The following is a 57,671-nucleotide window of genomic DNA, read 5'->3' on the forward strand; positions in this document are numbered from 1 at the left end:
ATGAACGGTGCTTCTTATGGCACGGAGGTAGAGGTGCTACTAGCTTCGCCTATCCCTAGTGGATGGGTCATGGTTCGAGCCTTTAGAGGATCGAATGTCATCAAGAATATGAACGGTGCTTCTTATGGCACGGAGATAGAGGTGATGCTCGCCTCGCCTATTCCAGTCGGATGGGTCATGGTTCGAGCATTTGGAGGATCGAATGTGATCAGAAATGTCAATGGTGCTCCTAACGGAACGCAGATTGAGGTAATGCAAGCCTCGCCTGTTCCTGAAGGATGGATCATTGTCAGTTCAGGTGGAAATTCGAAAGTAATCAGGAAAATTGGCTAAAACAAAGCGCACATGGCAGGTATCTAGTCCACAGGCTGACGTCGAAATGCAATCGGCATCAGCTTGCGGGCTTTTCTTTAATAACTTTCCATCCATGGTGGAATATATAAGGGAAGCAACCGTCCCAAGGAGGCAAATGATGAGTACATTTTACGAGAAATACGGTGGGGAAGATACGGTCGCAAAAGTAGTAGACTACTTTTATGATTTAGTTTTAGCTGATGACACCGTGAACCACTTTTTCAAAAACACGGATATGGAAAAACAACGTAGACACCAAACTAAGTTCATCAGCTATGCCCTCGGTGGTCCGAATCAATACACTGGACAGTCCATGGCAAAGGTTCACGAAGGGATGAATCTGCAACCTATTCATTTTGATGCCATCGTTAAGCATTTGCGTGATGCCTTGGCTCACTTTGGTGTCAGCGAAGAGGATATTGCCGATGCTCTCAGCAAAGTAGGATCACTCCGGGATGATATTTTGTATAAATAACCGAGTTATCAAAACGCCTGATGCAATGGTTCAGGACCCCCTTCGGTTCCCGGACCAGTTCCTCTCAGTGGCCCTCGTTTTCGAGTGGCCATTTTTACTTTTTTCTTACACATTTTGTAAAACTCTTAGCAACTCTATATAATAAGAGCAATATTTCAACAATGGAGGCTGATTCGCAAATGAAAGATCAATATGTTGTTGGTTGGGGTACATTGGCCCTCATCAACGCTGGACTCGCTCAAGGAAAAAATCGTAGCGGTCTTAATTGGTTTTTTCTCTCTTTATTCCTCGGCCCTATCGCAACGCTAATCATTGTAGTCTGGGAAAAATTGCCCGAGCAGAAGGACTTGTCACAGTAAGGCATGTTGATAAGGAGGCACGCATGATGCAAATCCGAAATGTACAAGAGCAAGACTACCTCAAAGTTATTACCGTCCTTAACGATTGGTGGGGTGGGCGACAAATGTCTGATATGTTGCCCAAGCTGTTTTTTATCCATTTCCAGTCAACGAGCTTTATTGTTGAAGAGAAGGGAGAAGTCATCGCGTTCCTCATCGGCTTCTTGTCCCAGACGTTGCCTGACGAAGCTTACATTCATTTCGTTGGGGTACATCCGGACAAGAGAAAAGATGGCTGGGGCCGCGAATTATACCATCATTTCTTTCAAACCGTAGAACAAAAAGGATGTAATACGATTCGATGCATTACCTCCCCTGTTAATAAAGGCTCAATCTCCTTCCACACGAAGCTAGGTTTTGTCGTTGAAAAAGGAGATAAGAGGGTGGATGGGATCGATGTGACTTCTAATTATGATGGAAAAGGAAATGACCGGGTTACTTTTGTTAAAAAGCTCTAATCTTATTTTGGCGCTGTTTTGCTAGCTTCTCTTTTTCATTTATGTAACCCAAAAGCACCGTTTCACGTACTAATCAGTAGCCACACTAAAGTAAATCTTTCACGGGGAAGGATGCGGTCTGATTTGAAAAGCGCAAAAGAAATATGGGGCTGGACCAAAACATTGGGCATCTCCCTTTCACTCGCCATGCTGGTTAACGTATTTGTCCTCCAACCTTTTAAAGTAAATGGACAATCGATGGAGCCCACTTTGCAAAACGACGAACGCATCTATGTGTCGAAATTGTCCCACACATTCTCTTATCTCCCTGAGTACAACGATATTGTCGTGATCGACAGCCGTGTAAACCGAGATCGTACGTTAAAAGATGACATCCTTGAAAATCCTCTACTCATGCTTGCCATGGGGAAAAGCGAAGCCAAAACATTCTGGGTAAAACGAGTCATCGGAAAACCTGGCGATACGTTGGAGTTTAAAAACGAGAGCCTGTATCGGAATGGACAGCCATTAAACGAGCCGTACATAAAAGAAAAAATGGTCGACTTACCTGACGCCAAGATCGTCATACCAGAAAACCATGTGTTTGTGATGGGGGACAATCGTAACAATAGCGATGATAGTAGAGTCATTGGCGTGATTCCACTCGATCATATCATGGGGAAAAAACTGTTTTAATCAGACGTGAGAGAGCCTTTTCCACTGAGGAGGGCTCTCTTTCCTTTTCCCAATAGACGAATGCCCGTTTCGAAACGGCTGACAAACGCATTTACTAGTGATAAATGCATGCAAAGGGGCGTTTCTTGATGAGCTCTCAGCACTCTCATTCATTACGCTTTATTCGATTTGCCGATCGACCCGGGCATTTTCATGGGTATGATACACTGACGAGCATATCGGATCGTCATCGTCACCGAATCCGTGGCAGAACATCGCCCCCAGAAGGAATGAGAGATCGGCACGTCCATTACTACGAAGGTACCACTACTTTTAATGATGGACATGTGCATCACTACAGAGGCTGGACAGGTCCGCCTATTCCGTTGCCAGACGGAAGTCATTACCACGAGTTTTCAGGGCAAACCACTTATGATGACGGGCACACTCATTACTACCGGGGCGTTACTAGTGAGGCCCTATCTTAAGCGAAAAAAGCTGTCCCTCTCCGGAACAGCCTCCCTTCCTCTTCTCATTTTCCCAACATGGGCACCAACGGACAGTCCATTGTATACAGGTTGCGATACCTTGGATTGTCCTGATACAACTCCTCATGTGTCCCTCGCATCGAGATGAATCCCTGCTCCATAAAAATGATCTCGTCCATTTGCTCTAACCCGCTCAAGTGGTGCGTCACCCAAATCAATGTTTTTCCTTGCAAGACACGGAAGATCGTTGCCATCAAATCGCGTTCAGTCAACGGATCTAATCCCACCGTCGGTTCATCCAGGAGAACAATCGGCTTGTTTTGCAGCAAAATCCGGGCAAGGGCAATACGTTGCCTCTCTCCGCCAGAGAAGCGCAGACCGGTTTCCTGCATCCGTGTTTGATAACCGTCTGGTAGGGATTCAATCAGCTGATCCAGACCGACTTGATCTGTCACGGCACGAACCTCTTCATCGGACGCATCGGGTCGACCAAGCCTAATGTTATTTGCTACGGTTGTGTCAAACAAATACGGCTGCTGATTCAACACGGAAAACAAACAAGCAGAAGCCTCTTCTGACTGGACAGGCTGTCCATTTACAGTCACCTGACCTGCTTCCGGCTGTAAGGCCCCTCGAATCAAGTTCAGTATCGTCGATTTACCAGCTCCGCTGCGGCCGAGCAACGCAATTTTGCCCCCTTGAGCCACCTCAAAAGACACGTCCTGCACACTCCAACTGCTGGCCTGCGGGTAGCGAAAACAAACATGATCGAGCTTCAAAATGCCCCCTGCTTGATCTGCCACCTTTTTCTTCTGCGCTTCCACAAAGGGACGACCGCCCTCGATCTCCCGAAGCCGCTCCAGAGACTCCTTGTATTCTGGCATTCGCACAACTGCATCAGAAATACGGGCAAACGCATCCATCAACGGAAATGCGACCAGCCCAATCGCAGTAATCAACGTAACAGGAATCTGATTCGCACCGGCAAGTCCACCCGCCCAGATGACCAGTAAGACAATGGCTCCACCGATTGCACACTGCGACATCCACTGTACTCGCCATTCTCCTCGTCGGATGCCGTTTTCGATCTGGGCAGCTGTCTTTTGCCGTTTCGAAAATAACTGGAGAAACTGCTGTGTACGACCACTAAGAATCCAATCACTCATGCCAAAAACAGCATCAGTCAACTCCCGATATGCGGCCTGTCTCTCTTGCTTGAACCGACGACTCTTGGCAATGGATGACCACAAGACTACTACGGGTGCAACAAACAGCAGAAAACCACAGTACAACGCCATCAGCAGCGCGAACATCCCGTCCATTCGTCCCAGTGCCACAATCCCTGCCCCGTAGAGGAGCACCGCCGAGACGGCTGGCAGCACAAAGCGCAGATAAACATTTTGTAGTTGTTCGATGTCATCCGCTAATACACCAAGCAGATCTCCCGTACGAAAACGAGTGCGGAGGAGCTGATCTTGCGGTTCGATTGTCTGGTACAATCGCACACGCATACGCGACAACACACGCAGAGCTGCATCATGTCCAACCAAACGCTCCAGGTACTGAATGACTGCTTTGCTAAAGCCAAATGCCCGGACAAGTACGATCGGAACATAGACCATTAAGACGTTTTCGGGCTTGAGTGCGGAGCGGGAAATCAAATACCCGGACGTATACAGCAAAGCACTCGCACATGCCACTGCCAAGGTTCCCAGCAAAGTCGCTGCGGCAAACTGCCAGAAAAACTGGCGAAAGTATGGAAGAAACCACCCCTGATTGCCTTCTCGCGCTTCCTTCATCCTTTCTCCTCCTTGGCACTAGCTGTCAACAACCGATAAAATACGCCTTTTTGTGCAACGAGCTGTTCATAGGTACCCGTTTCAACCAGTCGTCCCTGGTCCATTACCCAAATCCAATCCATGTCTCGCATCCAATGCAAGCGATGTGTGGCCAAAAAGACGCGCCTGTCCCCCAACACCGACAACATGATCTGTTTGAGCTCCCATTCCGTTTCAATATCCAAGTGAGCGGTCGGCTCATCGAGTAAAATCACTGGTCGGTTGCCAAGCAGCGCACGTCCTAATGCAACCCGCTGTACCTGTCCGCCACTTAACGTGCGTCCCCCGTCGCCAATGATTTCGTCACAGCCATTTGGCAAGCTGTCCACCAGCTCTCCCAGACCAACATCACGAATCACCTGCTCCACCTGTTCCTGCGTCGCTTCCGGTTCATAGAAGCGAATGTTATCCGCCAACGATTGATTGAATAAATACGGATGCTGTGGAATGTAAGCGATTTGCCGCTGCCACTCCTGCTTCGCATCCCCCGTAATGGGTTGCTCATTTACTTGTATCACGCCAGCTTCGGGATCCGAAAAGCCGCCTAACACTCCGAGAAGGGTTGATTTTCCTGCTCCACTCGCCCCTACAATACCCACTCTTCTCGTATTGCTGCCCAATTCCGCAGATACCTCACCCAGTACCTGTCTGCCATCCTCACCGACGACCCGAATATCGGACAAGGTAATCGTTCCATTCCATACACCTGTCACAGATGTCTGACTAACCGTTACTTCCGGTTCCGCCTTATGTTCATCTGTAGCGGCCCTATCGATAATGGTACGAATAGTCCCCAGCGCTTCCTTGCCATCCAATGAGGCATGATAATCCGATCCGAGCATCCGTACTGGCAAAAAGTATTCCGGTGCAAGAATCAGGATGACCAATGCCGTTTCAAAGCCAACGTTCCCTTCAATCAGCCGCAACCCAAGACCAACCGCCACAAACGCAACAGACAGCATGCTGAAAAAGTCGAGTGCCAAAGAAGACAAGAAGGCCACACGCAACGTTCGCATCGTAGCGGATCGATATTGATCACTCACTCTTCCGACAGTCTCCCCGTGGTCTTTGCTGCGTCCCAAAAACCGGAGTGTCGCAAGCCCGCGAAGCGAATCGGTGAAATGATGGGAAAGCATTCGATATGATCGCCATTGTTTGTCTGCCTGTTTACGCGCCGCCAGACCGAGAACGATAAAAAATCCGATGAGAACTGGTAGCGTTACCATCAGGATCAGTCCAGAAATCACATCTTGCCTGTAGACAAATGCCAGAAGCGGAAACGTAACAAAAACCATATCCAGCGTACGCGGAACAGACAACTCCAGGTAGGTACGTACACGATCTACCCCTTCCAGGACAAGCGTAACAAGCTTTCCGCTTCCTTCACTGGCTGCAAAACGTGGACCACGCTCGAACAATCGGGATAGAACGCGCCCTTGCAAAGACTCACTGGCATCTTCTGCAAAACGGCCAGCGACTTTCTTTTGTAGCCAAACGGTGGTATGGCGAGCGACTATCAGGACCAAAAACAGGGCAAGCGGCTGATACGCCATCTGAACCGTTTGCCCTTCAAATAAGATCGCAATCGACCTCGCCAAAAACAGGGCCTGACCGATAATCGCCACACTTTGCAGGAGGGAAAGACCGGCTAGCAGCAGCATAACCGGTCGGATTCCTTGTAAGCGGAACAATTCCTTGTCCATTAGTACTCCAAATGATCCTTTTCAGTGACTCGTTTGTGGAAAACGAAGTAGCTCCAAGCCTGATAGGCTAGCACAAACGGTAAAAGCACTGCTGCAACAATGGTCATTGCTTTTAACGTGTATGGACTCGAAGCAGCATTATAAAGGGTCAAATCAAACGCACTATCAATCGTGCTGACCATCACCCGTGGGAACAAACCGATAAACATCGAGACGAACGTCAACAGGATCATCGCACCTGTCATCCCAAAAGCCCAGCCTTCCCTGCCTTGTCTCAAGTAGTGACGAGCCAGTACAAAAGCGATAACACCTAAGAGTACAGCTACTGTCAACAAAACACCCTGCCGCTCAAACAGATCGGTTACCATGAATGTCCACCCTACAAGCACTGCCATGAGAACCGCCTGCATCGGCAAGAGCTTTGCTGCCAGTACACGTGATTTTTCACGCAGCTCGCCCACAGTGCGCAGCGAGATAAAGTTTAGACCGTGCAGCAAGCATAGTCCCGTAACTGTCACACCTGCCCACAACGAGTATCCATTCACAATATCAGAGAAGCCCGCACTCATTTCCATATTCTGATCAATCGGCACACCCTTCACCAAGCTGGCAAACACCATTCCGAACAACATCGGCGGGACAAAACTACCAATCAAAATCGCTGCGTCCCACGCCTTTTTCCAAGCCTCGCCTTTCCCTTTGCCTCTAAATTCAAATGCTACCCCTCGCCCAATCAACGCAAGCAGAATCAGCGTAAGCACGAGATAATATCCGCTAAACATCGTGGAATACCACTCTGGAAACGCTGCGAACATCGCACCAGCGGCTGTAATCAGCCACACTTCATTGGCATCCCAGAACGGGCCAATCGTATTGATCAGAACCCGGGTTTGCAAATCATTTCGTGATAGCAGGCGCGTCGCCATGCCGACCCCAAAGTCGAACCCTTCGAGAAAGAAAAATCCGGTAAACAGTACGGCAATGAGCAGGAACCACAGTTCATTAAGCTCCATAACGTTCACTCCTTACACGATCAAATGGATCCTGAAGCTGCAAATCCTCTACTTCCTCATGACCATCCAATTCCGGTCCTTTTTTGGCCACACGAGCAAACAGATAAGCCAAGAGGCACAGCAGGATGAGATAAATCGTCGTGAAGGCGATGAGAGAGAACCATACCGCTCCTGTGCTAATGCTTGGGGAAACGGAATCTTCAACACGCAACAGCCCGAATACCGTCCATGGCTGACGACCTACCTCCGTCATGATCCACCCCGCTGAGTTTGCGATGAATGGCAACGAGATACCCGCAACCATCAGCTGCATGAATCGCTTATTTGGCTGTTCCAGCTTTTTGCGTAAAGCGAGATATGCCCCATACAAAGCCAGTAAAATCATCGCACTACCACCCGCCACCATGATGCGGAAGCTCCAGAAGGTCGTCCGAACTGGTGGTATGTAGTTTCCTGGACCGTAGGTTTTCTCATACTCTGCCTGCAATTCCAGCATGCCCGGTACAGAACCTGAAAGCGAGTTGTACGTCAGAACGCTAAGCAAATAAGGAATTTTTATGTCAAAGCCGTTTTCTTGTTTTTCTGGATCAATCGTTGCAAAAACCGTCCAAGGAGCTGGGTCAGCGCTTGTTTTCCACAGCCCTTCACTCGCTGCCATTTTCATCGGCTGGGTAGCAACCAAATACTGTGCCTGACCATGACCGAATTGAGCAATCGCAAACGAGGAAATCAATGCGACCACGATCGCAATTTTGAAAGATTGCACAAAGAATGTAACATCTTGTTTTTTCAACAGCTTCCAAGCACTGATACCTGCTACCAGGAAGGCACCTGTCGCAATTGCCGCAAATACGGTATGCGGGAATTCATATAGTAATTGTCCATTGGTAAGAAGAGCAAAGAAATCGACCATCTCTGCACGTCCGTTATTGATAACGAAGCCCACTGGCTGCTGCATGAACGAGTTGGCTGCCAGAATCCAAAGAGCCGAAAGAATCGTTCCGATGGATACGAGCCAAATACATGCGAGATGCACACCTTTGGACAAACGATCCCAACCAAACACCCATAGTCCAATAAAAGTCGATTCGAGGAAAAATGCTAAAAGAGCCTCAATCGCTAGTGGTGTCCCAAATACGTCACCGACGAATCGTGAGAAATCAGACCAGTTCATCCCAAATTGGAACTCCTGCATAATCCCTGTCACAATCCCGACAGCAAAATTGATGAGTAAAAAGGTTCCCCAAAACTTGGCCATTTTTTTGTACAAATCATTCTTTTTTACCACATACATCGTTTCCATAATGGCTACCAATAAGGACAGCCCGATGGAAATCGGCACAAAAACAAAATGAAAGATTGTTGTTATCGCAAATTGAAGTCGTCCCAAATCCACTATGTCCATGTACAAGATCCCTTTCTATTCGCGTTTTGGCCTTTATGTACCAGAATTATATCTGTGGGGAAACCGGCATACATGACGACTTTGTGAAAAATATCACAATTATACGTGAAAAAATTCACAAATGATTCTCTCTCCTGTAACCCCCTTTTCGCATTCATCTTCGTGAGAGAGTTTTTTGTTTTACCCAATATATCTCCGGTCATTTGTCATTGTAGCAGGACTTTTGACCCTAGTGGGTGTCCGATTCGTTACATGATTTTTAACACTCTGTGACGGCACATAGAAAAATGGGCCCTATTACTAGGCCCATCTTGAGTGGAATACCCAGACGATCACCGACCTCGAAAAGCAATCAAAGTCAGTGTGCCTCGGTACGTGGTTAAGTAACAACTGCTTATTTTTTGACAGTGAAGGATTTGATGATGTTGCCAAGGGTCACAGTATCAAGGTCCTTCTGATGGTACAGCTCAACCGTAAATCCTTCATACTCCCAAATCACGATTCCGTTAGCGAAATATACCTTTTTCCCGCCAATGGTTTCGATCTCGACACCCTCTGTCGTGCTGATGCCGTTTTCGCCACCCTTTGAAATCAAGAAGGAAATAAACTCTTCCTCTTTTTCATACTGAACTTCTACCATACCCTCGGCTTGAATGAAGGTGTTGTAATAGGAATAATGCTCTGGCATCCATGTCGGTGCGGGAAAGTCCATTTTGCTAGCTACGCGTGCTTCTTCCAATGTCATCTGTGGGTGTTCCTTTAGTTCTATAGGTGTATTGCTTCCTTGGGTATTGGACTGTGTAGCAGGCAGCTCTTTATCATATTGGGTAATCTCCATGTTCCCCACCTGAAAGCGTGCCAAGATCGTCTGGAGCATTCCTTGGGCAAACGACGTAGTCGAGAATGCACCTAACAGGCAAACAACAGCAACAGCACTAACTGTGGCGGCTTTCCATTTATTCATTTTCATATAAATCCCGTCCTTTTCATGTGGTTGTATGTTTCCTGATTCCAATTTGAATTTCAGCCGATTGTATATGTTGACTTTTGGAGTCGCGTCATCTAATTCCAGATCAGTAAGCAAGTCGGTAAGTTCACGAAAATCGTCTAGATCATGCTTACTCTTCATAACGGAAGCCCCCTTTTTGCAATTCCATTTGCAGCTTTTTCAAGCATCTGTAGAGAACAACGCCAATATTTGAACCACTCACACCAAGCAGTTCTGCGATTTCTGCGTTTTTAAGACCAGCCGCATACTTCATGGCGATGATATTGCGCTCCTTGTCACTCAGCTTCGCCAGTGCTTGAAATAAGGCTTGATGATTGTCGTCGCGGATCACGATGTCCTCAGGTGACGACTTCGGCAAGACCAGATTCAGAATCGAATCCAATGAAAAGCTGATTCTTTTTTTCTGTGAGCGGAAGTAATCTGTCACCGCGTTTCTAGCGATCGCAAACAACCAGACCTCAAAGTTTGATTTATCCGGCGAGAAGCTGCTGTATTTTGAAATCACCATTTCAAACACATGACTGCATATTTCTTCCGCTGTGTAGTGATTATTGATACGATAGCAAATATATTTGTAGACGCGCTTATAGTACGCCCCATAAATTTGGGCAAAAGTTTCGGTCGACATGCCTTCCGCTTGCTTTTCGTGTTCTTCTGTTTGGCAGATGCCTGTGTTCACTGGGGCAATCTCCAACTACTTCCCCTCCCTTCTGGATGGAATAAACAAAGTGCGCAATTTGTTTGATTGTGAGCCTCACGATAGTTAATACGGCAAAAGTAGAAATGTATTAACAACGTTTTTCAAAGATCGGAGGAAATAACGTGTGGATACCCTATGAAGAGTAGCGGTAGTCGAAACAATAGAAATAATCGGCCTGCATTCAAATCCACACTCGTAAAATGCATCTGATCTTGGAGGTAAACAAATGACGGAAAAAAAAGCAGGCTGTCAACGAATGACATCCTGCTTTTGGTTCATTATTTAGCCCAATGCGATGGACGGGTGAACGATGGTGGCAGCTTGGTGCTTGCATCGCCCTTCGCCGCGTTGAGCTGAACCTGCGTGAGAAACAACGTCTCCGTCAAGTTCGCTCCGCTTACATCTGTATCGCGAAAATCTGCACCAATGAGGTCAGCTCCCCGCAAATCTGCTCCTCTCAGATCAGCAGCAATCAAATAAGCGCCGCGCAATTGGGCTCCTCGTAAATCAGCGCCTTTAAGCTTGGCACCGATGAGATCAGCGCCTCGACCGTAAGACTTTCCTTGCTTGCCCCCTTTGTACTTGGCAACAGCGTCCTTGCGTACCAGTTCACTTGTCCGTAGCAATAGTTCGTTAACTTTTGCTCGATGAAGAGCGACGTCCAGCTTCAGGATGGCCTCGGGACTCTGATCCGTCAGGCGCTGTGTCTCCTCCAAAGCTTCCTGCAATGCGGGATGGAGGGACTGGGCAGCTTCCTTGGTCAACGCCTCTGTCATATACCAGAGCAGCTCATGAAGCTGCCACACGATCGGAAATACTTCGTACATTTGTTTCGCTGATCCGGGTTCTTTACGCCAATCTTGGCCGTCATAAGTGACTTGAGACACCTTTTGACCCGCTCCAAAACAATCGTAGACCGTACAACCGCGAAAGCCGATGTCTCTCAGCTTTGTGTGAACACCACAACGGAAGTCTGCCTGTAAGTTACTACAGGGCTTGCCTGCGTCTTTATTGATAGCAAAGTCAGAGGAAGCAGCAAAAGGCAATGCCACACAGCACAAGCCAAAGCAGCTTTCACAGTCACCTTGAAGATGACCGCGACTGTTATTGTTAGATTGGATGTATTCTTGATGCGTAGCCATAGTAATGATCCTCCTGGAAAAAAACACGATTCTCTCGCGTGTGGCGAAAAGAATCGTGCTACTTGAATCTGTGAAAAACATCTCGATGTTTTTCATAAAACAGAATGTGACCGCTTGCGGTCTTCAAATAAACGCTCAATACCTTTTATTTGAATGCGATTTGAGATTCGATCAGGTAATTCCCAAAGACTTCGGCAAAGGCTTCTGCTGTATTATAGCCTTCTTCCAAGGTGTTGTTTGTACCACCGAATTCCAAAAGCAGGGCTCCCTCGGAAATGGACTGATTGTACACCCCGTTCCCTTGATTTGAACCTTTCAGGATAATCCCCCGCGACAAACCGGGATAAGAGGCTTCCAGACGGGCGTTCAGCTCTTCTGCCAGCTTTTTGTTCGCCAGATGGTTCGGGTTCGCTGTTCCGATTACAAACAGCATCCGGGAATAGGTTTTGCCATTGATCGTGATCGCTACCTTGCTGCGTGGCTCATCACTGTCCCGATGAATATCGAAGATGTACTGCAAGTGTGGACTGGTTGCAGCCGCTGCCGCTACCGCCTTGTACGACTCGGTATAAGACATCGAGTAGCTTTTATTTTGTTCCCTCAATCTCTGAGCGAAATCGTCTTGGCTCGCCATTGCCGAAATACCTCTTGCTTGCAACAGCTCGCCCAGCCTTTTTCCAACAAGCGTGATGTTAATCTCGGGATCATCTACCGAGCTCCCTTGTTGGTTCCGTGCAACATTTCGCCATGACTCACGATTATGGGTGTGATAGATATACACTTTCTCGTTTCCAATCATCCCACTGTTGTACTCGTACGTTGCTCCTGTCGGTGGCAGAGTACCCGCTGGTTGAATCTTATCTACGATCCACCCCGCGATGTAGGCGGTCGAATTGTCTGCCAGCCTGATGAGATACCAGTCTCCTACGGTTTGCACAACCGGGAATACTTGTCCGGGTTGAACGGTTCCGATAATGGCATGATCGGTTGTGGGACCGTTACGGATGTTAGAATCAGGGTTTTTGACGCGAATCTGTAGTTCTTGTACAGAGGGAGGCGGTGTTGTTGGCAAAGTCGCTGGTGCCCCCGGTGCTGGACTCGACGGTGGCTGAACGACCCCAGTCTGTTCCATTGGTTTGAAGATATAGGCATTGGTCCCGTTAAAGTTGATGGTGTACCAGCCATTTGCATATCCGTAATGATTGATTGTCATCCCGCCATGGATTTCACCAATGACGGTACCAAGAATATCTGGCTGTGCATAAACTTCATAGCCTTCGGTTAATACGATTGTCCCTTGCCCAAATCCACTCCCTGTATTGGATGGGAGTACAGGAGGGGGAGGGGGTGGTGCTGGAATTGTTGTCGGGTCTGGGATTTGTGCTGGTACCTGGGGTGGTTTTGGTGGTGGTGGTGCCGTTGTCTCCGTCAAGAAACTAGCTTTCACCCAGCCGTTCTTTTGATCCGACAGCTTAATTTGTGCCCATTCCCCTTGCTTTCTCATTTGCAAAAACACACCGTTTTTGTCGATGATCTGCAAAATTTGTGCAGTGGGATTTGGTTCTGCCCGAACATTCAGCATGTCCACATTGCTTTTGACATATTTGATCTGTGGAACTTCTATCATTTTCACATACTTATTATTGATCCATCCGGTATTGCCGTTCGGCAGCTTTACCTGTGTCCAATCTTTTTGCTGTTTGGTGATTGGCAATCGCGTCGCTTTTTTGAGTGTTGCAACGATCTGGGTAGTCGTACCTGGCTCGCTTCGAATATTTAACTGATCGACCGCCACTTCTACATGGGTGGCCGCTCGCGCAATGGACAGAGGCATCAGCAAAATCAGGAAGAAAACAGCTAGCAAGCTGACATTTACTCGTAAAAGCAAGTTCCTCGTTCCCCTCTGTTTTTCTCTTATTTTTGGAAAAATCCACTAATAGAAAGAACTTCTCGATTCGTCCGCATTTTCCTTCATGTTTTGACATCTTTTGCTCTCAAAACAGCAATAACGTCACGATCATTCTATCTCCTGAAAATAGTGACGTATTTTCTAGAAAAAAGTTACAGAAAAAAGGATGAAGCAAAAAGCCTCACCCTTTTCTTTCTCCTCTATTTCCTTCCTACCATTTCGCTGCCCAAGCTTCTATCTCCACTTTGAGCGAAGGGACTGCCAATGACGGGACGTAAGACATGGTCATCGCTGGCGGTGTCCCCCCATGGAACTTCTCCCACACTTGATTAAAATGCTTCCAATCCATTTGCTCGGTTGCCCATATATTGATTTTGATGATATGGTCCGCAGTAACGGACTCACTTTCAAAATTGCGCAGTATGTTCTGTAGCGTGTTTTCTACTTGTTCTTTCATATTTGTCGGCAGCTCTCCGTGAAGATCCATTCCTACCTGCCCAGAAAGTATGAACAAATCGGCTCCTTTTGGAACGACCGTCAGATGTGTATAGGGTCCCATAGGCGGAGCAACTGTACCAGGATTTTTGCGCTGAACCTTGGGCTTCACCTGGTCGGCTTGTTCTTCTTTGACGATCGCCAGTGTTTGGTGATCTTCCCACCGTCCATTGATTTTAACGTTTTTCTTGGCAATCCCTTCCTTGTGGAAACCAGCTTTTAGCAGCACCTTGATCGAGCCTATATTATGCGGCATCACTCCTGCTTCCAAACGGTGAAGACCTAATGTATCGAAGGCATAGTCAACGACGAGCTTTACGGCTTCCGTCATGTAGCCTTTTCCATTATGCTCTTTGTCCAGGAAGTAGCCGATCCAGCAGCTTTGCAGATTAACTCTTACGACCTCTGAAAGGATGACTTCCCCAATGATTTCATCCTGTCCTTTTTTGGCGATGACAAAAGCATACCCTCTGTCTTCTTCTTTTAATGCCATCGCGCTCTTGATCCTGTCGATTTGTCCTTCCAGCGTGTAAAACTCCTCTTCTCTCGTCCCTGTGAAGTTTTGAAAGAAGTCTCTGTTTCTCAATTCAAGCGCCAAGAGGCTCTGTGCATCCGATTCTTGTACCAGTCTTACGTAAATGCTCTCTCCGTTTCTTTGCATACAATCCATCTCCCTTTTTCGAAATAAAAAACACCACAGGAAATCCTGCGGTGCCCTAAAAAGAAAGCCACAGGAATGCGACCTGTGGCGTTTTTCCACTGTATCCTGATGAATCCCACTACATCAAAGGATCGTCGCTATATCCATTTTTGGACATACTTCTCCCGTGATTGAGCCAGATCAAAGAAAACAGCGGTGGAGTATCCAATTCCTTTTGGCAAAGACAGTAATGATCTTTTTTTCATGTGGATACCCTCCTTTCCGCTGTTTTTACATGCATACCAATTCGATATAGAGACGGTCGTAGCAACAACCGTTACATTATTATCCAGAAACTACTCCACAAGTATAGCGGCAAATGACATTCGTGGCAACAGCATCAGTGTCTCTTTTTGCCGTTTCGCCAAAGCATATACACATTCGCAATGGCGGTCAGTACAAGTAGACCCAACAGGATGTTTGTGACAATCAATGTGTTCGTCAAATGCTGAATAGGTGCATGAATCACAGATACAACGCTCATCAGCTTGTTCGGAATATCATTGATCGAAGCGACAAGATTATTGAAATACTGCACATAGTCCCCCAAACCGGAAAACCTCCTCTTGCATACCTTATCCCGTCCATAGCCTTTGATAAAATTCGCCGCCTTACTCCACTGAAGAAGAATAGATCCATTTTTTTGTGGAACAATGAAAAGAAGAGAAGATTTTCATCATTCATAATCTGATTGCAAGAAAGAAGGGAGCTACCTTTATGACGATTCAACGTTTTGTTCGGGAGTCGCGCACGTTCAAGGCAAGCCATGTGCTGCCCCCAGATACAAACAATCACAATACGCTGTTCGGCGGCAGGCTGATGGCGCATATCGACGATGTTGCATCGATCTCTGCCATGAAGCATGCCCGGGGGCCGGTTGTGACAGCCTCCACAGATTCCGTCGACTTTTTGCAGCCAATCCGGGTGGACAATGAGGTTGCACTCGAAGCCTTCGTCATATGGACGCATAACACGTCGATGGAGGTATTCGTCAAAATTGTTGCGGAGGATTTGCTAACGGGCGTACGATGCGTCTGTGCCACATCCTTTCTCACGTTTGTAGCGATCGGCGAGGATGGGCGGCCTACCCCTGTACCCAAGATCGTGCCGGAGACGGAAGAGGAAGTATTCCTGCACAATGGTGCTGACGAGCGTGCTGCAGCACGAAAAATCAGGCGCAAGGATAACAAGCATCTCGCGGATATGCTCGGAACGAGACGTCCGTGGGAGCCATTACTGAACACCCCGTAACGCTAAAAGTCCCCTTACCATTTACAGGCAGGGGACTTTTGGCTGTAGCTTCATACCTTCAGCCGGCAGCTTTTTAAACAACGCACAAGCGATAGTGGAGAAAGTCATCCGATGTTTCCGACTCCATGTCATAGGGTTCGAATCCATTTTTCAACAACACTTTTTGCGAGGAGATGTTATCCAGTGTGGTTTTCGCACAGATCATTCTGACATTCAAGTGGGGAACATGCCCCTCCAAAAAGAGCTTCAGTGCCTGTGAAGCCACTCCTTTTCCAGCGGTATCTTCCCCGACTCGATAGCCGAGATGTCCAATTCCTTCGTCTTTCTCGATGTCTACCAAATTCATTCTGCCCAAGATGTCACCCTGGCTGTTTTTGATGAGGCCAAAAAACGAGATACCTTGCTCCTGCTCGTCAAGCAAGGCTTGCAGACCCTGTAAAAAATGGTCATATTGGTAGTAAGCGTCTCCCCGGCTGGGAACCGATTTTTCAAAAAAGGCGCGATTGCGCACTTCAAATTGAAACAAGCTGGCTGCATCTTGTTTGCTTAATTTTTCGACAGTAATCATCATGAGTACGTATCCTTTCTTGAATCGAGGTGGAATGAATTTGGCAGTTGCTTATTTGGAAGAAGGCACGTTTATCGCCTTTATTGCCTTTACGATATTTTTCTTTGTCGCTTACAAGCTCGATCAGATTTCGTTTGTTTCATTCATTGTGTCCTTAGCCGTCTCGGCTTGCGTTCACGCTGCCTTCTATTGGTTAATTGTAAAATATTGGCCGTTTTTTTAATAGCATAAGAATGGCGCAGGATGAACACCCGCGCCGTTACGTTTATGTGCTCACAGCTTCGCTTCATAGGCCGCCAACAATTGAGCCGCTTGCTTGTTGTACTGGTTGACCAAGCCTTGAATGGCTTTTTGCCACTCGGCTTGTGGGAGCGGCACTCGCAGTTGATTGGCTGGCTTTCCATTCACGATCAGTGCTGTTGTGAGCATTTGCTGTTGTACGTCACTGAGTGAAGTCGTCGTTAACACCTTTGGCTTGAGGACTTTTTTTCCTTTCAGGGAACGCATGAGCTCTGTCATCAAAATGTGCTGATACTCCGCGTACAAATTCATGGTCATGTAGTAGCTCATTCCCTCTCGTACCGGCACAATTCCCCGCTTCTGTGCCCACTCCATCACCTGTGGCGCCGTCATCGCTTGGCTTGTATTGCCTGTCGCCATGAAATAAGCCACTCGGAACATATCCTCGTCACTCATAACAGAGCGGTTCTCATCTGCCTTGACGATTCCCTTGGACACCAGCTCAGCAAGTACCGCCTGCTTGCCTGCATCCTTCGGCAGATTTAAATAAAGCGCCAGATTGGCAAAAAAGTGGCTCTCGCTGTTGCCTCCAGCTGGCCAGCTATATGGTTTGCCGAAATCGATCAGCTCAAGCGGGCGTGCTCGTATTGTATCCGAGTAAGCCGTAAACGATTGGAACGTGATCGGACTATAGGAGACCACAGGTTTTTTCGTCAGGAATCTTGTAGCAAACTGCTCTTGCCCACCTTGATTGAGATAACCGAACTGGTCTTTGGTTGTGAATACATAAGGCGTCTGAACGTCTGCCTCGCTCCACACTTGTGGGAATACTTTGCTTGTTGGCAAAATCGCCTCATATTTGGCCGCTGTCAGCACCTTTCCTTCCAGCGACATAAGGCCGTACAATCCCGTCTTCTTGTCCTGATAGGCAATGGCACCCGTCTTGAGATCATATATGTGCATATACTTCATGGACTGATAATCGCCCGTGCTTAAGCGGAGCAACTGTGGTGAATAGACATCCCATCCTGTAGTTGACTGAATCAATACCCGATCAAAATAAGATTCCGTGTGAAAACCTTTCACGCTCGTGAGCTTGTTCGCGAGCTGGTTCCCTTCTTGCGCCCATGCATCCTGGGTACCGTCCAACCGTGCTGTCATCACGATCTTTTGATTTTGTACTATCATTTGGTTTGCATCACGATACACAAAATCGCTCACGACCTGGAGTTGCCCGTCATCGACCTTGATCATCGCCATTCCGACATTCCCCGCTCTCACACCCATCGTGTATACGGAATCAGCAACTTTGATCAAGGTAAGAGGCGGTCCGTCGTTGCCTGACTTCCACACCGCGACTTTGATCTCCTTAGTCAACAGCTTGCCATCAGGGGTATAAAGATCCGCCCAATCGTGATCCATTGCAACGATGACATTGGTATCGGAATCCATATAAATAGATTGGTAGAGCTTGCTGATTGGTTGGTTCGTCTTGCGGTCCACAATCATCTCGCCTTTTCCCGGCTCATACTTTTTCGTCAAATCATCGGACAACGTATTGGGATTGACAGCTTCTATTTGTTTCCCACTGATGCTGTATCGCAGCACCCTTCCATCTGGCTCTGTTACCAGCACCTCCCCCGTCACTCCCTCGTGGCGAATGATTCGATTCTCAACAGGAGACAGGACCAAGCCTTCATCTTCAGAATAAAGTCCGATTTTGTTTCCGTCCTTAATGCTAAGCATGCTGTAGCTGCCCAACGTCACATACGAGTCGAACCAAAAATCAGGCTCCTTGACTTCTTTTCCCCAGCCTGGGAGGATCGCTTTCTTCCCATCGCTGCGGACGAGCAAACGCGCCGCTGGCGGACCTTCTGCCCGCGGATACGCAAAGGGGATGACCGTCTCTCCCCCGACTTGGAGGACACCGTACAGATTCGTTTTCGGGTCCTGTCCCAACACGTAGCTGCCATGCAAGTACTGGGCTCCCTTTTTCAATGGATGCGACGTACCTCTGGACTTGGAATGATACGTGATGACATCTCCAGAAACTGTGTAGTACACATCCGGATTGTTATGCTCGAACCCAACTTCTTTGTAAATGGGCTCTGCCAGCATCCGTCCGTCTTTCCACAGCCCTTGTCCCTTGGGTCCGACCACTTGAAAGTATCCATTGTTCCAAACATAAATAGCGGTGTATTTGGGCTCAAGTACGTACTTGCCATTGCGATCAATCAAGCCTTCTTTTCCACCGGATCGCACCTTGAGATATGCAGTGTCAGGACCGCCTTCGTTTGGAATTAGTTCTGCTTTTGGCAGTGCAAACAGCTTTTTGCCGGAAGCGGGATCGTACATGATAAGCTCTTTGGGAGTAGTCGCGACGAAATAACGCTTTTTCTCCGCCTCTTTATTTTCCGTCTGATCAGGAGCAACGAGCTGTACCATCGACAGCTTGCCTGCAACTGGCGGAAGCAGCACCCTTCCATCTACATGGATCACCATCGATGATTTTCCTGAGAACATAATCGCTGTCCCCTGCTCATTGGATAAATAATACGGATGCGCCCCAGCAAACTTCATGGTCGACAGCTTGTTCGTCTTCAAATCGATATATTGGAACCAGCCGTCTTTTTGAACAATCGCGATATTTTTGGACTCCGGAATGTCGATATAATCCCAAATCGCGGGAGTTATTTCTTTCCCTGTCCGCGCGTCGAGAATTCCCTTTTTACCGCCCTTTGTTACGATCATGTTTTTGGAAGATCGCTCAAAATCATCATAAATGGCCTGTGTGACCAGCTTGTTACCGTCCGTAAAACCGATTTTGTAGTCTGTTGTATACGGCTGAATCTGGGAAAACGTAGCCGCATGGACAGAAGAAGTCCACGCACTTGCCCCGAGTACGACCGCGGTAACCAGACTCGCGGTTTTTGTTTTTATGTTCATTGGTGATTGGCCTCCCTTGTCAAACATTCCCTCCCTTTGACGCTTCGTAGGGCGAAATAGTTTCGTTGCACTTTTTCAAACAACTGGAACCTTTTCTTTCCCTCCACTCGCTTTTAAGCGTGCTATAATTGTTCACACCGACGCAGTATAATCATCGTATACGGATGGGAGTGCTGAAAAGAGCACTTGGAAAGGATGTTCCCATGAATTTCTTTGCTGCCGCCTTGCAAAAGCCGGATGTAAGACGATTTGGGATTTTGGCGTTGTTTTGTTTATTGCTTTACTCCTTGGGAAGTATGCTGAACATGGTTTTGCTTACCTTTTTAGTTACCTATTTAATGAATCGGCTGCATCAATACCTCACGCGTGTCACACACAAAGTCGTGCCGATCCATCCCAAGCTGATTCTCATTTTTCTCTATATGTTGCTGACATTCTTTCTCGTTGTGGGTGGGATGAAAGCCATTCCGGCTCTGATTCATCAAACCGGACAATTGTTCCATTCCATCGAGGAAGTGTACCACCAAAATCAGAACAATGAGTTTGCCCCCTATCTTATGTCTGTTGTTGGGAAGCTAGATATGAAGGGAATTGTTCAAGGCAGCCTTGATTTTCTCGCAGTGGTCAGAAACGTTGGGTTCAATGTCTTTCTGGCGATTATTTTGAGCCTGTTTTTCCTGCTCGGCAAAGACAATGTCGTTACGTTTACTGCTCAATTTCGTACGAGCAAATTATCCTGGTTATACAACGAGATTGCCTACTTCAGTCAAAAATTCATCCTGACCTTTGGCAAAGTAATTGAAACACAGCTGTTGATCGCCTTATTCAATACGACCTTCACCGTCATCGGTCTATGGATCATGGGCTTTCCGAATCTTTTGGGACTCGCGATCATGGTCTTCATACTGGGACTCATTCCAGTTGCAGGTGTCGCCATTTCATTGATTCCGCTCAGTGCCATCGCCTTCAGTGTCGGTGGTATCGCAACCGTCGTCTATTTGCTCATTTTCATCATGGTGATTCACGCGCTGGAAGCCTATGTGTTGAATCCTCGCTTAATGGCAACGAAGACTCACTTGCCGATTTTCTACACATTTATCGTTCTGATCTTTTCCGAGCATTTCTTTGGAGTATGGGGACTGATTGTTGGAATTCCGTCCTTTGTTTTCTTGCTGGACATCTTGGAAGTGAAGAAAATGGAACAACCTCCTACCAAAAATAAATCCGTTCCAAAGGATGTACGAGATGTACAAGTCAACACGTAACATGATGGACATAGAGAAGGAGCCCCTCGTGAAAAGGGCTCCTTTTTGCCTTTACTTGCCTTCAAACCATTTGATCAAAGCTTGCGTGCCGCTATCTGCCTCGCCGTTTGCTGCCAGTTCTTCATAAAGCGATTTGGAGAGTGCGAGTCCTGGTGTCATCAGCCCCATTTCCTCCGCTGCTTCCAAGGCGATTCCCATGTCCTTGATAAAATGTTTGACGTAAAAGCCAGGGGCAAAGTTGCCCGCGATCATGCGCGGCGCCAGATTCGACAGCGACCAGCTACCTGCCGCACCTGCTCCAATGCTCGTCAGCACTTTCTCTGGGTCCAGACCTGCTTTTTTCGCATACGCGATCGCTTCACACACACCGATCATGTTCGTCGCAATGCAAATCTGGTTGCACATTTTCGTATGCTGACCTGCACCTGGTCCACCCTGCAACACGACGTTTGTCCCCATGATCGTAAACACTGGCTCCATCGCATCAAATACTTCCTGATCGCCACCAACCATGATGGTCAGTCGCGCTTCACGTGCCCCCACATCTCCACCGGAGACAGGCGCATCCAGGGAATGCAGCTCGTGCTTTTTGGCTTCCTCATAAATATGTTTCGCCAGCGACGGCTTTGATGTCGTCATATCGATCAAATAAGTGCCCGGCTTCGCATTTGCCACAATTCCATCCACGCCGAGATACACTTCCTCGACATCAGATGGGTAGCCCACCATAGTAATGATGACATTTGCCTCTTTTGCCAGTTCACTGACATGTTCCTTCCAAATCGCGCCGGCTGCCAGCAAATCTGCCGCTTTTTCCTTTGTCCGCGTGTACACCAGCACTGTATATCCTGCTTGCAGAAAATGGTTTGCCATGCTTTTCCCCATGACACCCGTTCCTACAAATCCAATGATTCTTTCACTTACAGGTAAAGCCATGTGAACCACTCCTTCGTTTCTCTCTTTCCTATTCTCTCGACAATTGTACTTCTCGAATCTATCCGAATATTCCTGCTACGCGTCTTCTGTGTTTAACTGAGAAAAGGGACATATGTCCTTTTTTTTCGCGCGCGAATGTCTTTTACTAGAGAGGGTATAACCTGCAAGCAAACGAGCAGGAGGCTTGATACATGAAAGAACTTCACGACCGCACCCTTTTGCATACGCTGGTGCAAAATAGTCCCTTGCCCGATATTTTTGATACCGCTACTTTCCATGAAATGCGCCTGTATCAGGCTGAGAAGGGTGATATCCTCTGTTCGAAGGGCGATCAGCTTCACCATATGTACTTCATTCTGAAGGGAAAAATCAAAATTTTCACGACACTCCCTAATGGAAAATCGTTGTTGCTGCGCTTTAACAATCCACTCGCGATTATCGGGGACGTCGAGTATGTCACACAATGCGAGGTTCGCAATACGGTTGAATTTGTCCATCGAAGTCTCGTGGTTAGTCTCCCCTTTCACGTCTTGCAGGAAAAGTACCAGAACCACCCGCCTTTTTTGCAATTCATTCTTCATAAAATCAGTCACAAGCTGTATACATCATCGAACTCCACCAGCCTGAATCTGCTGTATCCCGTTGAAAATCGCTTTGCCAGCTATTTGCTCTCCACATTGTCCAGCGATACAGGGTGGACGGCTTCCGAGGAGCTAAAGACGGCGAAGCTAACAGAGGTTGCCGAGCTGTTGGGTACGAGCTATCGGCATTTGAACCGGGTCATCCGCAATCTTTGCGCAGCATCCGTGATCGAACGCAAAAAAAGCGCACTAATTATCAAGGATCGAGAAAAAATCAGTGAGCTTGCAAGCGGAAACATCTATGAGTGATCAACCACATAGGAGGTCTTATTGTGCAAGGCATTCTCTTTTCGTTACTCGCTGGCGTTTTTATTTGTCTGCAAAGCGTGTTCAATGCGCAAGCCAGTACAAAGCTCGGATTGTGGCAAACCAATGCAATTGTTCATGCGGTAGGCTTTCTTGTATCGTTCTCGATCTTTCTTTACGTTCGTGATGGCGATTGGAAAAGCATCGGGGAAGTGAACAAGGTGTATTTGCTTGGGGGCGTTTTCGGGGCAGTGATCGTTTTTAGTGTGATGAAAGGCATTACGTCCATCGGGCCTGCTTATGCCGTATCGATTCTGCTCATTTCACAATTGCTCGTCGCTCTGCTCATTGATTCTCTCGGCCTGTTCGGTGTCCAAAAGGTTCCGATCACCTTGAACAAGATCATCGGAATCGGCATCATGATCGCAGGCGTAGTCGTTTTCAAACTCAAATAAAGGAGGAGGGCATTATCGCCCTCCCCTACAGAATCAATTGCTCCGGATTCAGCCCCAGCAACGCCTCATGTACAAACCTTCCGTCTTTTCGAATGAGTACATCGTCAAACCAGATTTCGCCGCCACCGTATTCCGGACGCTGAATACAGATCAGGTCCCAATGAATCGCGCTGCGGTTGCCGTTATCCGCCTGATCATAGGCACGACCCGGTGTAAGATGGAAGCTGCCAGCGATTTTTTCATCAAACAAAGTATCCCCCATCGGGTGCAAAATGTACGGGTTAAACGCAATGGCGAATTCACCGATGTAGCGTGCCCCCTCGTCCGTGTCCAATATTTCGATAAGCTTGTCTGTATGGTTAGCGTACGCCTCGACAATCTTTCCCTCCCGAAAAGTAAACCGGACGTTTTCAAACGTTGTTCCTTTGAAGTTGCTGGGCGTATTGTAGCTGATCGTCCCGTGAATCGAATCGCGCACGGGAGAGGTATACACTTCGCCATCGGGAATGTTTCGTTTGCCTACCGCTGTCCGCGTCCCAATCCCTTTGATCGAAAACGTCAGGTCTGTCCCTGGTCCGACGATGCGCACCTTGTCCGTTTTGTCCATGAGGTCGTACAACGGCTGGCACGCTTCGGCCATTTTCCGATAATCGAGTGAACATACATTGAAATAAAAATCCTCAAATGCATCTGTCGTCATGTTGGCCTTTTGAGCAAGGGCCGAGGTCGGGTAGTTTATGCGCAGTCCTGTAATTTGATTGTCGACATGATGGAAAATGGAATCATACGCTTGTGCGTACAGACGGTATTTCTCCTGCGGAACATCCTTCATCTCCCTGTCATTTGTCTCGCCATGAATGCCGATATAGCCCTGTATGCCAAACCACAGATCCTTTTCAAACTGAACGGTCTGGGCAAGTTGCTCTTCGGTTAGCCCTTTCAACCATTCCCGCTGGACCCTTGGCCGCACAAAACGCAGGTGAGGATACGCTCCCTTCGCATACAGGCGCTTCACCAGCTCCATTGCCAGCGCTTCTCCTTCATCCACGACCATGATCATAATATGCTGCTTAGCTTGCACATCCAGGCTGTACGAAATTAAGTTGTCGGCTATTTTCCCTAGTCTTTCATCTCTCATCTGACACGCGTCCTTTCCGGATTATCATTACCCTTCCAGCATAGCGTGCGTTTGTCAGAGGAATATCATCGGAAAACAAGTGATCACCACACTGTTGTGGTCGGGAGAAGCCCTGCCACATGTTTTCCAGTCGCCTATATCCTCGCTTCGTTCGGGCGGTCTCCTTCCAAACATGTGACAGGGCTTTCGGACAGCTGTGGATGATTTCGTGCCGAGAAGCTACGTAGGAAGAAGCGAATTTCCAGTCCAAGCGCCTCTGGAGCCCAACCTAGCGTAGGAATAAATGGCGGGGAATTTAAGCTTCACTTATGAAATACTTCCTCGAAACTTCTACGTTTGAAGCGCTCCCGCCATTTATTCCGAAGCGGACAGTCATACTTCTTGCGGGGCGGAGGCCGAAGCGCAGACTGGAAATTCGCTTCTTCCTCCCACTACAGCTCCTGCAAAAAGTAAAAAGCGATGCTAATACACCGCTTCTCCATGATTCACTTTCCTAACCGCTTGTGCTGGACATCCTCCACACGCTGACTGATCCTCGCAAGTACAAAGGAAATGATGACCGAGAATATCACAATGCCGTAAAATCCGGCACCGATCCCTATGCCAATCCCTCCAGCGAAAAAGATCATGGCTGCTGAGGTCAGTCCTTTTACTTTCAAACCGTCCTTCAAGATAACGCCTGCTCCCAAAAAGCCAAGACCTGTGACAATCTGCGCAGCCAAGCGCATCGGGTCCATCATCGTTCCGTTGCCAGGCGCACTGTACAGCTTTGTGCTGTAAATGGAAACGAGTGTGATGAGCGTGCAGGCTACAGACACGTACATGTACGTTTTCAGCCCGGCAGGCTTGTTTCTGTGCGAGCGATCCCACCCGATAAACAAACCGAGAATCGCGCTCACCACTACCCGCACATACATTTCCAAGTCATACTGCACATACAACCATTGAAGAGTCTCCATCCTCGTCACCTTCTTATTGCGATAGAGACATGATATGTGCAGATCCGAAAAATAGACCTAGCATCGGAAACTTTTTTAAACAGAAAAACGGACGCCTGTTAACCGTCCGCTTGTAGCTTGTTCAACTTATCAAGGTCGATATCCGTACATACTGAAAACAAACAGCAAGCATAGATAGATAATCGCTGCGGGTACAATGGTAAGAGAAATGAGAAACCGTTTCTTCACACCGTTGGCATTTCGAAACAGCCAAAAGTAGATGAACAGCAGGATGAGAAGAAATGGGACAAAATAAAAGCCGAGCATGAGTCCCACCCAATCCGAGTTGGTTTCCCAGAACTTCTCTGGCACGGGCACCCGATGATATTCACTATATATCTCTTCTTTACGAGAGATAAATAGGTAAGATAGCACGAGATAGTAACCGAATATAACGAATTTCAGCCAAGGCTTGATCTGTTTCGCGGCGAGTGTTATGGAAAAAACGATTCCCAGAATAAACCATAATGCCATGTATTTCATCTGGATCCCTCCTACGAAGGATTATAGGGATCCGTCCTGTTGGAGATAAGTACCAACTTTTTTTGGTACCTCACCCTCACGTGATTACAAGAGTCGACAAAATTTGGAATCCTTCCTATAATAGACTTGTCAAACAACACGGTATGCGGGTATCTTTGCATATAGAAAGCTCACTACCTGTAGGAGATGGTCACGATAACGTACGCTCTTTCGTTTTTACTGTCGTTTTGTATCGTTATGGTGCTGATTCCGCCTCTGGCTAAATTGGCATTTCGCCTTGATTTTGTGGACAAGCCACGTAAAGACGTGGAAAGAAAAATTCACCGGGAGCCTATCCCCTTGACCGCCAGCTACGCTATTTTTGTCGGCTTTGCTGCATCGTTTTTGCTCTTCTCGAAAGAATCGACTGGGCAAACGATCGCTGTTCTGTCAGGCTCACTACTGCTGCTGATTATCGGTACCATTGATGACTGGTACAAAACGCAAGGCAAGGATTTTTCCGCCCTGCCCAAGCTGATCGTCCAAATATCAGCCGCTGTGATTGTCTACTTGTCGGGTATTACTTTTTCCGGCTTTTACAATCCATTGAGTGGCGAATACATACTGCTCCCGCAATGGTTGCAGTTCATCCTGACCATCCTGTGGATTTTCGGGGTAACGACGGTCATCAATTTTTCGGATGGCATGGACGGTTTGGCTGGAGGGCTTTCCGCGATCTCCGCAGGCACTCTCTTCGTAGTCGCTTTGGTAAAAGGACAAAGCACATCTGCGATTATGGCCATCAGTCTGATCGGTGTTGCCCTGGCTTATCTGCGGTACAACAAGCCGCCGGCCAAAATTTTCATGGGAGATGCAGGCGCGACCTTTCTGGGCTTTATCTTGGCGGTTATCGCGTTGGATGGTGCTTTTAAGCAGGCAACTGTTCTCTCCTTGTTCATTCCGATTTTAGCACTCGGTGTGCCGATTTTTGATAATCTGTTTGTGGTGACCAAGCGCTTCCTGCAAGGAAAGCCGATCTACCAAGCAGATGCCAGTCAGGTTCATTATCGCCTGCTGCGTTCTGGACTCAATCCAAAACAAGTCGTCACCTTCCTGTGCTTGATCAGTGTTTGCTTTAGTCTGACGTCTATTATCCTGCTCCTGCTTGGAGTATAGTTATTATCGGTCACAACGAAAAATGCCGCTTGGGTCTAATCCCTGCGGCATTTTTTTATGAGTGATCATGCGAGGTCTCTCTTCGCTGTCGTGGTCGTCTGAAACGTCTGGAAGCCTGTCCGTTCGTACAATGCAATCGCGGGTTCGTTGTGAGTACCTGTGACGAGATACGGCTGCAACCCCTTTTCCAGCGTCTGGTTCACAAAAAAGCGGACAAGCTCTTTGCCGAAGCCTTTGCCTTGATGCACGGGATCTACGAATACATCGTAGACTTCGCCATGTCCTGTGATGATCAAGGAGCCTACAAATACTCCCTCATGCTCGAACAAATAAATGTCCTCCCTCATCTCACCCAGCAGCCAGCTTTTCCATGCGTTCATCGTTTTCTCAGGATAGTCTGCCAATCGGTATGGCTGAAGATCGATGCCTTTGCGCACCTCATAGTAGGCGTCACTCTGCGATTGAATGTACATATCCATATCAGACTCTGAAAATTTTCGTACGTCCAATGTCGGCGCAGGCCCGATCTCTCCTGTGTATTTCATCAAATGATGTCCCCAGATAGAAGCAAAGCCTCTCTTGGCAAAAAAATCAGCACCTTGCCCGTGGTCTGCCCGATAGGTAGCCATGACTGCCCTCGGCTTCTCCTCGTGCTGTTGCAGTTCCAGCCATAGCTGATCGAACAGCCGGGAGCCGATTCCTCGCTTTCGATGATCTGGTCGTGTATAGACGTATATTTCTGCTGTCCCGTCTTCTCCAGAGGAGTTCAAATCATATGTACCACAGCCGATGATTTGATCGTTTTCCTCCCAGATGAAAACCGTAGCTTTTTCCACGATATCAACAATCTCTTCGGTCCTCCAAAGCATGCCCTCGCCAATCATCGTCACGATTGTCTCTTTGTCATTGGATTGTGCTTGTCGTATCATCTACACACTCCTCCGCTCTCTTCCGCTAGCTCTGTTGGACGGTTGCTGCTTCTGCGGCTTTTTCCAACTTCTTGCGATGTTGCAGGCAAGCCTCGCACCTTCTGCTTTTTCGTCCGAAAGCCGTGTAGTATTTGCTTTTTTTGCAAGACCGGCACGTAATGTACAACGAGCTCGACAAATTGTAGTTCTCTTCTGGTGTGTTTTCTTTCAAGTGTACGGTCTTGTTGTATTTGATCAGTAAATGAGCTGTGTGGATAGCATCGACCAAGGCCGAGTGCAGCCTGCCCTCCTGGATGATTCCTGCAGTGTCGATCGCTTCTTTCAGACTCATCTGTTTGCGATCAGCCAAAAGCAGGCTAATTGGCGGCTGGATGTCATTGTAATTGCGCATCCAGTTGAAGTCCAAACCGAACCGTGCACAATGCTCGATCATCAGCCGCTTGTCGTCTTGCCCCCATGTGCACAGGTAGTATTCAGAATCGTTGCCAATCCACTTCAGAAATTCTGCGAATGCCCGGCGAAACGGGATAAAGGTTGGCATGTTCTCTTTATCGAGACCGATGAACTTACGCGTTCTCTCTGAGATTCGTCGCTCGATGGCTGGAAAGGTATAGCGCTGAAATGTGTCGACCTCCACGCCATTTTTTCCGGGCACGACTTTTGCCGCTCCGATCTCAATAATTTCCGGAATCTTGTCTCTCTGATAAGTCAGTGTCGTTTCAAGGTCAAAAACAATGATCTGCAAGCGTAATCACATCCTGTATGTATTGTCTCTATTATGGCTTGGATTGGGTACAGAAAGCAAAACAAAGACAAAAGCGGCTGCCTGATTGAAATGAAAAAGGATAAGAACCCATCGGATTCCTACCCTTGTTTACCTGTTTCGCTTGATGGTAACTCAATCTGCTGTGCGTACACTTATCGCTTGCTCATAAATGGCCTTTGCAACACGGGCGATGGTAAGTTCTGCGGCTTCTGTGTCAGTCACATCGCGTGATAAGGCAGTGATCGCAATCATCCCTTTTTCTTCGGGCAAATAAATGATGCCAGCATCATTGACGACTGCATTGACGGTCCCTGTCTTATGTGCGACCTTTGTTCCTTCTGGCAACAAGTACGGCAGACGGCTGTTGTAATGCTGACGTCGCATGATGTCTAGCATTAGCTCGCAGGAGGCTTCCTTGAGAATTTCTTTTCGCGCAATCATGATAAGCAAGCGGTTCAGCTCGGCTGGTGTCGCAACGTTATTGTCACGGGTAGGCATCGATACATCGTGGAGCAATTCGTAATTGCCTGACTCCTCCCGTCGCATGAACTCATCGAACCCCGCCTGCGAAGGTGCAGGCTCATTCATACCTACACAGTGGTTGAGGAGCTCCCAGCAATTATGCCGCAAGTGAATCTGCGAAAGACCCAGCTCATGCATGTGCTCATTCACCTTGTCGATGCCGCCGATCAGCTCGAGGATTTGGTCTGTCGCATAGTTATCGCTGACAATCGTCATTAGTGTCGCCAAGTCTTTGACCGTTAAGGCTGCTCCGGCATCCAGCTCTTGCAAAATGCCTGACCCCGGTACGCGATCCTCCCATTTCAGTGTCACACGCTGGTCGAGACGGATTCGTCCTGCTTCCACCTCGCGCATCATGGTGACCATGATCGGAATTTTGAATGCACTCGCCAGTTGAAACAGCTCTTCATCCAGATGTCCTGCTGTCTCTCCTGTTTCCAAATGCATAGCTGCGATTCCAAAAATACCGGGTGCTTCCTTTAGCACGTTTTCTACTGCTTGCTGCCATGTCATGAAAATTCCTCCCCCATCGCTCGCGAACGGCCCACACATGGATTTTCGTATCGGCCATTTCTTTTCAGCGCTATTATTCTTTGTATCCCCACTTGAAGTCGATGTAGCCCAAAGGATCGACCGTGATGCCCTTTACCTTTTCATTTTGCACCCATGAATTGACACTGGAGTACACACCCGTGACCGGCATTTCTTCCATCAGGATGCTCTCCGCTTCAACCAGATACTGATTGCGTTTGGCCTCATCTGGTTCGGCGTACGCCTTTTTCACCAGTTCTACGTACTTCTCACTAAACCAGAAGGTAGAGTTATTGGAGCTGTACTTCTCCATCATCAGCTCCAGGAAGTTGACGGAGTCGTTGTAATCTCCCGTCCAGCCTGTTCGGGAAATCATGTACTTCCCTTGCTCCTGATCGTCAAACATGACCTTTAATTCTTTGTTAATCAGCTTGACGTCCACACCGAGAGCTTGCTTCCATTGCGCCTGCAACGCTTCGGCAATCTTCTTGTTGAGGTCGGAGGTATTGTAAAGGTAGGTGATTTCGGGCAGCTTAGTGATCCCCATCTCCTTCATTCCTTCTGCCAATAACTGTTTCGCCATCTCCACATCGTTATCCTTGAAATATCCTTCCGGCTTTAGAGAAGCAGAAAGTGGGACGAAGCCCATCAAGGGAGTCTGTCCAGCCTGACCAATGTTTTCAGCAATGTCACTACGGTTGATCGCGTAGGCAAACGCTTTGCGGATTTTGCTATTCGTAAATGGCGGCTTCTGTGTCTGGAACAAGAGATAGTAGTTGGTCGCACGTTTCATGGTTTGCAGCTTGCCTTCGTCGCGCAACGGTCCAATGGCATCCGCAGGTAGTCCACTAATCGGGCCGCCTGCCCAATCCAGCTCGCCACTATTGAACAGCTCCAGCTCGGTATTCGTATCTTCGATCATGGAAAACTCGATTTCATTAAACTTCACGACGTCTTTGTCCCAATAGTGCTCGTTTTTTGCCAGCTCAATTTTGTTTTTATGCTGCCAATTCACCAGCTTGAACGGCCCATTGGTCACGATGGATTCGGGCTTTTTCGCCCAATCGGGATTGGCTTCTACCACCTTTTGATTGACCGGATAGTAGAAGGTCGCAAGTGTCAGGAAGTAAGGAGTGGGGTTTTCCAAGGTGACTTGCAGTGTCTTGTCATTGACGACCTTAATGCCGACATCCTCTGCTTTCGCCTTTCCTTCGTAAAAGGCGCGGGCATTTTTGATTGGATAGTACTTGTAGGCGGAGCCGCTGGCTGTCTTCGGATTGAGCACGCGCATCCAGCCGAAGGCGAAGTCTTGAGCCGTAACCGGGTCACCATTGCTCCATTTGCTGTCGCGTAAAGTAAAGGTGTACACCTTTTTGTCAGCCGATACTTGAATGTCGGATGCAACGGAATGGACTGGCTTGCCATCCTTGTCCAATCGAACGAGCCCGTCGTATAACGAACGGATGAAGGCACCAGAAATCACATCGTTGGACATGCCTGAATCAAGTGTTTCAGGCTCGGCAGCATTCATGTGCAACGTCTGCTCTACCGCACTCTGCACAGTTTCCTGCTGTGTTGGCGTTGGTTGCTGCTGCTTGTCTGGTGTGGTTTGAGTCGGCGTATTGCCGCTGCTACAGCCTGCAAATAGTACCGTAAGCAAAACGAAGAGACTCGTCATGACAACTGGTCTTTTCATGCTGTACCCCCTTGTTTGAGTCGGATATCTGATTATTGAATAAATATTCTGCAAATTCTATGCCATTCGTGTTTTCGGTTGTTCTTTTGTTGTTTTTATTCCCTGCTGAATACTTTTACCGGAGTCGGTCCGACAAGTTTCTACCAATAGTCTCTGTCACGCAAAAAAGAAGTATTCATCCTTGAATACTTCTATTCATTCGCGCATATGGGGGCTGTCCTCTCTAGCTTATTGCTGGTTCATAAATGGCTACCGCATCACATGACCGCCGGCAAAAAACGATCGGGACATGCTTTTGCTTCGCCAGCTTCTTTATATTTTTACTCAAGCTGTGACTCACGAAGTTAATAAAGACAAGAACAAGCTCCGTATCAGAAGGAATCGTCGCCTTCACATCGGATTTTTTGCGACCTGATACGTGATAGACATTCTGGAACCCTTTGTTCTGCAACAAGCTCTCGATTTCTCCTACCCGATCTCCTCCAACCACAAGGACGCCTGCCATAGTCCTTCCTCCTCTCTTTTTCCCATGCTTTTTCTTCTATTTCCCGGTCCGCGCTTGCGAAATCTTTGCCTCAGGCTTTTCCACCGGGAGTCTGTATTTTTCCGTTCGCTCAATCTGAACGACCTGTGAATCGTGAACCACAATATGTATGGAGCCGTATTCCAGACCGTCCAGTGCGCGTGCGATATTCTCAAACAAGAGATCATCTAGGGAAATCTCATTCTTTGCCACGGGGATCACCTTCCTCTTTTGTCAAAACTAATACACATTATCCCTACCGACTTAGTATGTTTTATAATCTGATAATACCCCTTGATCCCGACTGCTGTCAATGTCAAACAGTTTAGGCATCAAGAGGCTTTTCTCACCTCATTCTCCTTCGATTGACTTCATTCCCGTTACACCAAATGGCAGGCGACAAATCGGTCAGTGCTAACCTCACGAAAAGCAGGCATTTCCTGTCGGCAAATCTCTTTCACATACGGGCAGCGCGTGTGAAATTTGCATCCTGCCGGAGGATTCGCCGGACTTGGCATGTCTCCCTGCAGGACGATGCGTTCGCGCTTGTACTTTGGGATCGGGAGCGGCACAGAGGAGAGCAATGCTTTGGTGTACGGATGGAGCGGCTCCAAAAACAACTCATCACGAGGTGCCAGCTCCAGCAATGATCCCAAATACATGACCCCGATCCTCGTGCACAGATGCTCCACGACGCTCAAATCATGGGAAATAAATAAGTACGTCAGCTTCCTTTGCTCCTGCAGCTCTGCAAACAAATTGATGATTTGGGCTTGGATCGACACATCCAGTGCAGATACTGGCTCATCCGCGACGATAAAATCAGGTTTCATCATAATGGCTCGTGCGATACCGATTCGTTGACGCTGACCTCCCGAGAACTCATGCGGATACCGATCAACATGATAGGGCGCCAATCCACATAAATCCATGACCTCTAAGACTCTTTCCCTGACCTCCGCTTGTGGAAGCAGCCCGTGATCAAGCAGCGCTTCTCCCAGTGCTTCTCCGATTCGGACGCGCGGATTCAGCGAGCTGTACGGGTCTTGAAAAATATATTGCATCCGTGGACGCAATGCTCGGAGCTCTTGGCGATTTAAAGCGTGCACATCGATACCCTGGAAGCGGACTTCTCCCTCTGTCTTTTCCAAAAGGCGCAGGATGGTGCGACCTGTCGTACTTTTCCCGCTGCCGGATTCACCGACCAGCCCGAACGTCTCCCCTTTTTGAATCGAAAAGCTGACGTCATCCACCGCTTTAACCTGGCCGATCGTCCTGCCTAATAGCCCTCCGGTAATCGGGTAATATTTTTTCAATCGGCGCACTTCCAGCAAATTATTTTCCACGGGCGATCTCCTCCTCATACAGCCAGCACGCGACCTTTCTACCGTCTCCCCCATCACGCAAAGGCGGCTGCTTCACCCTGCAAATGGCCAAGCACTGATCGCATCGATCAAGAAAATAGCAGGCTTCACCAAGTGTCGTCGGATTCGGTACTTGACCAGGGATGGAATACAGCTTGGCTCTGCGTTGATTCAACACAGGCTTGGAGCGGAGCAAGCCTTGTGTATACGGATGCTTCGGCTCCTCAAACAGCTCGACGACAGGAGACACCTCTACCACTTTCCCTGCGTACATCACGACCACTTGATCGGCCATTTCCGCAACAACACCCAGATCATGCGTGATAAATAGAATCGCAGTTTGGGCTTCCTCCTTGATTTTGCGAAGTAGATCGAGAATTTGTGCCTGAATGGTCACATCCAAAGCAGTCGTCGGCTCATCGGCGATCAATAGGCGCGGATTGCAGGATATTGCGATCGCAATCATAATGCGTTGGAGCATGCCCCCGCTCAATTCATGGGGGTATGATTTTGCGATTTCTTTTGCCCGTGGGATTCCGACTAGCTCGATCAGTTCAATGGCTCGTGCTTGGGCTACTTTTTTGCTTAAGCCCTGATGCTCCATGATCGGTTCCATGATTTGCTCACCGATGGTCAGTACGGGATTGAGTGACGACATCGGCTCCTGAAAAATCATGGCCAGCTCATTGCCGCGGAGCTTGCGCATTTCTTCTTTGCTAACTTTTCGCAGATCACGGCCTGCAAACCATATCTCACCCGAAACGATACTGCCTACCGCCTCTGGGATTAGTCCCATCAATGACATGGCTGCCGCGCTTTTGCCGCAGCCTGACTCGCCTACGATGCATACGGTCTCTCCTTCATGGATACGCAGATCGAGGGCATCGACTGCTTTGACCACGCCTTGTTCGGACTTGAAGTAGGTGCTTACATTTTGGATTTCGACTAGAGCATTCATGCTTGGCTCACCTGCCTTTTCGTGTATTTGAAGGAGCTGTAGTGGAGAGGGAGAAGTGATTTCCAGTCTACGCTTCGGCCTACGCCCCGCAAGGGGTCAAGACTGCCCGCTTCGGAATAAATGGCGGGAGCGCTTCAAACGTAGAAGTTTCGGAGAAGTAGTCCATAAGTGAAGCTGAAATTCCCCGCCATTTTTTCCGAAGCTAGGATGGGCTCCAGAGGCGCTTGACTGGAAATCACTTCTCCCTACGCTGCTTTATTTTGAAAGTTGGTTCACCGGTGATATCAAAAACTCATCAACGCTTCTGCTTCGGGTCCAAAGCATCTCGCAATCCATCCCCTAGCAGATTGATCGAGATGACAGTAGCGAAAATAGCAATACCCGGAGGAACCCACAGCCACGGTCTTTTCTGAAAATCGATCAACGTGTTTGCCGCATCCATCATATTGCCCCATGTCGGCGTTGGCGGGACGACTCCGAGGCCGAAGTACGATAATACGGATTCGCTCAGGATCGCACCACCGACGTTCAAGGTGGCAACGACAATCAAGAGTGGTGTCAGATTGGGCAGCAAATGGAAGAACAGCTTGCGTCTGTCGCGCAGACCGAGTACTTCTGCCGCTTGCATGAATTCACTTTCACGCAGGGTGAGCATCTGGCTGCGGACCATTCGCGCCAAGCCGGGCCAGCCGATCAGGCTCAGCATGACCATGACGATGTAAATGCGATAGTCGGTCGGGATTTTCCACTCGGAGAGGACTGCGCCCATAATAAACAAGAGCGGCAGACCGGGAATAGTCATGAGCACATCTGCTACGCGCATGATCACTTGATCAACCCATCCGCGGTAAAAGCCAGCCAGTGCCCCGAGAAGGGCACCAATGGAAACGGAGAGCACCATCGAAGCGATGCCGACTGTCAATGAGATTCGGCCAGCCTGCATCAATCGCGTCAAAATGTCTCTGCCCAAGCTGTCCGTCCCGAGCCAATGGGAGAAGCTTGGCGGCTTGTTGATCATGGCCGTATTAATCTTGCCGGATGCGTACGGAGAAAAAAACGGACCGATGAAGCATCCCACTGCCATAACGAGTAAAAACACAAGTCCAACCATGGCCAGACGCTTCTTTTTCAGTCGCAAAAAAGCCTCGTGCCACAAGGAAGAACGCAACGTTACCTGCTCCGGTCTCGTCACCTCCGCTACTTCACTTACCGTTGATGCCATCGTATTCCCTCCTATTTCAACCGAACCCGCGGGTCAGCCACTCTGTACAGCAAATCAGCAGATAAGTTTCCGATGACGGTGAGAATCGCCAGGAACATCGTAAAGCCCATCAAGAGCGGGTAATCCCGTACAGAAAACGCCTGCATGTACAACTGTCCAACACCAGGCCAGTTAAAGATTTTTTCCGTGATGATCGCCCCACCAAACAAAGCTGGCAGCTCAAAGCCTAACAGTGTAATGGCAGGCAGAAGCGCATTGCGCAGCGCGTGCTTGTGCAGAACAACTTTTTCCTTCAGCCCTTTTGCCCGGGCCGTGCGCACGAAGTCTTGTTGAATGACCTCCAGCATGTTCGTGCGGAAATAGCGGGTCAGCGTCCCGACGCTCAGCAAAGTTAGCACCGTCACAGGCAAGAACATATGCTGAACCACGTCCCACGCATAGGTGAGCCCTGTTTCCTTGCTACCGATCATCATCATGCCCCCTGCCGGAAATAGCTTGGCATCGACGGCAAACAGCTTGATAAACAGCAGCCCAACGAAAAAGACAGGCAGCGACATCGCAGCAAAAACACCGATCGTCACGAGCGCATCGAACCAGGAATGCTGCCTTGCAGCAGACAGAACTCCGATTGAGATCGCGATCAGCCATGTAAAAAAGGTGGAGGTAATCGCCAGCAAAAACGAATTCCAGATGTAATCGTTTAGCAGCGACATCACCGGCTGTTGGTATTGCAGAGAATAACCAAAGTCGCCTTGGAGGGCGTTTTTCATCCAAATGAAATACCGTTCGACGACAGGCTTATCCAGCCCGTACATCGCTTTTAGCTCCAGCTTTCGTTCGGCTGTCAGCTTGAGACTCGTATCGACGAAATCACCGGGCGTTAGGGCATACAGGAAAAAAATTAAAATGGATGCGCCGAAGAGCGTCAATGCCATGTAAAAGACCCTTTTCAGGAAGTAGGACGTCATCGTTTGCCTCCTTTCATGCTTTGGGAAAAAAGAAAGCCCAGCCCCAGGGCCGGGCACAACATTCGTGAGTCAGTTACTCGAACTTGTTACTCGATTTTGATGCCAGGCAGGCTGGTCGAAATGCCCGTGAACGGATTCGGCTCCAAGCCCTTGATCTTGCCGTTGTGCGCAGACAAAATTTTGCGGTAGCCGAGGAGGATGTACGGTGGGTCATCGCTCAACTCTTTGTACAGGTCTTTGTAGATAGCTTTGCGCTTCTCGATGTCCAGCGTAGATAGACCTGCTTCCAGCAATTCGTCTACTTTGGTATTGGAGTAGCCATTCGTTCCGGTAAATCCGCTCTTGCCCTTTTTCGTCGAGAAGGCGTCTACACCGTCATCTGGATCGATCAGCATCGTGGTTGAGAACGAAGCGAGGTCGTGATCGCCTTTTTCCGTCCGCGCCAATACAGCGTTGTAGTCCATCATTTCTGCTTCAAACTGGATGCCCAGCTCTTTGTAGTTTTCTTTGGCAATCGGGATCAGAACTTCTCCCAGCTTTCCTTTTGTCGTGTAGTAATGAACGATCAGCTTTTGTCCGTCTTTTTCACGGATTCCATCCGCGCCAGGCTTCCAGCCTGCTTCATCCAGGAGCTGCTTCGCCTTTTCCGGATTGTAGGCGTACGGATTGACATCCTCCGTATAGGCCCAGGAAACAGGGCTGATCGGTACATTGGCGACTTGCGCGTATCCTTGGTAGGTCAGATCCAGAATCTTTTGGCGATCCAGTCCGTAAATGAAAGCTTGGCGGACGCGCTTGTCTTTGAAAAATGGCTTGGAATGATTGAACTTGATGTACGAATAAGCGCTGGATGTGTACAGATTGATATTCACGTATCCCAGCTCTTGCAGCTGCTCGATGTTATCCGAGTTGACGGTAAAGGAGTTGTAATCCATTTCCCCTGTCTGGATAAACTGTAGAGCGTCGCCCTCTGTCGTCTTGTAGATAAAGTGCTCAACTTGCGGCTTGCCCTTGTAATAGTGCTCGTTTGCGAGATAGCGGACTTCTTGACCAGGAATGTACGCTTCCAATGTATAAGGTCCAGCTCCCAATGGCTTGCCGTGTAAGGTGCGGAGATACTCCAAATTGCCTGGTTTGTACTCCTTGCCGTAGTACGCTTTGGAGAGCACCTGCCCGCCTAACAGGACAAGAGACTTGGCGTTCACTTTTTCCGTCGTGATCTGGATCGTCTGTGGATCAATCACCTTGATCCCTTCGATGGTGTTCGTTTTTCCTTCCTTGTATTCACGACCACCCTTGATACTTGCTACGAAAATGTCCGTTTCGCCGTCGTACGTTTTGTCGTGTAGAATCGTCAGTGTAAAGGCTACATCCTCTGCCGTCAGCGGTGAACCATCGCTGAATTTCAGATTCGGTCTCAGGTGGAACGTATACGTGAGCTGGTCAGGTGATACATCCCATTTTTCCGCGAGCTTGGGTACTGGCTTTCCTGTCGCATCGACATCCACCAGTGATTCGAAAATGGCTGAGGTGACGTTGCCATCGTAGCCGTTGTGGTAAAAAAACGGGTTAAACACGCCGCCCGGCTCTGTCAGTCCCGCAATGAATGTATCGGTCCTTTTGGCTGCTGCTTCCGGTAGCTTGGATAAATCCGTAGCCAAATTGATGCCGTCCTTTATGTCTTGCACCTTACTGGCAGCAGGTGCTGTTGCATCTGCCGACGGAGCTGCCGTTTGTGTCGAGGTAGCTGGTGCGCTGCCTTCTGAGCTGCACCCTGTGACCAGGAGCGTCCCTAGCAGTAAAGTTGAAATGATTTGCGAAAGCTTTTTTTTCATGGTGATCCTCCTTCATATGCGCTCACTCAGTGAAACCGTTCCTCCGGTGGTCCGGTCGGATCAAAAGATGATAACTCATAATTCCTACATGTTTACTATGAATTAGATTATAGGTATCTACACTTGAACGGTCAACATTTTTTTCCAAACAAAAAAAAGCCCCGATTATTCGAGGCTCTCATAAGTGGCATGTCTTTTATACGGAATGCCTAGTTTTTCACACGCCTGCATCACGAATAGAGAATGTCGCTCGCGCATGGTTTTCTCCATACTCTTTTCCAATCCCCAATCAGATAGATTCGAGGCTGGCCGCAGTGCAGCAACCAAATCCCAATACGGAAGCTGGGTATAATCGAGTGTCTTGCTGCCAGATTGATAGCAAAGGGTAAAATCATTCATAGCCTTCACTCCAAATGCCCACAAAATCTCCAGTCTGGCATTGCCGAGATCCGACAAGGGGTCGCCTGTCGCAGCGTCCTCCCAATCGACGACAGCAGCCAGCTTCTCTTCCCTCCACATTGTATTTCCCGGCCAGAAATCGCCATGCAAAAGCGATGCTACATTCGCTTGGGGCAGCGGCCAAACGGACTCCAGCACTTCCCGAATGAGTCCCTCATCCAATGATTTATCCAGAATCGCAGGTCTTTTGTAGAGCTTTTCCGTTATCGCTTCTTCTTGTTTCGGCAAATAAATGCCCGCCAGCCTAGAAGCGTCTACCGAATGGATGCGAGTCAGCACCTCAGCTGCTTGCTGTAGATAGCTGGATAAGTCGGCTGGTTTGGTGACTGTCTGGCCTTCTATGAATTCGATGACAAGGCACGGTGTGGGAAATATCTCGCTGGATGCTTCGAGATGATAGGGCGTTGGAGTCGGCAAGTCAGCGGACTTCAGTATTTGTAAAAGTTTGAATTCATCTGATGCGATCTGCGGATTTCGCTTGAGGTCAGCCTGACCGTGCTCGCGAACGACTACTTTTTTCTTCGTGCCGTCAGGGGTCTCCATTTCTAGCGCTGTGACCTGTGCAGAAATCCCTCCTTTTAGCTCCCATGCACGGAGGAGCTTGGCAGACGGGTTCATGTTATGTACCAGGCGCGTCCATCTCTCATCCATCATGTTTCCCCCTTTATTCTCCACTGTCTGATTATCTATACAGCCCTACCTTCATTATATCAATGTACGATTCTATTTCTGTAAAAAAGGATTGGACATGTGCGAAGCATTTATCGTTGGCTACGTAGTTTTCGTCATTTGATGACGATGTAGACAAAAGATATATTCCATCAGTTGTGGTCGGGAGAAGCCCTGCCACATGTTTTCCAGTCGCCTGTATCCTCTCTGCGTTCGGGCGGTCTCCTTCCAAACATGTGACAGGACTTTCGTACATCTGTGGATTCATGCGTGTTTTTAAAACGTTTTGCAAGTTAACACCGGGAAGCTTCTGAAAGAAAATTCGGTTGAAAATAAAACATCTTAGAACCACTTTCAATGATTTAACGAATAGCTACGCCGGAAGAAGCGCATTTCCGGTCCAAGCGCCTCTGGAGCCCATCTTAGCTTCGGAAAAAATTGCGGGGGTTTTCAGCTTCACCTATGAACTACCTCCTCGAAACTTCTACGTTTGAAGCGCTTCCGCCATTTTTTCCGAAGCGGACAGTGTATACCCCTTGCTGGGCGTAGACTGGAAATTCGCTTCTTCCCCCCACTACAGCAACGTTTATAAACATAAAAAGTGCCGGTACCAAGAGGTGTACCGGCTTTCCAATATCATCTTTTCGGTAAATGAATCTGCCATGATAATCCGTAACGATCTTGAACCCATCCGAACTTTTCGCTGAATGGATATTGTCCGAGAGGCATGAGTACTTGTCCATCGGAGGAAAGCTGTCCGAAAACCCGGTCAACCTCTTCCTCCGTATCGCAGTCCACAAACAACGAAATCGCCGGAGTAAAGGCATGATAGTCACCGTTCGTATTGTCGATACACATGAAGGTTTGGTCTTTTAAGGTAAAGGTAGCGTGCAGGACTTGTCCATTCTCGTGATGCATGATCCGCTTGATTTCGGAGCGACCAAAAATAGAAGTGTAAAACTTCATCGCTTCTTCCGCTTGTCCGTGGAACATGAAAAACGTAGTGATAGCTTGCACTGACAATCACTCCCTTTCGTGATGTTATACACCTCCATTCTGCCCATTCCTCAAATATGCATAACTATGCCCCATCCGGGATATACCATACTTTTTTCTCAAGGTCCCATTTAGCCCCCGGACTCTTTGCATAGTCTTTCTCAACAAAGGGATTGTTTAAAGTCATTGCCGTTATAACATCCTTAACTGAATACTATCTCTCTTTCTCATTTATCGTGATTGATAAAAATAGTATCACCAGGACTTATATCATAAACTGTTAAATCTTTAACATCAGAAAGCAAAGCAGAGAGTTCGCTTGGCTGACCAGTTAAAAAATCAAATACGCCAAAATGTGTCGGTATAACATTTTTTATATTTAGCAGGCGGACTGCCTTAGCAGCCTCTCGGGGGGACATCGTATAAGCATCACCGATAGGCAATAGTGCCAGGTCTGGAACGTATAATTCAGCAATTAGAGCCATATCACCAAATACGTTTGTATCCCCAGCGTGATAGACAGTGTATCCATTTTCGAATTTGATTACGTACCCCATAGGCTCCCCGCCATAGAGAATCTGATCACCATCAACGAAAGCCGAGGAATGGTCTGCATGTACAGCAGTAACCGCTATATCTTCAAATTGTCGAGTTCCACCTTTATTTATGGCAACGATATTTTGAACACCTTTTTTCTGGAGAATAAAAGCCAGTTCCCAGCCTGCCAATACGCTGGCACCTGTTTTTTGCGCAAGCCAAACGACATCTTCAGCATGATCTCGATGTGCATGTGTTAAAAAAATATAATCTACTTTTTCTATGTTTTTAATCGTTTCGGGACAGGAGGGATTGTTTTTAATCCATGGATCAATAAGTATTTTTTTATTTCCAGATGTTTCTATATAAAATCCACCAAAACCAATCCAGGTAAAAGAAATATTTCGGTTTAACATGTTGATACTCCCCTTTTATAAATTTCTAGCTGTAAAAACTTCCTTAGCTGCATTCAGTCCATTCAAAGCGGCGGGGAAACCAGCATAAACGGCCATTTGCATCATTATTTCCATGATCTCTTCTTTTGTCCATCCAACATTTAAGGCACCGTTAATATGAACTTTCAGTTGAGGAATTGCGTACCCAAGAGCGGTTAAGGCTGCAACGGTCGCAATCTCACGAGATTTCAAGTCCAATCCTGGTCGGCTATAGATGTCCCCAAATGGGAATTCAACTAAAAAACGTTCAAAGTCAGGCGCGATTCCTTTCAAAAACTCGCGAGTATGAACACCAGATTCTCCGACAACCTGATTCATTACTTGTGAACCGACTTCATACCTTATTTCAGCCATCTTTAAAATCCTCCACTTCATTGTTATCTGTACCTTCAATGTAACTCTCATAAAATGAAATTTTTTGAGTTACAGCATTTATAAATAATTCAATATTTCGTTGTTGTTCGAGCAACTTATTCCGATGATCCATAAGAATCGAAAGTCGATTCCTAACTGGTTCTTTGGGCATCTCCCCGGATTCCAAACGTTCAAGTATGCAGCCATCTTTTGTGAACTCCGAAATATCTTCAAGTGACATCCCTGTTTTTTTGAGAGTTGCCATGAAAATAAGAAAGTTTACATCAGAATCCCTAAATTCGCGTATTCCATTTTGGGATCTCTTTATTTTAGGAAATAACCCACTTCTTTCATAAAATCGAATGGTATGTGCAGAAAGTCCGGTTCTTTCCGCAACTTCTTTAATATTCATTTCGAGGAGCTCCTTCTGTTGTCGACTTGGTCCAATCTTACACCTTTGAGTTGACTCTAAGTCAAGTTACCAGTTTGCTTAACCCATTCAGTCAAAAACGTTATTTTTGGAGTCGAAAAAGACAGGCAAACGCCTGTCTTAGTTAATGTTTTTTCACACGCAGAGAAATGATGCGACGACTCGCTATTGAGGCTTAGACTCCGTTACTTCCCCTTTTTCGGATATGCTCGCCCCATAGGAAATGCGGTTGAGCTTGTCGATGATCCGCTGTTTGTTTTTCTCGTCCATGGGAGCAGGCTGACCATTCGTGAGCTTCACCGGGATCACGCGGCTCTTGCTCCCGTCTTTTGTAAACGTCAGTTGGACCATCATGGCTTCGCGACCTTTCGGATTGCGCGAGGTGGTAAACACAAAATTCCCTACACTGTAGTAGATTGGCGCCTTTTTATAAAACTCAACGCCCATAATCGAATGGCTATGCGACCCGACAATGGCATCCACGCCGCTGTCGATCAGCTTTTTCGCCATCTCACGCGCATATGGTTCTGGGTAATCCTTATATTCCTGATTCCAGTGCATAACCGCAATCGTAATGTCTGACTCTGCCACTGCCTTTTTTACATAGGACAGCATTGGCTCATACGAGTAGGCATGCGCGAGACCTGGCTTGTTTTTTCGCGCATACCAACGCTCATTTGGAAGGACACGGCTGATCCCGATGATTGCCACGCGTTTTCCCTTGATCGTTTGGATGTAGGGAGCGAATGCTTCTTCCTCGTTTTTCCCTGCCCCCACGTAACCGATCTTTGCCTTTTTCAGATGCTCCATCGTGTCAGCGAGTGCGTCCATTCCGTAATCCAGCGAGTGATTATTCGCCAGGTTGACCACGTCGATGCCCGCGTTCACGAGCCCCTTCAAGGACTCTGGCTTCGCACGATAGGTATATTCCTTTTTCTCCGGACGTCCCCGCGTACTGACTGGTGTCTCCAGATTGCCAATCGTCAGGTCTGCCTGTTTGAGAAAATCGGCGGTTTTTTGAAACGGATAATCTACGCCGTACCGTCCGATCTGATTCCCGACGCTCTTATCGAAAATCATATCCCCGACAAACGCTACCTGAATGGAATCCTGCTCCTGCAACTCCCCTTCGCTGCTCGCCCCGACGGCGCCAGAAGATTCCGTTCCCATCGCAACACAGAGCATCCATGTAGCTACCACCATTACAGCGTGTTTCCATCGTCTCATCTTCATGCCTCTTTCGCCCACTTCTCTTTTTTGCTTCCATTCTAGAAGCAGCGGGATGTGAAGCCTGTTGAAGCATGTCTGGCTTCCGTGGAAATTTCTCGCCGAAAAGTGACGGGCATGCAAAAGATGGCGGTTTGGGGCCTGCTCCCCAAATCAAAATATTCCTCATTTTTCCAAATGTCGATTTTTGCCGATTACAAGTATAATGGACACATAAAATTCTAATACATAGGACGGTATAAACATGCTCCATCATTCCATAATGCTGAAAACGAAAACAGCTATGCCCGCCGTTCGGTCGAATAGCGTTCACAGGAGCCGACTGCTGCAAAAAATGGACGCTGGTCTACAATGCCGACTAACCACACTATACGCCCCAGCCGGTTACGGAAAAACGACCTTGCTCAGTCAATGGGCTCATCAGTACGGCGGTTCCACCGTATGGCTCTCACTCGATGAGATGGATAATGACCTGATTCGCTTTTGGAGATACATTGTTTTTACCCTGTCTGAAACTGGCTTCGCTGAACTCTCCGAGCGAATGGAACCAGCCATGAAGGCAACCAGTCATACCTCGATCTTTACCTTCATCGATTCTCTGCTCAATGAACTCGCTGCTACGACACAGCCACTTGCTATCATTCTCGATGACTATCACGTAATCTCGGATGAGACGATTCACAACAGCTTGGCTTATTTTTTGGAATATCTCCCGAGTCACGTCCATCTGTACATCGCCAGTCGCAACACGTTGCCTTTTTCTACAGTCAAATGGAACGTACGCCATGAAGTATGTCACATTGAGGCAGGACAATTTCTTTTCAGTTATCAAGAGACAGATAGCTTTTACCGGCAGGTTCACGATTTACCTCTGACCGAAACACAAATTGAACAGCTGGTGAAAAGTACGGAGGGCTGGATCGCCGGCTTGCAGCTCGCAGCTATTTCACTGGTGAATACGGAGAATCACGATCAATTTTTCGCCGGATTTACTGGCTCTCATCGCAATATTTCGGAGTATTTGTTTCATGAGGTAATCATGCGACTTCCCGAAGAGGAGCGCAGCTTCTTGCTCAAAACCTCTGTGCTGGCGAGAATGGACGCTCACGTATGCCAAGCGCTGACCAGCCTGCCCCAGTGCCAACAAATGCTGACCCGTTTGCACCGCCAAAACATTTTTTTAATCCCGCTGGATGATTATGGGACGTGGTATCGATACCATCACTTGTTTGCCGATTTTTTGCGCAGTCAATTGGAGCAGACGGCTCCCGGAGAAGCACGTAAGCTGCATCGGCTAGCCAGTGAGAGCTATGCGGAGCGTGGAATGATGGACGAAGCGATCGAACATGCGATTGCCGCTGCCGATTATACGCTGGCTGCAAGCTTCCTTGCGCAACATATTCCGGTACTGCTCCAACGCGGCGAGTTTTCCAGCTTTCTCAGAACGCTGGACAGCATCCCTGATCACGCGAACCATTTCTCACCACTTTTTCGCCTGATCTATGTGTTCCTCTTAGTTGCTTGCGGTTTTACGGATCGGGCAGAGCTTGCCCTCACCCAATTGGAGCAAAGCGCAGCGAGCCTAGAAGACTCGACGGAGCATCAACAGTTTTTGAGCGGGCTGTTTTTTGTGCGAGCGAATCTAGTATTTGCAACCGGAGATTTTGAGAGCTGGATTGCCAGTTCCTCACAGTTAAGTGGTGAGCTGCCAGAGAGTCCGTTGTTTTACCATTTTAATTACAACACGACTGAACCGTTTATTCGCCGTACGCGATTCGGGTTAAAAGGGATGCTGTCCGATCAAACAGAGGCTGTCGGCAAGCAATTCTCCAGCATACTCGAAGCTCATGGCTGGAAGGATTCTTTGATCAACCTGTACACCATTCAGGCGTTGGCGGAGGGGCTGTATGAGGAAAACAGGCTGGAAGAAAGCCTCGATCATCTTCAGCGAGTTCGTTTGGTCGCACTACAAAAGCAAATACCTGGCCTGCTCGTCCCCTATGCGCTGACTTCCTCCAAGCACAAGTTAGTGGAGGGGAATTTTGTTGCGGCACGAAAAATCATTTCAGAGACACGGGAGACGATCACAAGCTGGGGTGGTTCTTATTGGTTAAACCCATTACAAGCATTTCTCGCACACATCGCGATCCAGGAAGGGGACATTGCTTTGGCGAAAACGGAGTTGTTCAAGCTTCCCCCTTCCATTTTGAATCAGCCTAGTATTCAGAGAGAATTAGAGGTTTTGACCTATGTCCGTTTGCTTCTCGCCCAGCAGCAGGAGCAGGAAGCCTTGCGTATTTTAACGATCCTAAAGCCATCCAGTATTCGCGAGGAGCTGTTGATCAGCCAAGTAGACATCGCCATTCTGCAAGCGCTCGCCCATCAACAGTGCGGCAACAAAAAAGAAGCACTGGCTTTCCTCCACGAAGCACTCTTGATTGGCGGAAACAACTGCTACGTCCGAAGCTTTCTGGACGAAGGTACGGCGATGTCTCACCTCTTGCACGATTACCAGCTACGCTTGAAAAAACGATCCCAACAGCCAGGTCCGTCCGTATCGGCTGCGTACGTCAACCAGCTGCTATCTCTTTTCCCTAAGAAAATGGAGAAAAGAAAAGCTCCTTTGATCGAGCCGCTAACTGGAAAAGAAATGATTATCCTTTCCATGCTGGCCGAAGGAGCATCCAACAAGATGATCGCCGATGAGCTAGGGAATACGCTCGGGACCGTCAAGGTGTATTTGCATCGGATATATGGCAAGCTCGGTGTCACCAATCGCACTCAGGCTCTTCTGAAAGCTCAAGAGATTTCGCTGTTAGAAAATAGCCCTGTTGATTAACGGAATTTTTCAATGTGTTCTTGCAGAAAAGCGTCCAGCTGGCGAGGTTCTCTGCCGAGGACACGCCATACATCGTCTGTCGGCTTTTCCGGGATCGCTACTGACATCGCTTGAATTTCAACGACATGACTGGCGAGCCACTCCGGCATGTTTCCGTACTCCATCAGATCACGTCGGAGTGCTTCGCTATCCTTGTTGATGTACGTTATCGGGCGGTCAAGCAGCTCGGACAGCTTGCTCGCAATTTGCGAATAACTGAAAACCTCAGAACCCGTCAGTGTGTATACACGACCTGCTTTTTCGGGATGGGTCAATGCCTCTGCGGCAACATCGGCGATATCCCGGCAATCGATAAAGTTGCAGGCTGTTTCGCCCATCGCACCGAAGAAAACATGTTGCGTCTGAATTGTCGGTGCGAAACGGAGCAGATTCTGCATAAAGGCGTACGGTCGAAGCACAGTATTTTTCATACCCGATTCTAATAAAGTTCTCTCGATTTCCTGGTGCCATCTCGCTACGGCGACTGGCGCCTTTTCGTCGTAGGCTGGACTGGATATTTTCACAATGTGTTGGATTCCAGCCTCAGCTGCTATGCGAATCATCGCTGTTTCCAGCTCGACCTGATCGGGACTGTTTGAAAGGGAAAGGAAGAGCTGATTCGCACCTGCGAACGCTCGGCGCAATGATTCAGGGTCAGAAGCTTCCGCTGCTGCGACTTCCACCGTAGATTCTGCCCGTTCTCCCATTAGCATCTGAAGTTTTTCCGGTGTTCTGCTCAATGCCCGAGTTGGGACACCAAGCTCTATCAATCGTTTCAAAAGTGCACGTCCTATGGTTCCTGTCGCTCCCATAACTACGATCATTATCTATCTCTCCTCCGTAAATGATTCCATTTTTATTGGTCATGGCTGATGGCACTACGCCACCGCCATGTGATTAACGTGCTGGCGATTATCGCTGATAGCGGGAAGTCGATCCAGACACGGCTTAGCCAAGCTAACGATTCACCGGGAGCAACGATAACGAGTAACTCCGTTGTTAGCCATGCTGCCAACAGACCGATCACCGCCATTGTCATCCCCATAACCGCTACCAGCGCCAAATGAGGCGTGTGGGTGACCCAACGTTTATGTATACCTTGGCTCTGTAACCATCGTCCAAGCAGTGCTGCAATCAATGCAGATGTTCCGCCAATCGTGGTCAATGCTCCTATTTGCAGCCCTTTGTCAGCGGTGATCCATCCTCCAATGCTCGCCATGATTGCAGGAGACAAATAAGCCATAACGACCTCTCGCCATAAAACAAACAATTTTCGCTCGGGACTTGCCCTCTTGATCGGATAAACACCTCCCGATTTTACAGGATCATGCATGTTTTTCACCTCCTTTCCCTTGTTCTGAATAAGTGATTAGGAACCTAACTATATAAGAGTGAAAATGGGCTAGCTGCCTAGCCCGCTTTACTGCTTACTATTCTTCTGTCAGTGCCGAGATGCCTTGTGTCACGCGGCCTAGCAGGTCGAGAAACACACTGCGCTCCTGAGTATTGAGCAATCCGACCATCGCTTCCAATCTCGCAAAGTGCTCAGGCGCCATTTCACGCAGCTTACTAGCCCCGAGCTCCGTTAACATGACCGATTTTTGCCTGCCATCTTTTGCACTCGCTCGTCGTGAGACTAGGCCGTCGCGCTCGAGGATGTCGATCAGACCGGTAACAGTTGCACGTGTTACACCCAGATGCTCTGCCAATTGTGACGGCAGTACTTCCCCTCCGTTATCTTCAAGGTCTGCCAACAACCGATATCGTCCCGTTGATAAGCCGAATCTGGCAAAATGTATTTCGGCCGCATTCCCTAGCTTGGCTCCTGCCTCCATCAGCCTGGCGGCGACGAGTATAGCTTGTGCATCAACATCGAGTCCATACCGGTCAATCTGGCGTTGCGATTGAACTAGCGATGGGATCGCATCTTCTTGTTTTCTTCCGTTTGAATGGTTTGTCATGAATATAGTATGGCACCTAACTATTTTCTTGTCAACACGCCCCCTCTATTTCGGTGCCATCCTGATTGCCCCATCCAGTCGGATCGTTTCTCCATTCAACATCGGATTGGTGAGGATGCTGTTCACCAGCATCGCGTATTCTTTCGGGTCACCCATGCGAGCGGGAAAAGGAACAGTCGCACCCAACGCTGCTTTTTCAGAGCGCGGGAGCTGATCGAACATCGGCGTGTCAAATAGCCCTGGAGCAATCGCCATCACGCGTATGCCATACCAAGCCAGATCTCTTGCTAGCGGCAGGGTCATACTTACAATTCCGCCTTTGGAGGCGCTATACGCAACCTGCCCCACCTGTCCTTCAAAAGCCGCCACCGATGCGGTATTAATGATGACACCTCGCTCCCCCTGTTGGTTCGGCTCGTTTCCTACCATTTGCTCCACCGCCAACCGAATAACATTAAAAGTACCGATCAGATTGACTGAAATGACTTTGCTGAAGGATTCCAGTGGATGTGGACCGCTTCGCGACAGCGTTTTTTGTGCCAAACCAATCCCCGCACAGTTGACCACAGCGTGAATCGTACCGAATGTGCCAGCAGCCTGATCAATGGCCTCCCTTACACTCGCCTCACTCATGACATCGGTATGCACGAACAAAGCATTCTCGCGCCCCAACTCATTCGCCAGCGCTTGCCCCTTCTCCACCGTCAAATCAAGAATGGCTACTTTTCCCCCGTGTTGAACTACATTCCTCACAGCGGCTTCTCCCAAACCGGAAGCACCACCTGTTACAATGGCAACCACTTCCCGCATATCCAAGCCATTCTCTCCCTTCCTCTGCTATTGCATCCACATTCAGAAAAAAGCTCTGCAAGTTGGATACCAACCGAGCTCCCCCTTGTCGCACGTAGTTTTTCCGAAGCGACAAGCAGTCTGCACCTTCTCAAATCCAGACAGGTGTGAGACAGCTGTGTCCGGGCAAAGGACAGTTGTGCTTATCCAGCTTGTTTTTATTTGTGACCGGAATGTTGCTTTATCTCGCTGGTTTAAAACATGGGTAAAAACCGGACATTAGTTCGAGAGAGGACCGTTAGAAAACTTCATGCCTAAAATAAGTAGGTAACCATTCTGTGGGTTCATCCGTCTGCTATATAGGAGAATTTTACTAATCATACATACACCTATTTCGAAGTAGTCAGACGAACTGGAGATGATCTCATGAGTCCTATGGTTTTTTTCAAAAAGGCTGTCCCCGCGAACGCGGAGCAACTCACCCAAATTGCCACTCGCTGCTTCGCAGAAGACGTCCAAAAGTACGGAGAGGGCCCTGCCGGACATGACCAGCCTGACCAGCATATTTTATTCATGCAAAAGGCCCATTACTATACGATCTTGCTGGATGACCAGATCGTCGGCGGTTTTTGCCTTATTCCAGTCGACCATGAGCATTTGGAGCTGGGGATCATTTATGTCGATCCTGATAAGCAAAACATGCGTATCGGAAGCCAAACCATGCAGTTCATGGAGGCCGCGTATCCACACATCAAAAAGTGGACGCTCGATACTGGCTATGAAGCAGTACGCAACCAGCACTTTTACGAGAAATGCGGTTATAAAAAGGTCGGCGAGACCGAGCCAAACGCAACAAATGGTTTTTATAAATTCAGGTACGAAAAACGGATACCTAAATAGATAGATGGAAACGGGAGAACAGCTACAGGCCATTCTCCCTTTTTCTTTTGTCGCCCTTATTTTCGAATGCCCTTCTTGGTCGCCAATTCCAAGTAGTATGTTGTTTCTGCCTGTGTTTCCTTCGTAAATGCTTCACTTACCGCATATGCCGGCTCCACATGGATTTCACTCAGCTTTTGCAAAAAGGCTGGGTCTTTTTCCATCTTGGCAATCGCTTCTTCCCACTTGCGGATAATCGACGCTGGCGTTCCTTTGGCAAAAGACACTCCCGTCCACCAGAAAACCGACAAGCCTTGAATCCCTTGTTCCTCCGCCGTAGGAACGTCAGGCAGGAACGGACTTCGCGTGTCACCGGATACTGCAAGGATTTTGACCTTGCCCGCTTTCAGCATCGGCATGATCTCCCCCACTGTATGCACCGCCAAAATCGCGTGCCCTCCAGCGACTTTCGGGACGGAGTCGGAGGCGCCTTTCGTCACGATCATTCTCGTCTTGGCGAAGTCAGCCCCGATCACATCCAACCACTCTGCTACCCCAAAAGCGGAAAAACCTGCTGGCCCTACAGAAGTCCATGTTAACTGCTCCGGATTCGCACGAACCCACGCGGAAAATTCAGCGAAATCTTTCCAAGGTGCGTCGGCTTTCACAGCAAAAGCAAGCGTCCCTTTGCCAATCCTAGCTGTATAGACTTGATCCTCGTTTGTAATCGGCGGTGTTTTCATCCCGGCAGCGAGCATCGTCGTATTGGATACATTGACAGCAAGCGCTGTGTAACCATCGTTTTTGGCTTGCTTTAAAGCATACTCCGCTCCTACCGCTCCACCACCTCCCGCCTTGTTGACGACGACGATGGGCTGCCCCCATTCCTTGCTCAAATAATCTGCTGCCGCTCTGGCCACGAGATCGACTCCGCCCCCGGCAGAATACGGAACGATATACTCCACCTGCTTCGATGGATAAGCCGACTCGGCTGCACCTTGATTTCCACATCCGCTAACGGCTGCTGCCAAAAGTAACGACAGGATGACAGCTGCCCATTGTTTATACCCTTTCAATGACCCTTCCTCCCTACGCGACGACATCTACTCCCCGGTCTCGCTCTTCTTTCAGCCGTTGCTGTGTCCGACGGTTCAGCATCATGGAGATGATCAAGAGTGCTCCAGCTGCCAGCAAGATGGTCAACGATAGAGGTCGAAACAAAACTATACTGAAATCACCCGCGCCCATCGCCATCGTTTGAATGAAGGATTCTTCCAGAAGAGGTCCAAGAATGAAGCACAACACCAGCGGAACAACCGGCCATTTATATTTGGAAAAAACATACCCAAGTCCGCCAAACAGAAACGCTACCCACACATCAAACATGCTGTTGCGCACACTGTATGCCCCAATCGTGCAGAACATCAGGATGATTGGAGCCATGATGCCATACGGTACCCTCGTCAATTTGACCCACACCCATACCATCGGGAGGTTCAGCACGAGAAGCATCGCATTCCCCACGAACATCGAAGCGATGACCGTCCAGACAAAGCTCGCATTTTGTTCAAACAAAACAGGGCCTGGCGTCAAACCGTAGATCATCAAGCCTGCCAACAAAATCGCCAGTGGCGGTGAGGAAGGAATCCCGAGCGAAAACAGCGGGATGAAGCCCGCACTGCTCGTCGCATTATTCGCTGCTTCTGGTGCTGCCACCCCTTCGATCGCTCCCTGACCAAACTTCTCGGGATGCTTCGATAGCTTTTTCTCCATATCGTACGCCAAAAACGACGTGATCGCAGCCGAACAGCCCGGCAGCAATCCAAGAAAAAAGCCGATAATTCCGCCCCTCAGCATAGGCCCAGCACTTACTCTCAGGTCTTCCTTTTTCGGGTAGACACTCCCTGGCTTGCCAAGCAGGGTAGCTGTGCGTTTTTCATCAATCCCTTTGAGGACTTCCGTAATCGCAAACAACCCGATAATGATGCTAATCATGTCAAAACCGCCGACCAATGCGGGCACACCGTAATCAAAGCGCGGCATGCCCGAAGAGGGTCCCAGTCCAACTAGTGCGAGCGTATAGCCGAATGCCCCCATCAAAAACGATTTGACCAATGATCCTCCTGATAGACTGACCATCAGCGTGAGAGCCAAAATCATCAGCGCAAAGTATTCAGGCGGTCCGAATTTTAAGGCTTGATCTGCCAGAATCGGAGCGAAAAAGACGAGGCCGATTACCCCCAGTACCCCTGCACCAAACGAAGCCAGTGCGGATATCCCCAATGCCGGCCCACCTCTTCCTTTTTTCGCGAGCGGATAGCCATCCAAACACGTGGGGACTGACGATAGCTCCCCCGGGATATTGAGCAGAATGGCAGTCGTCGAACCGCCGTACATGGCACCGTAATAAATTCCTGCCAGCATGATCATCCCTTGTGTCGGCTCCAGTACGGCTGTCACCGGAAGCAGAATCGCGATGGCAGAAGTGGGACCGAGACCGGGCAATACGCCTACAAAGGTGCCAATAAGAGCGCCGAGTGCTGCCATGAGCAGATGCTCCGGCGCGAGGGCTGAAGCAAAACCAGCCAGTAGTAATTGGAACGTCTCGATGATCAGCACCTCCTTATCATGCTTGCTCTAAAACCAATCGCCTCCAGGCAGCGTGATATGCAGCGAGTAGATGAACACCACATACAGCCCCCCTGTCAAAAGGACGGAGTACACGATGGACGTACGCCACCGATAGCTGCCGATCAATATAAAAAATGCAAAGGAGACAAAGAGCGTCGCCATTGTGTAGCCGATCGCGCCGAGCAGCCAGACATACAGCAACAGGAATAAAAAGCAAAGCAGCAGGCGCAGCCTTTTTCCAGGAAAAAGCGGTCTGGGATTTGGCGAAGAGGCTTCCTCCGTCACGCGGAATGATTGGACCAGCAGCACACCCCCGAGCATAAAAAACAGTAAGCCGAGAATAGCAGGCAACGTGTGATCCCCCACGTACAAGGACGTCGAGAATGCCTCCAGACGATAGGCCTCGAATGATAGGACGACTCCAAGAAACATACTTAGGAGGGCACCGATAAAATCTGGCTGATTATCCGGGCGTCTCATGTGTATCACCTCAGCAAAAAAGCTACCACCAGCCTATGGCACATGCGCCCATTGTGTGCGAGAGCATAAAAAAACTACCATAGCCAGTCCGTATGGGACACAGCATATGGTAGTCATTTACATCTTGATTTCAATTTCGTTCCATTTCGATTTGGTCGCTCAGACGAATAATGGCGTGAGCGACCTTCGCTTCATACGTCTCATTGCTTTCGAACTCGCTCCAAACCTCTTTGATATCGCCTTTCGAAACATCGTGGATCATGAGCATTTTCAAAAGCTTCTCCATATTGGCTTGATTGCGGATCAAATGAGGCTCCATCCGCTTAACCACCATCCATAATTTTTGCGAATTGACCATCGGCGTCGTCACCATCTGCATCCGCTACCTCCACACCAATTATAACTACATATAACTAGTTATAATTAATTATAACGAATTACTCAAGTAAAAATCTTGTCTTCCGAAGTCACCTTTTTGCGTATAAGAAATGCCCTCCAATTGGAGGGCATTGATTGTATGGTTCAGTATGTTGTTTATGTTTCTACTGTTAGAGAAAAAAGATGATTACCAAGGCTCCGGCCAGCCATATTGTATAATCAGATTAGATTGCTTGGCTGGTTGTTCTACTAAAACTGGCATTGTAATGAAGGCGGTTAACATACACAAAGACAATATCCATTTCTTCATGACCTATACCTCCTGTTTGGATCTATGATTACTTCCATTATACACGTTTACCAATTTATGGAGTATACCAAAAGGAAGATTTTTTTTCTTTGACACATAGAATTCAAAAAGTACGCTCAGACTCTTATCTGCTTGTTTTATCTCATTGATTGCGCGATAGTAATTCACGCTCTCCACGAGACTATCGATCCCTAAGTCTGCTTCGTTTTTTTGAATGTAAAAGGTGCCCTTTGTTCGGAAATACAGTCCCATTTGATTGTATTGATTCGGAGTAGTTAAATTCTCTGGCAAGATCGATGCTTCTGCCAAAAATAGTTCACGGATTTGCTCTTCTTCTCCTACCTGGATATAAATCTCTAGCAAATCATTCGCAATCACAATTTTTTCATCCTGTGCTTGTTGCGCAAGACACTCTTGTAATACCGGAATGGCTTTATCAAATTTCCCTGTCTTTCCGTATAGTTTCCCCCGAATATGTCTGGCATGTTTATGTACCTCGGGATAATCGAACATTTCGTATCTCTCCAGATAAAAATGTCCTAATGTGTAGTCCTCCAACTCAAAATAGGAAATGATGATCGCAAGAATCGCTGCTGCTTTTTGCTCACTCTGACTATGGTCGATTTCAAGTCCTTGTTTACACAGATGAATACAATCTGAATAAAATCCAAGACGCAAGGCATGGAAGGAAAATTTATAGTAGGTCAAAATTCGCTCATTGATATGCAGATAGGACGTGTAGTGTAATAGCTCCTTGCCTTCTACATAGGTTTGATCTAATTGGCTTAAATTTTCACGTCGAATCATGTAGCGTTGGAAAAGCGATCTTGCCAGATACAAAGGAATTCCGTGTTCACGTGAGTAATCACAAATCACGTCATAAAGAGCCAAGCGCAGTTCTTCATTCCCTTCCATTCCCGCGCTTTGATACAGATAGTCTAAAGAAAGAAATGTATTGCTTTTGGGACAATTTAGCAACTGCAAAGCTACTTTGTTGGTAAGAACCACATTCTTCTCTTGCATCACAGCCTCTAATAGAGACCGAAGTGTCGCTTCGCGCTTAATTTTATATAAATAGGGTACGATCGCTGTATAAAGTGGAATATCTAGTACTTTTGCCAGCTTCATTACATGCTGCATATTTGGTAAAGTAAAGGCATCGGATTCTATCTTACTAATGGTTCCAGAAGCTACACCTGTTCTTTCTGATAACTCAGTCAGTGTTAAGTTTGCTCTATTTCGATATACTCGTAATATGCCCCCAAAGGTCTTTCCCTCTGAAATCACAGCAAATACACCCTCCTGATGATTCCTTTTTATGGATATGATAGCACATTAAACCACGAATGATATAATCGATTTGAATCATTTTTAAATAGATTACACTTTTTTACTAGAGTGGGGAAGAGATGGAAAGTTTCCATAGCTTCATCAAAATCGAGTGGATAAAGTTTTTATGCAAGCCGAGCAATTGGTTTATTGAATGTGACTTAAGGTTGTGCTATCGAGTTAAGCATGTCAAACATAATTTTGATAAGAATAACTTGATATGAAACTATACTCATCAATAATTTACTGTCATAACACCCAATATTGGTATGGGTATAGATCAACAGCAATCATATTTATGCGTACATGAAGGTATTTACGAAAAAGCAGCTTAACTAAACAAGCGGCTTTTTGTGGCTATCTACTTCTGTCTTCTTTAATACTATCCGTTCTTTCAATCATTTCGTAGAATCACGTTGTTGTTGTCGATGCTCATTTAGAGCATCCATCCAAATCGTAACGAGCTCTGCAAAATACTTTGTTTCAATGAACGACTCCAATTCCTCGCCAGTGTCTATACCCGCTTCTAGCTGTTCCTCAACGTATGAGTTATAAATTCGAGTATAATCCCTCCGTATTTCGGAACTGTATAAATTTCCAGTACCATCTGATACTTCTTCTTCACCAGATACCGCTCTTTGTATCCTGTCTAAAATTAAGTTCTTCGAGAGTTCTGATCGAACCTCGACTTCTAAAAATTCTTCTACAATCGATAAATGTTCTGGTAAGCAAATTCGTAGTTTATCTGCCTTATCATCGAAAACAATTTCGTAAGGTATCATAGGGTTCCTCCTAGATTACGGTTCATAAATTGGGTAAGCTGTAGTAATCCTTCCATCTTTGTCTAGCCACATTTCAATTTAAATGCCAGAGGAATGCCTACCTTCCCATTTTTGTATCATTTCCGTTCCATTTCACTTTATGGAGGGGATTGCTCACGATGCCATCCTACAGCTCTTCCTTTTTCGTTAATTTCTCCTTCAAGGATATGCCTTCTAGCATTTGGGGCAAAGTACTTTTCAATATCATCCCATTCGCAATTGCCGATATTATGAACCCAAATTTGGGTGAAACCACTACCAAGCCATTTTCATTCATACAAATAAAAAGCTGTCGCCCAGCCCATGCTTACGAAAAGCATAGCCCGACAACAGCTTCAATCTATCCTTCGATTACTCCATCGTCAAAACAACCCGACCATTGATTTGACCTTTTTCCAAACGCTCCAATACATCGTTGATCTGATCCAGCGGCTGCGTCTCGATGATCGCGCGAACCTTGCCGCGTGCTGCAAAATCAAGTGCTTCTTGCATATCCTTGCGCGTCCCCACGATGGAGCCTTTCACTGTCACTCCATTCAACACCGTGTCAAAAATCGGAATCGGCAACTCTGCATTCGGCAAACCAACAACGACGAGAGAACCACCACGTCGAACGGATTTGTAGGCTTGTTCAAACGCCTTCTTGGTAACGGCCACGCTGATCGCCCCGTGGACACCGCCCACCTGCTCTTGAATGGCTTGTACCGGATCTACTTCACTGCCGTTTACTGTCACATCTGCCCCTAGTTCTTTTGCCAAGTCCAGCTTCTCCTTGTGAATATCGACAGCTACGACGTTGTAGCCCATCGCCTTGGCATATTGGAGAGCCACATGTCCCAAGCCGCCGATGCCGTAGATCGCCACCCACTCACCCGGCTTCACGTTTGCTACCTTCAATGCTTTGTAAGTCGTTACCCCTGCGCACAGGATCGGTGCTGCTTCCACATCACCCAGCTCGTCAGGAATGCGTGCCACGTAAGCAGCAGGCGCTACACAATATTCGGCATAGGCACCGTCTGCGGAATAGCCCCCATTTAACTGCTGCAAGCACAGTGTTTCCCACCCTGTCAGGCAGTAGTCGCATTCGCCGCAAGCGGAGAATAACCATGGAATGCCTACCCGATCACCAATTTTCAGCGAGGTTACGCCTTCCCCCAGCTTTTCGACAACACCTACGCCCTCATGCCCAGGAATCAAAGGCAGCTTTGGTTTCACAGGCCAATCCCCGTGTGCCGCATGCAGGTCCGTATGGCAGACACCACATGTCTTGATTTTTACCAGAACCTCACCGTGTCCAACCTCTGGAATGGAGACTTCCTTTACTTCCAGCTTTTGATGGAACTCATTGACTACTGCTGCTTTCATCTTGACCTTCCTCCTCTTTTTTCCCCTTCAGGCATGTGCGCAAAGGGCAGGTGTTCTTCCTGCCTCCTATTAATTGCAAACAGTATGCCAAAATGAAAGCGCTTTAAAATCGAATGATTATGCGGTTTCCTTTCTTCCATGCAGCCGATATTGCGGCACATGAGCCGAAAAAACGGCCCCACTTGCCAACCTTTTGGCCGAAAAAGGGTATTCCTCCCTGCCTGCGGTATTACTACGTAGTGGAAAAAGGGGGCGAACGCATGCAAATATCCAAGTTCATGACGCCGGAAATTATTTTCGGGAACCATTCTCTCGGACAGGTAGGGGAAAGCTTGCGCAGATTGGG

General features: G+C 47.9%; 60 protein-coding genes and 1 pseudogene (1 of these 61 running past the window's edge). 15 read left to right on the plus strand and 46 right to left on the minus strand.

Features of this window, described 5'->3' with window-relative positions; all coding sequences use genetic code 11:
* The 6 genes and pseudogenes from HP401_RS11400 to HP401_RS11425 all read left to right on the plus strand — a co-directional run.
* Positions 1-333, plus strand: a pseudogene (locus tag HP401_RS11400) (hypothetical protein); the annotation flags it as partial.
* 139 nt (positions 334-472) lie between these two features.
* Positions 473-829 carry a group I truncated hemoglobin gene (locus HP401_RS11405; protein ID WP_173605060.1) on the plus strand — a complete coding sequence of 119 codons (357 nt, stop codon included), beginning with the start codon at positions 473-475 and terminating at the stop codon, positions 827-829.
* Positions 830-1,008: 179 nt separating this feature from the next.
* Complete coding sequence (locus tag HP401_RS11410) at positions 1,009-1,188, plus strand: hypothetical protein (RefSeq protein WP_015892829.1); 180 nt, start codon at positions 1,009-1,011, stop codon at positions 1,186-1,188.
* Between the two features lie 26 nt (positions 1,189-1,214).
* Positions 1,215-1,685 (plus strand): GNAT family N-acetyltransferase, encoded by a 471-nt coding sequence (locus HP401_RS11415; RefSeq protein WP_173605177.1) that lies wholly within the window; start codon positions 1,215-1,217, stop codon positions 1,683-1,685.
* Positions 1,686-1,796: 111 nt separating this feature from the next.
* Positions 1,797-2,360 carry a signal peptidase I gene (gene lepB / locus HP401_RS11420; protein WP_015892831.1) on the plus strand — a complete coding sequence of 188 codons (564 nt, stop codon included), beginning with the start codon at positions 1,797-1,799 and terminating at the stop codon, positions 2,358-2,360.
* Between the two features lie 128 nt (positions 2,361-2,488).
* Positions 2,489-2,827, plus strand: a complete 339-nt coding sequence (locus tag HP401_RS11425; RefSeq protein ID WP_015892832.1) for a YmaF family protein — start codon at positions 2,489-2,491, stop codon at positions 2,825-2,827.
* 44 nt (positions 2,828-2,871) lie between these two features.
* Here HP401_RS11425 and cydC read toward each other — a convergent pair whose 3' ends face one another.
* The 10 genes from cydC to HP401_RS11475 form a co-directional block, all read right to left on the minus strand.
* Positions 2,872-4,626, minus strand: coding sequence for a thiol reductant ABC exporter subunit CydC (cydC, locus tag HP401_RS11430; RefSeq protein WP_173605061.1), 1,755 nt, complete (start codon positions 4,624-4,626; stop codon positions 2,872-2,874).
* Entirely contained in the window at positions 4,623-6,368 is a 1,746-nt protein-coding gene (cydD, locus tag HP401_RS11435; RefSeq protein WP_173605062.1) for a thiol reductant ABC exporter subunit CydD, read from the minus strand. Before cydD ends, cydC begins: the two co-directional genes overlap by 4 nt.
* Positions 6,368-7,381, minus strand: a complete 1,014-nt coding sequence (gene cydB, locus HP401_RS11440) for a cytochrome d ubiquinol oxidase subunit II (protein WP_173605063.1) — start codon at positions 7,379-7,381, stop codon at positions 6,368-6,370. Before cydB ends, cydD begins: the two co-directional genes overlap by 1 nt.
* Positions 7,371-8,786 (minus strand): cytochrome ubiquinol oxidase subunit I, encoded by a 1,416-nt coding sequence (locus HP401_RS11445; protein WP_173605064.1) that lies wholly within the window; start codon positions 8,784-8,786, stop codon positions 7,371-7,373. The genes cydB and HP401_RS11445 overlap by 11 nt, the downstream gene beginning before the upstream one ends.
* A 394-nt stretch (positions 8,787-9,180) precedes the next feature.
* Positions 9,181-9,915 carry a hypothetical protein gene (locus HP401_RS11450; RefSeq protein WP_173605065.1) on the minus strand — a complete coding sequence of 245 codons (735 nt, stop codon included), beginning with the start codon at positions 9,913-9,915 and terminating at the stop codon, positions 9,181-9,183.
* Positions 9,905-10,489, minus strand: a complete 585-nt coding sequence (locus HP401_RS11455; protein WP_173605066.1) for a sigma-70 family RNA polymerase sigma factor — start codon at positions 10,487-10,489, stop codon at positions 9,905-9,907. Before HP401_RS11455 ends, HP401_RS11450 begins: the two co-directional genes overlap by 11 nt.
* A 284-nt stretch (positions 10,490-10,773) precedes the next feature.
* Positions 10,774-11,637: a pentapeptide repeat-containing protein gene (locus HP401_RS11460; RefSeq protein ID WP_173605067.1), complete on the minus strand. Its 864-nt coding sequence runs from the start codon at positions 11,635-11,637 to the stop codon at positions 10,774-10,776.
* Between the two features lie 145 nt (positions 11,638-11,782).
* Positions 11,783-13,525: a stage II sporulation protein P gene (gene spoIIP, locus HP401_RS11465; protein WP_173605068.1), complete on the minus strand. Its 1,743-nt coding sequence runs from the start codon at positions 13,523-13,525 to the stop codon at positions 11,783-11,785.
* 232 nt (positions 13,526-13,757) lie between these two features.
* Positions 13,758-14,702, minus strand: coding sequence for a GNAT family N-acetyltransferase (locus HP401_RS11470; RefSeq protein ID WP_173605069.1), 945 nt, complete (start codon positions 14,700-14,702; stop codon positions 13,758-13,760).
* A gap of 379 nt (positions 14,703-15,081) precedes the next feature.
* Positions 15,082-15,291: a hypothetical protein gene (locus HP401_RS11475; RefSeq protein ID WP_142497230.1), complete on the minus strand. Its 210-nt coding sequence runs from the start codon at positions 15,289-15,291 to the stop codon at positions 15,082-15,084.
* 167 nt (positions 15,292-15,458) lie between these two features.
* Between HP401_RS11475 and HP401_RS11480 the strand changes: the two genes are divergently transcribed.
* Positions 15,459-15,992 carry an acyl-CoA thioesterase gene (locus tag HP401_RS11480; RefSeq protein ID WP_016740332.1) on the plus strand — a complete coding sequence of 178 codons (534 nt, stop codon included), beginning with the start codon at positions 15,459-15,461 and terminating at the stop codon, positions 15,990-15,992.
* A gap of 73 nt (positions 15,993-16,065) precedes the next feature.
* Here HP401_RS11480 and HP401_RS11485 read toward each other — a convergent pair whose 3' ends face one another.
* Positions 16,066-16,563 carry a GNAT family N-acetyltransferase gene (locus HP401_RS11485; protein ID WP_173605070.1) on the minus strand — a complete coding sequence of 166 codons (498 nt, stop codon included), beginning with the start codon at positions 16,561-16,563 and terminating at the stop codon, positions 16,066-16,068.
* A 31-nt stretch (positions 16,564-16,594) separates the two neighbouring features.
* Between HP401_RS11485 and HP401_RS11490 the strand changes: the two genes are divergently transcribed.
* A complete protein-coding gene (locus tag HP401_RS11490; protein ID WP_231850512.1) occupies positions 16,595-16,783 on the plus strand; it encodes a hypothetical protein in 189 nt (62 codons plus the stop codon).
* Between the two features lie 50 nt (positions 16,784-16,833).
* Here HP401_RS11490 and HP401_RS11495 read toward each other — a convergent pair whose 3' ends face one another.
* Positions 16,834-19,746: a WG repeat-containing protein gene (locus HP401_RS11495; protein ID WP_173605071.1), complete on the minus strand. Its 2,913-nt coding sequence runs from the start codon at positions 19,744-19,746 to the stop codon at positions 16,834-16,836.
* 203 nt (positions 19,747-19,949) lie between these two features.
* Here HP401_RS11495 and HP401_RS11500 point away from each other — a divergent pair, with 203 nt between their 5' ends.
* Positions 19,950-21,011 carry an AI-2E family transporter gene (locus tag HP401_RS11500; protein ID WP_064203109.1) on the plus strand — a complete coding sequence of 354 codons (1,062 nt, stop codon included), beginning with the start codon at positions 19,950-19,952 and terminating at the stop codon, positions 21,009-21,011.
* Between the two features lie 51 nt (positions 21,012-21,062).
* On the opposite strand, the gene HP401_RS11505 is transcribed toward HP401_RS11500, so the two are convergent.
* Entirely contained in the window at positions 21,063-21,947 is an 885-nt protein-coding gene (locus HP401_RS11505; RefSeq protein WP_173605072.1) for an NAD(P)-dependent oxidoreductase, read from the minus strand.
* A gap of 191 nt (positions 21,948-22,138) precedes the next feature.
* Between HP401_RS11505 and HP401_RS11510 the strand changes: the two genes are divergently transcribed.
* Both HP401_RS11510 and HP401_RS11515 read left to right on the plus strand, forming a co-directional pair.
* On the plus strand, positions 22,139-22,837 hold the full coding sequence (locus HP401_RS11510; RefSeq protein WP_173605073.1) for a cyclic nucleotide-binding domain-containing protein: 699 nt from the start codon (positions 22,139-22,141) through the stop codon (positions 22,835-22,837).
* A 23-nt stretch (positions 22,838-22,860) separates the two neighbouring features.
* Positions 22,861-23,289, plus strand: a complete 429-nt coding sequence (locus HP401_RS11515; protein WP_015892851.1) for a DMT family transporter — start codon at positions 22,861-22,863, stop codon at positions 23,287-23,289.
* Positions 23,290-23,314: 25 nt separating this feature from the next.
* Here the strand turns inward: HP401_RS11515 and HP401_RS11520 are convergent, their stop codons facing one another.
* From HP401_RS11520 to HP401_RS11530, 3 genes are all read right to left on the minus strand, one after another.
* Positions 23,315-24,427, minus strand: a complete 1,113-nt coding sequence (locus HP401_RS11520; protein ID WP_173605074.1) for an aminopeptidase — start codon at positions 24,425-24,427, stop codon at positions 23,315-23,317.
* Positions 24,428-24,912: 485 nt separating this feature from the next.
* Positions 24,913-25,386 carry an MgtC/SapB family protein gene (locus HP401_RS11525; protein ID WP_016740341.1) on the minus strand — a complete coding sequence of 158 codons (474 nt, stop codon included), beginning with the start codon at positions 25,384-25,386 and terminating at the stop codon, positions 24,913-24,915.
* Positions 25,387-25,515: 129 nt separating this feature from the next.
* Positions 25,516-25,908 (minus strand): hypothetical protein, encoded by a 393-nt coding sequence (locus HP401_RS11530; RefSeq protein ID WP_015892854.1) that lies wholly within the window; start codon positions 25,906-25,908, stop codon positions 25,516-25,518.
* Between the two features lie 186 nt (positions 25,909-26,094).
* Between HP401_RS11530 and HP401_RS11535 the strand changes: the two genes are divergently transcribed.
* The gene (locus tag HP401_RS11535) at positions 26,095-27,063 is read left to right on the plus strand and encodes an MraY family glycosyltransferase (protein ID WP_015892855.1); all 969 of its coding nucleotides are present in this window, start codon (positions 26,095-26,097) and stop codon (positions 27,061-27,063) included.
* Positions 27,064-27,128: 65 nt separating this feature from the next.
* Here HP401_RS11535 and HP401_RS11540 read toward each other — a convergent pair whose 3' ends face one another.
* The 18 genes from HP401_RS11540 to HP401_RS11620 form a co-directional block, all read right to left on the minus strand.
* The gene (locus HP401_RS11540) at positions 27,129-27,992 is read right to left on the minus strand and encodes a GNAT family N-acetyltransferase (RefSeq protein ID WP_173605075.1); all 864 of its coding nucleotides are present in this window, start codon (positions 27,990-27,992) and stop codon (positions 27,129-27,131) included.
* A gap of 25 nt (positions 27,993-28,017) precedes the next feature.
* Positions 28,018-28,737 carry a 3'-5' exonuclease gene (locus HP401_RS11545; protein WP_173605076.1) on the minus strand — a complete coding sequence of 240 codons (720 nt, stop codon included), beginning with the start codon at positions 28,735-28,737 and terminating at the stop codon, positions 28,018-28,020.
* Between the two features lie 153 nt (positions 28,738-28,890).
* A complete protein-coding gene (locus HP401_RS11550) occupies positions 28,891-29,793 on the minus strand; it encodes a serine hydrolase (protein ID WP_173605077.1) in 903 nt (300 codons plus the stop codon).
* A gap of 73 nt (positions 29,794-29,866) precedes the next feature.
* A complete protein-coding gene (locus HP401_RS11555) occupies positions 29,867-31,507 on the minus strand; it encodes a peptide ABC transporter substrate-binding protein (protein WP_173605078.1) in 1,641 nt (546 codons plus the stop codon).
* 223 nt (positions 31,508-31,730) lie between these two features.
* The gene (locus HP401_RS11560) at positions 31,731-32,012 is read right to left on the minus strand and encodes a DUF2325 domain-containing protein (protein WP_015892860.1); all 282 of its coding nucleotides are present in this window, start codon (positions 32,010-32,012) and stop codon (positions 31,731-31,733) included.
* 36 nt (positions 32,013-32,048) lie between these two features.
* A complete protein-coding gene (locus tag HP401_RS11565; protein ID WP_173605079.1) occupies positions 32,049-32,243 on the minus strand; it encodes a YezD family protein in 195 nt (64 codons plus the stop codon).
* A 167-nt stretch (positions 32,244-32,410) separates the two neighbouring features.
* Positions 32,411-33,376 carry an ABC transporter ATP-binding protein gene (locus tag HP401_RS11570; protein WP_309145122.1) on the minus strand — a complete coding sequence of 322 codons (966 nt, stop codon included), beginning with the start codon at positions 33,374-33,376 and terminating at the stop codon, positions 32,411-32,413.
* Positions 33,366-34,352, minus strand: coding sequence for an ABC transporter ATP-binding protein (locus HP401_RS11575; RefSeq protein ID WP_173605081.1), 987 nt, complete (start codon positions 34,350-34,352; stop codon positions 33,366-33,368). Before HP401_RS11575 ends, HP401_RS11570 begins: the two co-directional genes overlap by 11 nt.
* Positions 34,353-34,647: 295 nt before the next feature.
* Positions 34,648-35,574, minus strand: a complete 927-nt coding sequence (gene opp4C / locus HP401_RS11580) for an oligopeptide ABC transporter permease (RefSeq protein ID WP_015892864.1) — start codon at positions 35,572-35,574, stop codon at positions 34,648-34,650.
* Between the two features lie 11 nt (positions 35,575-35,585).
* Positions 35,586-36,542, minus strand: coding sequence for an ABC transporter permease (locus HP401_RS11585; protein WP_015892865.1), 957 nt, complete (start codon positions 36,540-36,542; stop codon positions 35,586-35,588).
* An 86-nt stretch (positions 36,543-36,628) separates the two neighbouring features.
* Positions 36,629-38,377 (minus strand): ABC transporter substrate-binding protein, encoded by a 1,749-nt coding sequence (locus HP401_RS11590; RefSeq protein WP_173605082.1) that lies wholly within the window; start codon positions 38,375-38,377, stop codon positions 36,629-36,631.
* Between the two features lie 165 nt (positions 38,378-38,542).
* The gene (locus HP401_RS11595; RefSeq protein ID WP_254457052.1) at positions 38,543-39,490 is read right to left on the minus strand and encodes a phosphotransferase family protein; all 948 of its coding nucleotides are present in this window, start codon (positions 39,488-39,490) and stop codon (positions 38,543-38,545) included.
* Between the two features lie 651 nt (positions 39,491-40,141).
* Positions 40,142-40,528 carry a VOC family protein gene (locus HP401_RS11600; protein WP_173605083.1) on the minus strand — a complete coding sequence of 129 codons (387 nt, stop codon included), beginning with the start codon at positions 40,526-40,528 and terminating at the stop codon, positions 40,142-40,144.
* A 58-nt stretch (positions 40,529-40,586) separates the two neighbouring features.
* Positions 40,587-40,688, minus strand: coding sequence for a DUF5710 domain-containing protein (locus HP401_RS35700; protein WP_375138859.1), 102 nt, complete (start codon positions 40,686-40,688; stop codon positions 40,587-40,589).
* Between the two features lie 40 nt (positions 40,689-40,728).
* Positions 40,729-41,454, minus strand: coding sequence for a metal-dependent hydrolase (locus HP401_RS11605; RefSeq protein WP_173605084.1), 726 nt, complete (start codon positions 41,452-41,454; stop codon positions 40,729-40,731).
* Between the two features lie 15 nt (positions 41,455-41,469).
* Positions 41,470-41,847, minus strand: coding sequence for a carboxymuconolactone decarboxylase family protein (locus tag HP401_RS11610; RefSeq protein WP_015892873.1), 378 nt, complete (start codon positions 41,845-41,847; stop codon positions 41,470-41,472).
* Complete coding sequence (locus HP401_RS11615) at positions 41,840-42,259, minus strand: MerR family transcriptional regulator (RefSeq protein WP_173605085.1); 420 nt, start codon at positions 42,257-42,259, stop codon at positions 41,840-41,842. The genes HP401_RS11610 and HP401_RS11615 overlap by 8 nt, the downstream gene beginning before the upstream one ends.
* Positions 42,260-42,442: 183 nt before the next feature.
* Complete coding sequence (locus HP401_RS11620; RefSeq protein ID WP_173605086.1) at positions 42,443-43,510, minus strand: CapA family protein; 1,068 nt, start codon at positions 43,508-43,510, stop codon at positions 42,443-42,445.
* Between the two features lie 238 nt (positions 43,511-43,748).
* Between HP401_RS11620 and HP401_RS11625 the strand changes: the two genes are divergently transcribed.
* Positions 43,749-46,343, plus strand: a complete 2,595-nt coding sequence (locus HP401_RS11625; protein WP_173605087.1) for a winged helix-turn-helix domain-containing protein — start codon at positions 43,749-43,751, stop codon at positions 46,341-46,343.
* Here HP401_RS11625 and HP401_RS11630 read toward each other — a convergent pair.
* The 4 genes from HP401_RS11630 to HP401_RS11645 form a co-directional block, all read right to left on the minus strand.
* Positions 46,340-47,206, minus strand: coding sequence for an SDR family oxidoreductase (locus HP401_RS11630; protein WP_173605088.1), 867 nt, complete (start codon positions 47,204-47,206; stop codon positions 46,340-46,342). The two genes, HP401_RS11625 and HP401_RS11630, sit on opposite strands and share 4 nt — an antisense overlap.
* A gap of 32 nt (positions 47,207-47,238) precedes the next feature.
* Positions 47,239-47,715 carry a hypothetical protein gene (locus HP401_RS11635; protein WP_173605089.1) on the minus strand — a complete coding sequence of 159 codons (477 nt, stop codon included), beginning with the start codon at positions 47,713-47,715 and terminating at the stop codon, positions 47,239-47,241.
* Between the two features lie 97 nt (positions 47,716-47,812).
* Complete coding sequence (locus tag HP401_RS11640) at positions 47,813-48,343, minus strand: MarR family winged helix-turn-helix transcriptional regulator (RefSeq protein ID WP_173605090.1); 531 nt, start codon at positions 48,341-48,343, stop codon at positions 47,813-47,815.
* 45 nt (positions 48,344-48,388) lie between these two features.
* A complete protein-coding gene (locus HP401_RS11645) occupies positions 48,389-49,159 on the minus strand; it encodes a 3-hydroxyacyl-CoA dehydrogenase (RefSeq protein WP_173605091.1) in 771 nt (256 codons plus the stop codon).
* A 399-nt stretch (positions 49,160-49,558) separates the two neighbouring features.
* Here HP401_RS11645 and HP401_RS11650 point away from each other — a divergent pair, with 399 nt between their 5' ends.
* Positions 49,559-50,032: a GNAT family N-acetyltransferase gene (locus tag HP401_RS11650; RefSeq protein WP_173605092.1), complete on the plus strand. Its 474-nt coding sequence runs from the start codon at positions 49,559-49,561 to the stop codon at positions 50,030-50,032.
* 56 nt (positions 50,033-50,088) lie between these two features.
* Here HP401_RS11650 and HP401_RS11655 read toward each other — a convergent pair whose 3' ends face one another.
* The 8 genes from HP401_RS11655 to adhP form a co-directional block, all read right to left on the minus strand.
* Positions 50,089-51,114 carry a tripartite tricarboxylate transporter substrate binding protein gene (locus HP401_RS11655; RefSeq protein WP_173605093.1) on the minus strand — a complete coding sequence of 342 codons (1,026 nt, stop codon included), beginning with the start codon at positions 51,112-51,114 and terminating at the stop codon, positions 50,089-50,091.
* Complete coding sequence (locus HP401_RS11660; protein ID WP_173605094.1) at positions 51,101-52,630, minus strand: tripartite tricarboxylate transporter permease; 1,530 nt, start codon at positions 52,628-52,630, stop codon at positions 51,101-51,103. The genes HP401_RS11655 and HP401_RS11660 overlap by 14 nt, the downstream gene beginning before the upstream one ends.
* A gap of 18 nt (positions 52,631-52,648) precedes the next feature.
* Positions 52,649-53,122 carry a tripartite tricarboxylate transporter TctB family protein gene (locus tag HP401_RS11665; RefSeq protein ID WP_173605095.1) on the minus strand — a complete coding sequence of 158 codons (474 nt, stop codon included), beginning with the start codon at positions 53,120-53,122 and terminating at the stop codon, positions 52,649-52,651.
* Positions 53,123-53,252: 130 nt separating this feature from the next.
* Positions 53,253-53,501: an HD domain-containing protein gene (locus HP401_RS11670; RefSeq protein WP_173605096.1), complete on the minus strand. Its 249-nt coding sequence runs from the start codon at positions 53,499-53,501 to the stop codon at positions 53,253-53,255.
* 186 nt (positions 53,502-53,687) lie between these two features.
* Positions 53,688-53,810, minus strand: a complete 123-nt coding sequence (locus HP401_RS30155; RefSeq protein WP_016742160.1) for a hypothetical protein — start codon at positions 53,808-53,810, stop codon at positions 53,688-53,690.
* Positions 53,811-53,813: 3 nt separating this feature from the next.
* Positions 53,814-55,097, minus strand: coding sequence for a helix-turn-helix domain-containing protein (locus HP401_RS11675; RefSeq protein ID WP_173605097.1), 1,284 nt, complete (start codon positions 55,095-55,097; stop codon positions 53,814-53,816).
* Positions 55,098-55,537: 440 nt separating this feature from the next.
* Positions 55,538-55,921, minus strand: a complete 384-nt coding sequence (locus tag HP401_RS11680) for a hypothetical protein (protein WP_173605098.1) — start codon at positions 55,919-55,921, stop codon at positions 55,538-55,540.
* A 390-nt stretch (positions 55,922-56,311) separates the two neighbouring features.
* Positions 56,312-57,325 carry an alcohol dehydrogenase AdhP gene (adhP, locus tag HP401_RS11685; protein ID WP_173605099.1) on the minus strand — a complete coding sequence of 338 codons (1,014 nt, stop codon included), beginning with the start codon at positions 57,323-57,325 and terminating at the stop codon, positions 56,312-56,314.
* A 260-nt stretch (positions 57,326-57,585) separates the two neighbouring features.
* Here adhP and HP401_RS11690 point away from each other — a divergent pair, with 260 nt between their 5' ends.
* Positions 57,586-57,671, plus strand: the 5' end (the start) of a protein-coding gene (locus HP401_RS11690; RefSeq protein ID WP_173605100.1) for an iron-containing alcohol dehydrogenase. It continues 1,063 nt past the right edge of the window; the window shows 86 of its 1,149 coding nt (coding positions 1-86); the start codon lies at positions 57,586-57,588; the stop codon falls past the right edge of the window.

Source organism: Brevibacillus sp. HB2.2 (genome assembly GCF_013284275.1).
GTDB classification, from domain to species: Bacteria; Bacillota; Bacilli; order Brevibacillales; family Brevibacillaceae; genus Brevibacillus; species Brevibacillus brevis_D.

Excerpts from the sequence above, each read along its gene's own strand:
- HP401_RS11555 (WP_173605078.1), bottom strand. The coding sequence starts at position 31,507 with ATGAAAAGACCAGTTGTCATGACGAGTCTCTTCGTTTTGCTTACGGTA.
- HP401_RS11410 (WP_015892829.1), top strand. The coding sequence starts at position 1,009 with ATGAAAGATCAATATGTTGTTGGTTGGGGTACATTGGCCCTCATCAAC.
- HP401_RS11495 (WP_173605071.1), bottom strand. The coding sequence starts at position 19,746 with ATGAACATAAAAACAAAAACCGCGAGTCTGGTTACCGCGGTCGTACTC.
- HP401_RS11650 (WP_173605092.1), top strand. The coding sequence starts at position 49,559 with ATGAGTCCTATGGTTTTTTTCAAAAAGGCTGTCCCCGCGAACGCGGAG.
- HP401_RS11605 (WP_173605084.1), bottom strand. The coding sequence starts at position 41,454 with ATGTTAAACCGAAATATTTCTTTTACCTGGATTGGTTTTGGTGGATTT.
- HP401_RS11670 (WP_173605096.1), bottom strand. The coding sequence starts at position 53,501 with ATGCAGATGGTGACGACGCCGATGGTCAATTCGCAAAAATTATGGATG.
- HP401_RS11480 (WP_016740332.1), top strand. The coding sequence starts at position 15,459 with ATGACGATTCAACGTTTTGTTCGGGAGTCGCGCACGTTCAAGGCAAGC.
- cydB (WP_173605063.1), bottom strand. The coding sequence starts at position 7,381 with ATGGAGCTTAATGAACTGTGGTTCCTGCTCATTGCCGTACTGTTTACC.
- HP401_RS11415 (WP_173605177.1), top strand. The coding sequence starts at position 1,215 with ATGCAAATCCGAAATGTACAAGAGCAAGACTACCTCAAAGTTATTACC.
- HP401_RS11445 (WP_173605064.1), bottom strand. The coding sequence starts at position 8,786 with ATGGACATAGTGGATTTGGGACGACTTCAATTTGCGATAACAACAATC.
- lepB (WP_015892831.1), top strand. The coding sequence starts at position 1,797 with ATGCGGTCTGATTTGAAAAGCGCAAAAGAAATATGGGGCTGGACCAAA.
- HP401_RS11535 (WP_015892855.1), top strand. The coding sequence starts at position 26,095 with ATGGTCACGATAACGTACGCTCTTTCGTTTTTACTGTCGTTTTGTATC.
- HP401_RS11585 (WP_015892865.1), bottom strand. The coding sequence starts at position 36,542 with ATGACGTCCTACTTCCTGAAAAGGGTCTTTTACATGGCATTGACGCTC.
- HP401_RS11640 (WP_173605090.1), bottom strand. The coding sequence starts at position 48,343 with ATGACAAACCATTCAAACGGAAGAAAACAAGAAGATGCGATCCCATCG.
- HP401_RS11655 (WP_173605093.1), bottom strand. The coding sequence starts at position 51,114 with ATGTCGTCGCGTAGGGAGGAAGGGTCATTGAAAGGGTATAAACAATGG.
- HP401_RS11550 (WP_173605077.1), bottom strand. The coding sequence starts at position 29,793 with ATGACATGGCAGCAAGCAGTAGAAAACGTGCTAAAGGAAGCACCCGGT.
- HP401_RS11490 (WP_231850512.1), top strand. The coding sequence starts at position 16,595 with ATGAATTTGGCAGTTGCTTATTTGGAAGAAGGCACGTTTATCGCCTTT.
- HP401_RS11680 (WP_173605098.1), bottom strand. The coding sequence starts at position 55,921 with ATGATACCTTACGAAATTGTTTTCGATGATAAGGCAGATAAACTACGA.
- HP401_RS11615 (WP_173605085.1), bottom strand. The coding sequence starts at position 42,259 with ATGAATATTAAAGAAGTTGCGGAAAGAACCGGACTTTCTGCACATACC.
- HP401_RS11635 (WP_173605089.1), bottom strand. The coding sequence starts at position 47,715 with ATGCATGATCCTGTAAAATCGGGAGGTGTTTATCCGATCAAGAGGGCA.
- HP401_RS11460 (WP_173605067.1), bottom strand. The coding sequence starts at position 11,637 with ATGGCTACGCATCAAGAATACATCCAATCTAACAATAACAGTCGCGGT.
- HP401_RS11560 (WP_015892860.1), bottom strand. The coding sequence starts at position 32,012 with ATGGCAGGCGTCCTTGTGGTTGGAGGAGATCGGGTAGGAGAAATCGAG.
- HP401_RS11450 (WP_173605065.1), bottom strand. The coding sequence starts at position 9,915 with ATGAAGAGTAAGCATGATCTAGACGATTTTCGTGAACTTACCGACTTG.
- HP401_RS11610 (WP_015892873.1), bottom strand. The coding sequence starts at position 41,847 with ATGGCTGAAATAAGGTATGAAGTCGGTTCACAAGTAATGAATCAGGTT.
- HP401_RS11630 (WP_173605088.1), bottom strand. The coding sequence starts at position 47,206 with ATGATCGTAGTTATGGGAGCGACAGGAACCATAGGACGTGCACTTTTG.
- HP401_RS35700 (WP_375138859.1), bottom strand. The coding sequence starts at position 40,688 with ATGACTTTAAACAATCCCTTTGTTGAGAAAGACTATGCAAAGAGTCCG.
- HP401_RS11485 (WP_173605070.1), bottom strand. The coding sequence starts at position 16,563 with ATGATGATTACTGTCGAAAAATTAAGCAAACAAGATGCAGCCAGCTTG.
- adhP (WP_173605099.1), bottom strand. The coding sequence starts at position 57,325 with ATGAAAGCAGCAGTAGTCAATGAGTTCCATCAAAAGCTGGAAGTAAAG.
- HP401_RS11500 (WP_064203109.1), top strand. The coding sequence starts at position 19,950 with ATGAATTTCTTTGCTGCCGCCTTGCAAAAGCCGGATGTAAGACGATTT.
- HP401_RS11620 (WP_173605086.1), bottom strand. The coding sequence starts at position 43,510 with ATGAAGATGAGACGATGGAAACACGCTGTAATGGTGGTAGCTACATGG.
- HP401_RS11505 (WP_173605072.1), bottom strand. The coding sequence starts at position 21,947 with ATGGCTTTACCTGTAAGTGAAAGAATCATTGGATTTGTAGGAACGGGT.
- HP401_RS11425 (WP_015892832.1), top strand. The coding sequence starts at position 2,489 with ATGAGCTCTCAGCACTCTCATTCATTACGCTTTATTCGATTTGCCGAT.
- HP401_RS11625 (WP_173605087.1), top strand. The coding sequence starts at position 43,749 with ATGCTCCATCATTCCATAATGCTGAAAACGAAAACAGCTATGCCCGCC.
- HP401_RS11590 (WP_173605082.1), bottom strand. The coding sequence starts at position 38,377 with ATGAAAAAAAAGCTTTCGCAAATCATTTCAACTTTACTGCTAGGGACG.
- opp4C (WP_015892864.1), bottom strand. The coding sequence starts at position 35,574 with ATGGCATCAACGGTAAGTGAAGTAGCGGAGGTGACGAGACCGGAGCAG.
- HP401_RS11575 (WP_173605081.1), bottom strand. The coding sequence starts at position 34,352 with ATGAATGCTCTAGTCGAAATCCAAAATGTAAGCACCTACTTCAAGTCC.
- cydC (WP_173605061.1), bottom strand. The coding sequence starts at position 4,626 with ATGAAGGAAGCGCGAGAAGGCAATCAGGGGTGGTTTCTTCCATACTTT.
- cydD (WP_173605062.1), bottom strand. The coding sequence starts at position 6,368 with ATGGACAAGGAATTGTTCCGCTTACAAGGAATCCGACCGGTTATGCTG.
- HP401_RS11595 (WP_254457052.1), bottom strand. The coding sequence starts at position 39,490 with ATGATGGATGAGAGATGGACGCGCCTGGTACATAACATGAACCCGTCT.
- HP401_RS11530 (WP_015892854.1), bottom strand. The coding sequence starts at position 25,908 with ATGAAATACATGGCATTATGGTTTATTCTGGGAATCGTTTTTTCCATA.
- HP401_RS11470 (WP_173605069.1), bottom strand. The coding sequence starts at position 14,702 with ATGCAAAGAAACGGAGAGAGCATTTACGTAAGACTGGTACAAGAATCG.
- HP401_RS11510 (WP_173605073.1), top strand. The coding sequence starts at position 22,139 with ATGAAAGAACTTCACGACCGCACCCTTTTGCATACGCTGGTGCAAAAT.
- HP401_RS11520 (WP_173605074.1), bottom strand. The coding sequence starts at position 24,427 with ATGAGAGATGAAAGACTAGGGAAAATAGCCGACAACTTAATTTCGTAC.
- HP401_RS30155 (WP_016742160.1), bottom strand. The coding sequence starts at position 53,810 with ATGAAGAAATGGATATTGTCTTTGTGTATGTTAACCGCCTTCATTACA.
- HP401_RS11525 (WP_016740341.1), bottom strand. The coding sequence starts at position 25,386 with ATGGAGACTCTTCAATGGTTGTATGTGCAGTATGACTTGGAAATGTAT.
- HP401_RS11405 (WP_173605060.1), top strand. The coding sequence starts at position 473 with ATGAGTACATTTTACGAGAAATACGGTGGGGAAGATACGGTCGCAAAA.
- HP401_RS11665 (WP_173605095.1), bottom strand. The coding sequence starts at position 53,122 with ATGAGACGCCCGGATAATCAGCCAGATTTTATCGGTGCCCTCCTAAGT.
- HP401_RS11540 (WP_173605075.1), bottom strand. The coding sequence starts at position 27,992 with ATGATACGACAAGCACAATCCAATGACAAAGAGACAATCGTGACGATG.